The organism is Actinacidiphila acidipaludis, from assembly GCF_019890725.1.
GTDB lineage: Bacteria > Actinomycetota > Actinomycetes > Streptomycetales > Streptomycetaceae > Actinacidiphila > Actinacidiphila acidipaludis.
Genome location: NZ_JAINZZ010000054.1, coordinates 1 through 53,707 on the forward strand (window position 1 = coordinate 1; position 53,707 = coordinate 53,707).

General features: G+C 72.1%; 51 protein-coding genes. 24 read left to right on the top strand and 27 right to left on the bottom strand.

What is annotated here, in order from left to right; translation table 11 throughout:
- The coding region (locus K7862_RS29300; protein WP_222967733.1) for a CBS domain-containing protein at positions 1-389 on the bottom strand (389 nt) is incomplete at its 3' end.
- A 184-nt stretch (positions 390-573) separates the two neighbouring features.
- Positions 574-1,371 (bottom strand): histidinol-phosphatase, encoded by a 798-nt coding sequence (hisN, locus tag K7862_RS29305; protein WP_222967735.1) that lies wholly within the window; start codon positions 1,369-1,371, stop codon positions 574-576.
- A 202-nt stretch (positions 1,372-1,573) separates the two neighbouring features.
- Between hisN and K7862_RS29310 the strand changes: the two genes are divergently transcribed.
- On the top strand, positions 1,574-2,191 hold the full coding sequence (locus K7862_RS29310; RefSeq protein ID WP_222967737.1) for a TetR/AcrR family transcriptional regulator: 618 nt from the start codon (positions 1,574-1,576) through the stop codon (positions 2,189-2,191).
- 72 nt (positions 2,192-2,263) lie between these two features.
- Here the strand turns inward: K7862_RS29310 and K7862_RS29315 are convergent, their stop codons facing one another.
- The 4 genes from K7862_RS29315 to K7862_RS29330 all read right to left on the bottom strand — a co-directional run bounded on the left by K7862_RS29315 (position 2,264) and on the right by K7862_RS29330 (position 5,949).
- Positions 2,264-2,587, bottom strand: coding sequence for a DMT family transporter (locus K7862_RS29315; RefSeq protein ID WP_222967739.1), 324 nt, complete (start codon positions 2,585-2,587; stop codon positions 2,264-2,266).
- 153 nt (positions 2,588-2,740) lie between these two features.
- Complete coding sequence (gene rsgA / locus K7862_RS29320; protein WP_222967741.1) at positions 2,741-3,742, bottom strand: ribosome small subunit-dependent GTPase A; 1,002 nt, start codon at positions 3,740-3,742, stop codon at positions 2,741-2,743.
- 3 nt (positions 3,743-3,745) lie between these two features.
- Positions 3,746-5,104, bottom strand: a complete 1,359-nt coding sequence (gene aroA, locus K7862_RS29325) for a 3-phosphoshikimate 1-carboxyvinyltransferase (protein WP_222967743.1) — start codon at positions 5,102-5,104, stop codon at positions 3,746-3,748.
- Between the two features lie 131 nt (positions 5,105-5,235).
- Positions 5,236-5,949, bottom strand: a complete 714-nt coding sequence (locus K7862_RS29330) for a M50 family metallopeptidase (protein ID WP_222967745.1) — start codon at positions 5,947-5,949, stop codon at positions 5,236-5,238.
- 63 nt (positions 5,950-6,012) lie between these two features.
- Here K7862_RS29330 and K7862_RS29335 point away from each other — a divergent pair, with 63 nt between their 5' ends.
- From K7862_RS29335 to def, 8 genes are all read left to right on the top strand, one after another.
- The gene (locus K7862_RS29335; RefSeq protein ID WP_222967747.1) at positions 6,013-6,828 is read left to right on the top strand and encodes an SOS response-associated peptidase; all 816 of its coding nucleotides are present in this window, start codon (positions 6,013-6,015) and stop codon (positions 6,826-6,828) included.
- Positions 6,828-7,487: an alpha/beta hydrolase family protein gene (locus tag K7862_RS29340; RefSeq protein WP_222967749.1), complete on the top strand. Its 660-nt coding sequence runs from the start codon at positions 6,828-6,830 to the stop codon at positions 7,485-7,487. The genes K7862_RS29335 and K7862_RS29340 overlap by 1 nt, the downstream gene beginning before the upstream one ends.
- Before the next feature lie 357 nt (positions 7,488-7,844).
- Positions 7,845-8,513, top strand: coding sequence for a sigma-70 family RNA polymerase sigma factor (locus K7862_RS29345; RefSeq protein ID WP_222967798.1), 669 nt, complete (start codon positions 7,845-7,847; stop codon positions 8,511-8,513).
- Positions 8,510-8,818 (top strand): mycothiol system anti-sigma-R factor, encoded by a 309-nt coding sequence (gene rsrA, locus K7862_RS29350; protein WP_222967750.1) that lies wholly within the window; start codon positions 8,510-8,512, stop codon positions 8,816-8,818. The genes K7862_RS29345 and rsrA overlap by 4 nt, the downstream gene beginning before the upstream one ends.
- Before the next feature lie 172 nt (positions 8,819-8,990).
- The gene (locus K7862_RS29355; protein ID WP_372461697.1) at positions 8,991-10,463 is read left to right on the top strand and encodes an HD-GYP domain-containing protein; all 1,473 of its coding nucleotides are present in this window, start codon (positions 8,991-8,993) and stop codon (positions 10,461-10,463) included.
- Complete coding sequence (locus tag K7862_RS29360; protein ID WP_372461698.1) at positions 10,460-11,773, top strand: HD domain-containing protein; 1,314 nt, start codon at positions 10,460-10,462, stop codon at positions 11,771-11,773. Before K7862_RS29355 ends, K7862_RS29360 begins: the two co-directional genes overlap by 4 nt.
- 102 nt (positions 11,774-11,875) lie before the next feature.
- Positions 11,876-12,880 (top strand): tetratricopeptide repeat protein, encoded by a 1,005-nt coding sequence (locus K7862_RS29365; protein WP_222967751.1) that lies wholly within the window; start codon positions 11,876-11,878, stop codon positions 12,878-12,880.
- A gap of 160 nt (positions 12,881-13,040) precedes the next feature.
- Entirely contained in the window at positions 13,041-13,664 is a 624-nt protein-coding gene (def, locus tag K7862_RS29370; protein ID WP_222967752.1) for a peptide deformylase, read from the top strand.
- Between the two features lie 48 nt (positions 13,665-13,712).
- Here def and K7862_RS29375 read toward each other — a convergent pair whose 3' ends face one another.
- The 3 genes from K7862_RS29375 to K7862_RS29385 form a co-directional block, all read right to left on the bottom strand.
- On the bottom strand, positions 13,713-14,747 hold the full coding sequence (locus K7862_RS29375) for a ribonucleotide-diphosphate reductase subunit beta (RefSeq protein WP_222967753.1): 1,035 nt from the start codon (positions 14,745-14,747) through the stop codon (positions 13,713-13,715).
- Positions 14,738-17,155, bottom strand: coding sequence for a ribonucleoside-diphosphate reductase subunit alpha (locus K7862_RS29380; RefSeq protein ID WP_222967754.1), 2,418 nt, complete (start codon positions 17,153-17,155; stop codon positions 14,738-14,740). Before K7862_RS29380 ends, K7862_RS29375 begins: the two co-directional genes overlap by 10 nt.
- 335 nt (positions 17,156-17,490) lie before the next feature.
- On the bottom strand, positions 17,491-17,628 hold the full coding sequence (locus K7862_RS29385) for a hypothetical protein (protein ID WP_222967755.1): 138 nt from the start codon (positions 17,626-17,628) through the stop codon (positions 17,491-17,493).
- An 89-nt stretch (positions 17,629-17,717) separates the two neighbouring features.
- Between K7862_RS29385 and K7862_RS29390 the strand changes: the two genes are divergently transcribed.
- Positions 17,718-18,677 (top strand): helix-turn-helix domain-containing protein, encoded by a 960-nt coding sequence (locus tag K7862_RS29390; RefSeq protein ID WP_222967801.1) that lies wholly within the window; start codon positions 17,718-17,720, stop codon positions 18,675-18,677.
- A 334-nt stretch (positions 18,678-19,011) separates the two neighbouring features.
- On the opposite strand, the gene mctP is transcribed toward K7862_RS29390, so the two are convergent.
- The 3 genes from mctP to K7862_RS29405 all read right to left on the bottom strand — a co-directional run bounded on the left by mctP (position 19,012) and on the right by K7862_RS29405 (position 21,831).
- Positions 19,012-20,673 carry a monocarboxylate uptake permease MctP gene (gene mctP / locus K7862_RS29395; RefSeq protein ID WP_222967757.1) on the bottom strand — a complete coding sequence of 554 codons (1,662 nt, stop codon included), beginning with the start codon at positions 20,671-20,673 and terminating at the stop codon, positions 19,012-19,014.
- Entirely contained in the window at positions 20,670-20,927 is a 258-nt protein-coding gene (locus K7862_RS29400) for a DUF3311 domain-containing protein (RefSeq protein ID WP_222967759.1), read from the bottom strand. The genes mctP and K7862_RS29400 overlap by 4 nt, the downstream gene beginning before the upstream one ends.
- Positions 20,928-21,063: 136 nt before the next feature.
- Positions 21,064-21,831, bottom strand: coding sequence for a GntR family transcriptional regulator (locus K7862_RS29405; RefSeq protein ID WP_222967802.1), 768 nt, complete (start codon positions 21,829-21,831; stop codon positions 21,064-21,066).
- A 403-nt stretch (positions 21,832-22,234) separates the two neighbouring features.
- On the opposite strand from K7862_RS29405, the gene K7862_RS29410 reads away from it, so the two are divergent.
- The 4 genes from K7862_RS29410 to K7862_RS29425 are packed head-to-tail and all read left to right on the top strand — an operon-like array spanning position 22,235 to position 26,981.
- Positions 22,235-23,533 carry an extracellular solute-binding protein gene (locus K7862_RS29410; RefSeq protein ID WP_222967761.1) on the top strand — a complete coding sequence of 433 codons (1,299 nt, stop codon included), beginning with the start codon at positions 22,235-22,237 and terminating at the stop codon, positions 23,531-23,533.
- A gap of 57 nt (positions 23,534-23,590) precedes the next feature.
- On the top strand, positions 23,591-24,586 hold the full coding sequence (locus K7862_RS29415; protein ID WP_222967763.1) for a carbohydrate ABC transporter permease: 996 nt from the start codon (positions 23,591-23,593) through the stop codon (positions 24,584-24,586).
- 5 nt (positions 24,587-24,591) lie between these two features.
- Positions 24,592-25,476 (top strand): carbohydrate ABC transporter permease, encoded by an 885-nt coding sequence (locus K7862_RS29420; protein ID WP_222967765.1) that lies wholly within the window; start codon positions 24,592-24,594, stop codon positions 25,474-25,476.
- On the top strand, positions 25,473-26,981 hold the full coding sequence (locus K7862_RS29425) for a glycoside hydrolase family 3 protein (RefSeq protein WP_222967766.1): 1,509 nt from the start codon (positions 25,473-25,475) through the stop codon (positions 26,979-26,981). Before K7862_RS29420 ends, K7862_RS29425 begins: the two co-directional genes overlap by 4 nt.
- A gap of 124 nt (positions 26,982-27,105) precedes the next feature.
- Here K7862_RS29425 and nagB read toward each other — a convergent pair whose 3' ends face one another.
- On the bottom strand, positions 27,106-27,891 hold the full coding sequence (gene nagB / locus K7862_RS29430) for a glucosamine-6-phosphate deaminase (protein ID WP_222967767.1): 786 nt from the start codon (positions 27,889-27,891) through the stop codon (positions 27,106-27,108).
- Positions 27,892-28,048: 157 nt separating this feature from the next.
- Between nagB and K7862_RS29435 the strand changes: the two genes are divergently transcribed.
- Both K7862_RS29435 and K7862_RS29440 read left to right on the top strand, forming a co-directional pair.
- Entirely contained in the window at positions 28,049-29,125 is a 1,077-nt protein-coding gene (locus tag K7862_RS29435) for an SIS domain-containing protein (protein WP_222967768.1), read from the top strand.
- Positions 29,126-29,546: 421 nt separating this feature from the next.
- Complete coding sequence (locus K7862_RS29440; RefSeq protein ID WP_222967769.1) at positions 29,547-30,989, top strand: sensor histidine kinase; 1,443 nt, start codon at positions 29,547-29,549, stop codon at positions 30,987-30,989.
- Positions 30,990-31,131: 142 nt separating this feature from the next.
- Here K7862_RS29440 and K7862_RS29445 read toward each other — a convergent pair whose 3' ends face one another.
- Together K7862_RS29445 and K7862_RS29450 are read right to left on the bottom strand one after the other, a co-directional pair.
- Positions 31,132-31,389, bottom strand: a complete 258-nt coding sequence (locus K7862_RS29445; protein WP_037913060.1) for a WhiB family transcriptional regulator — start codon at positions 31,387-31,389, stop codon at positions 31,132-31,134.
- Positions 31,390-31,709: 320 nt separating this feature from the next.
- Positions 31,710-32,678, bottom strand: coding sequence for a diacylglycerol/lipid kinase family protein (locus K7862_RS29450; protein WP_222967770.1), 969 nt, complete (start codon positions 32,676-32,678; stop codon positions 31,710-31,712).
- Between the two features lie 48 nt (positions 32,679-32,726).
- On the opposite strand from K7862_RS29450, the gene K7862_RS29455 reads away from it, so the two are divergent.
- Positions 32,727-33,155 carry a hypothetical protein gene (locus K7862_RS29455; protein WP_222967771.1) on the top strand — a complete coding sequence of 143 codons (429 nt, stop codon included), beginning with the start codon at positions 32,727-32,729 and terminating at the stop codon, positions 33,153-33,155.
- A gap of 68 nt (positions 33,156-33,223) precedes the next feature.
- On the opposite strand, the gene K7862_RS29460 is transcribed toward K7862_RS29455, so the two are convergent.
- The 4 genes from K7862_RS29460 to K7862_RS29475 form a co-directional block, all read right to left on the bottom strand.
- Positions 33,224-34,270 carry an RNA polymerase sigma factor SigF gene (locus tag K7862_RS29460; protein ID WP_222967772.1) on the bottom strand — a complete coding sequence of 349 codons (1,047 nt, stop codon included), beginning with the start codon at positions 34,268-34,270 and terminating at the stop codon, positions 33,224-33,226.
- A 7-nt stretch (positions 34,271-34,277) separates the two neighbouring features.
- Positions 34,278-34,691, bottom strand: coding sequence for an ATP-binding protein (locus tag K7862_RS29465; protein ID WP_222967773.1), 414 nt, complete (start codon positions 34,689-34,691; stop codon positions 34,278-34,280).
- 156 nt (positions 34,692-34,847) lie between these two features.
- Positions 34,848-35,387 carry a GNAT family N-acetyltransferase gene (locus K7862_RS29470; protein ID WP_222967774.1) on the bottom strand — a complete coding sequence of 180 codons (540 nt, stop codon included), beginning with the start codon at positions 35,385-35,387 and terminating at the stop codon, positions 34,848-34,850.
- A 53-nt stretch (positions 35,388-35,440) separates the two neighbouring features.
- A complete protein-coding gene (locus tag K7862_RS29475) occupies positions 35,441-36,409 on the bottom strand; it encodes a 1-aminocyclopropane-1-carboxylate deaminase/D-cysteine desulfhydrase (RefSeq protein WP_308012250.1) in 969 nt (322 codons plus the stop codon).
- A 182-nt stretch (positions 36,410-36,591) separates the two neighbouring features.
- Here K7862_RS29475 and K7862_RS29480 point away from each other — a divergent pair, with 182 nt between their 5' ends.
- Complete coding sequence (locus K7862_RS29480; RefSeq protein WP_308012251.1) at positions 36,592-37,458, top strand: MurR/RpiR family transcriptional regulator; 867 nt, start codon at positions 36,592-36,594, stop codon at positions 37,456-37,458.
- A gap of 27 nt (positions 37,459-37,485) precedes the next feature.
- Here K7862_RS29480 and K7862_RS29485 read toward each other — a convergent pair whose 3' ends face one another.
- Positions 37,486-39,492, bottom strand: a complete 2,007-nt coding sequence (locus tag K7862_RS29485; protein ID WP_222967776.1) for an N-acetylmuramoyl-L-alanine amidase — start codon at positions 39,490-39,492, stop codon at positions 37,486-37,488.
- A 339-nt stretch (positions 39,493-39,831) separates the two neighbouring features.
- Complete coding sequence (locus K7862_RS29490; RefSeq protein ID WP_222967777.1) at positions 39,832-41,043, bottom strand: NAD(P)-dependent malic enzyme; 1,212 nt, start codon at positions 41,041-41,043, stop codon at positions 39,832-39,834.
- A gap of 431 nt (positions 41,044-41,474) precedes the next feature.
- On the opposite strand from K7862_RS29490, the gene K7862_RS29495 reads away from it, so the two are divergent.
- From K7862_RS29495 to K7862_RS29505, 3 genes are read left to right on the top strand one after another with little or no spacing between them, the layout of a single operon-like run.
- Positions 41,475-42,452: an ABC transporter substrate-binding protein gene (locus tag K7862_RS29495; protein WP_222967778.1), complete on the top strand. Its 978-nt coding sequence runs from the start codon at positions 41,475-41,477 to the stop codon at positions 42,450-42,452.
- Positions 42,453-42,491: 39 nt separating this feature from the next.
- Entirely contained in the window at positions 42,492-43,424 is a 933-nt protein-coding gene (locus K7862_RS29500; RefSeq protein ID WP_308012255.1) for an amino acid ABC transporter permease, read from the top strand.
- A gap of 4 nt (positions 43,425-43,428) precedes the next feature.
- Complete coding sequence (locus tag K7862_RS29505) at positions 43,429-44,196, top strand: amino acid ABC transporter ATP-binding protein (RefSeq protein WP_272493243.1); 768 nt, start codon at positions 43,429-43,431, stop codon at positions 44,194-44,196.
- Between the two features lie 89 nt (positions 44,197-44,285).
- On the opposite strand, the gene K7862_RS29510 is transcribed toward K7862_RS29505, so the two are convergent.
- Positions 44,286-45,047, bottom strand: coding sequence for a class I SAM-dependent methyltransferase (locus tag K7862_RS29510; RefSeq protein ID WP_222967782.1), 762 nt, complete (start codon positions 45,045-45,047; stop codon positions 44,286-44,288).
- A 78-nt stretch (positions 45,048-45,125) separates the two neighbouring features.
- Between K7862_RS29510 and K7862_RS29515 the strand changes: the two genes are divergently transcribed.
- Complete coding sequence (locus tag K7862_RS29515) at positions 45,126-45,767, top strand: CGNR zinc finger domain-containing protein (protein ID WP_222967784.1); 642 nt, start codon at positions 45,126-45,128, stop codon at positions 45,765-45,767.
- On the opposite strand, the gene sodX is transcribed toward K7862_RS29515, so the two are convergent.
- Positions 45,662-46,099: a nickel-type superoxide dismutase maturation protease gene (gene sodX, locus K7862_RS29520; protein WP_222967786.1), complete on the bottom strand. Its 438-nt coding sequence runs from the start codon at positions 46,097-46,099 to the stop codon at positions 45,662-45,664. The genes K7862_RS29515 and sodX overlap by 106 nt on opposite strands.
- Positions 46,100-46,238: 139 nt before the next feature.
- Between sodX and sodN the strand changes: the two genes are divergently transcribed.
- Positions 46,239-46,634 carry a superoxide dismutase, Ni gene (gene sodN / locus K7862_RS29525; protein ID WP_069465350.1) on the top strand — a complete coding sequence of 132 codons (396 nt, stop codon included), beginning with the start codon at positions 46,239-46,241 and terminating at the stop codon, positions 46,632-46,634.
- 169 nt (positions 46,635-46,803) lie between these two features.
- Positions 46,804-47,766, top strand: a complete 963-nt coding sequence (locus tag K7862_RS29530; RefSeq protein WP_222967788.1) for a zinc-binding dehydrogenase — start codon at positions 46,804-46,806, stop codon at positions 47,764-47,766.
- Between the two features lie 79 nt (positions 47,767-47,845).
- Here the strand turns inward: K7862_RS29530 and K7862_RS29535 are convergent, their stop codons facing one another.
- The 4 genes from K7862_RS29535 to K7862_RS29550 form a co-directional block, all read right to left on the bottom strand.
- Positions 47,846-48,910 (bottom strand): PadR family transcriptional regulator, encoded by a 1,065-nt coding sequence (locus K7862_RS29535; protein WP_222967790.1) that lies wholly within the window; start codon positions 48,908-48,910, stop codon positions 47,846-47,848.
- Between the two features lies 1 nt (position 48,911).
- Positions 48,912-49,766: a DUF4097 family beta strand repeat-containing protein gene (locus K7862_RS29540; protein ID WP_222967792.1), complete on the bottom strand. Its 855-nt coding sequence runs from the start codon at positions 49,764-49,766 to the stop codon at positions 48,912-48,914.
- A gap of 87 nt (positions 49,767-49,853) precedes the next feature.
- Positions 49,854-50,048: a DUF6104 family protein gene (locus K7862_RS29545; protein ID WP_222967794.1), complete on the bottom strand. Its 195-nt coding sequence runs from the start codon at positions 50,046-50,048 to the stop codon at positions 49,854-49,856.
- A gap of 140 nt (positions 50,049-50,188) precedes the next feature.
- Positions 50,189-53,707: multifunctional oxoglutarate decarboxylase/oxoglutarate dehydrogenase thiamine pyrophosphate-binding subunit/dihydrolipoyllysine-residue succinyltransferase subunit (locus K7862_RS29550; protein WP_222967796.1), on the bottom strand; the 3,519-nt coding region annotated here is incomplete at its 5' end.

Below are 53,707 nucleotides of genomic sequence, written 5' to 3' on the forward strand. Positions count from 1 at the left end.
GCGGGCACGGGTGCGTGGACCGCGGCCCAGCACCGCACGATGTCGCGGACGGACACCACGCCCACCGCGTCCTGGCCGTCGAGGACGATCAGATGGCGGAAACCGCCGTGCAGCATGGCCGCGGCGGCCCGGTCCAGCGTCCACTGCGGTGTGGCGAAGACGACATCGGTCGTGGTGTGGGCGTGACTGGGCTCCTGGTCGGGGTCGAGTCCCGCGCCGATCGCGTTGAGCACGTCGCGCTCGGTCAGGATGCCGAGGCCGCAGGTGTCGGGGTCGAGGACGATGGCCGCGCCGACGCGACGGGCGGACATCAGCTGGGCGGCCTGGCGGAGGGTGTGGGCGGGGCCGATGGTCAGTACCACCGTGCTCATCGCGTCGCGGACCAGCATGAAGGGCACCTCCTTGGGGGTGAAGCCTTCCGTGGGGGCGTGGCGGTTCCCGAACCTGTGAAGCGTTTCACAAGTTCACAAGCTCTGGTACCCTCATGGTCACACGCCTGCCGGTGGCGGGCAAGGGGGCGCGCGGGGCCCAACTACCGCGCGCGCCAAGGGAGCACGCGACGCGTGCGCCGCGTCAGGCTCGCTTGAGATACCCCAACAGGTCGTCGTGCAGAAGGCCGTTGGAGGCCGCGGCGTTGCCGCCGTGGGGACCGGGCTCACCGTCCAGCGAGGTGAAACGGCCGCCCGCCTCACGCACGATCACGTCGTTGGCCGCCATGTCCCACAGGCTCAGTTCGGGCTCCGCGCAGATGTCCACCGAGCCCTCGGCGACCATCATGTAGGGCCAGAAGTCGCCGTAGCCGCGGGTCCGCCAGCAGTTGCGGGTCAGGTCCAGGAAGCCGTCGAGACGGCCCTGCTCCTCCCAGCCGCTCAGCGAGGAGTACGCGAACGACGCGTCACCCAGCTTGGACACCCGCGACACGTGCAGCCGGGTCGCCTGGGACAGACTGCGGCCGGTGTACGCGCCGCCGCCCTTGGACGCCCACCAGCGCCGGCCGAGCGCGGGCGCCGACACCACGCCGACGACCACCTCGTCCCCCTGCTCGCCGCGCACCGCCAGCGCGATCAGCGTCGCCCACACGGGCACGCCCCGCACGTAGTTCTTGGTGCCGTCGATGGGGTCGACGATCCAGCGGCGGGCGCCGCCGCCGTCGCCGCCGAACTCCTCGCCCAGCACGGCGTCCCGCGGCCGCGCCCGGCCGAGCTGGCCGCGGATGAGCTCCTCGGCCGCCTTGTCCGCCTCGGTGACCGGCGTCAGGTCCGGCTTCGTCTCGACCTTCAGGTCGAGCGCCTTGAAGCGGGCCATGGTCGCGGCGTCGGCGGCGTCGGCCAGGATCTGGGCCAGTCGGAGGTCGTCGTTGTAGTCCGGCATGCCCCGAACAGTAGCGATCCCGTCAGGCCGCGGCCATCAACGGCCCCGGCAGGGCGCGCAGAAACCTTTCGGCCCCTCCCGCGGCGGCTGCGCGCGTCAGGCGACGTCGACCGGCGCGCGGAACCTTGACAGACCCTGCCGCCGCGTCGATTCTCTTCGCACGCCCGCGCCCTCGGCCCGGACGCGGGGTGGGGAGGCGACGATGCCCACAGCCAGGGACGCGCTCCTGGACGCCGCCTTCGCCGCGCTCGGCGACCGGCCGTGGACGGCGATCCGGATGGTCGAGATCGCGGCGGCTGCCGGAGTGTCCCGGCAGACCCTCTACAACGAGTTCCACAGCAAGGACGGCCTGGTCCGGGCGCTGGCGGCGCGGGAGACCGAGGCCTATCTGGGCGGCGTGGAGCGGGCGTTGGACCTCGCCGGGCGGGACGGCGGCGACCCGGGGGAGTGTTTCGCGGCGGCCGCGGGCTGGACCCTGCGCAGCGCGCGGCGCAGCCCCCTGGTCCGGGCCGGGCTCACCGGTCCGCTCGCCCACCGGCCGCCGCTGCCCGACCTGGTGACCGCACTGCGGCTGCGGGCGGTCGACACGCTCGAGGCCGCGTTCCCCGGGCTGCGGCGCGAGGGCATCGCATGGGCGTGCGAAGCGGCCATTCGGCTGACGCTCTCGTATGTCGTCGCGCCCGCGCCGAGCGACGAGGACGCCTGCCTGCGCGTGGCCCGGCTCGTGCGCAGCCTGCTCGTGGAGTCGCCCAGGGGCGGTGGCACGGGGCCTTCCGGGAGCGCTGAGGGGCCGAAGTGGGCCGGTCCACCGGCCGGTTGACCCCTTACCGCCGAGCGGTCGGCGCATCCGGCCGGTCGGCTCGGGCGCAACGAGCCGGCGTCGGCGGGGTGGTCAGTGCGAGGAGCCGGAGATCTGCAGGCCGATGACGCCGAGGATGACCAGGGAGATGGACACCAGCTTCAGGGCCGAGACCAGGTCGCCGAGGAAGGCCATGCCGTAGATCGCGGTGCCCGCGGCGCCGATGCCGGTCCACACCGCGTACGCCGGGCCGACGTCGAGCTTCTTCAGCGACAGCGTCAGCAAGCCGAACGAGCCGAGCGCGAACAGGCAGAAGGCGATGGTCGGCCACAGCCGGGTGAAGCCGTGCGAGAGCTTCAGGCAGACCGCGAACCCGGTTTCGAAGAGCCCCGCGACCACCACGAGGAGCCAGGCCATCGCGTGCCTCCGTTCTCCGCGGGCGCCGGACCGCCGCCCGCTCGCTGCGCCGTACGCACGGCGTCCGGCGGCCGTGCGCTGTCGATCATCACACAGCGGGAGCGGTGCGCGTGACCGCCTTGGCCCACTCGCCGCTCGCGGGGGCCCGCCTGCTCAGTCCCCCTCGCGGCGCTCACGGGTCGCCAGCAGCCGCCGCAGCGAGTCGAGACGGGCCGGCTCCGCGTGCCCGGCCGCCACCCAGGCGTCCAGTGCGCAGTCCGGTTCGTCGTGCGAACAGGCCCGCGGGCACTCCTCGGTGCCCGGCTCCAGATCGGGGAACGCGTGGATGACCCGCGACGGGTCGATGTGCGCGAGACCGAAGGAGCGCACCCCCGGGGTGTCGATGACCCAGCCCGAGTCGTCGCGCAGCGGCAGCGCGAGCGCGGAGGTGGTGGTGTGGCGGCCGCGACCGGTCACCGCGTTGACGTGCCCGGTGGTGCGCTGCCGCTCCACCAGGGCGTTGACGAGCGTGGTCTTGCCGACGCCGCTGTGCCCGACGAACGCCGTCGCCCGGCCTTCCAGCCGCTGCCGGATCTGCTCGACGCCGCCGGTGAGGAAGTCCTCCTTGCTGGTCACCACGTAGTCCAGGTCCAGCGCGCCGTACGTCTCCAGCAGCGGCTCGGCGGGCGCCAGGTCGGACTTGGTGAGTACCAGCAGCGGGTCGAGCCCGGCGTCGTAGGCGGCGACCAGGCAGCGGTCGATCATCCGGGGCCGCGGCTCCGGGTCGGCCAGCGCGGTGACGATGGCGAGCTGGTCGGCGTTGGCCACGACCACCCGCTCGTAGGGGTCGGTGTCGTCGGCGGTGCGGCGCAGCACCGACGAGCGCTCCTCGACCCGCACGATGCGGGCCAGGGTGTCCTTGGCGCCGGACAGGTCGCCGACGACGGCCACCCGGTCACCGACCACGGCGGACTTGCGGCCGAGCTCGCGCGCCTTCATCGCGACGACCTCGCGGTCGTCGACCAGGACGGTCAGCCGGCCGCGGTCGACGGTGAGGACCATGCCCTCCGCGGCGTCCTCGTGCTTGGGCCTGATACTGGTCCGCGGCCGGTTGCCCTTGCGGTTGGGGCGGACACGGACGTCGTCCTCGTCGGGGTTCTTGCCGTAGCGGCGCACTGCTCAGCCTCGTCCCTGCCCGGGGTCCTGCGTCCGTCCCGGCTCGGCCGGACCGGCGAGCATCGCCGTCCACAGCTCGGGGAAGTCCGGCAGGGTCTTGGCGGTCGTCGCCACGTTCTCCACCAGCACGCCGTCGACGAGCAGGCCGAGGACGGCCGCGGCGGTCGCCAGCCGGTGGTCCTCGTAGGTGTGGAAGACCCCGCCGCGCAGCGGCCGGGGCGAGATGCGCAGGCCGTCCCCGGTCTCGGTGACGTCGCCGCCGAGGCCGTTGATCTCGGCGGCGAGCGCCGCCAGCCGGTCGGTCTCGTGCATCCGCAGGTGGGCGATCCCGCTGAGTTCCGACGGGCCGTCGGCCAGCGCGGCCACGGCCGCGATCACCGGGGCCAGCTCGCCGACGTCGTGCAGGTCGGCGGTCAGGCCCTGGACGCGTCCGGTGCCGCGCAACGTCAGGCCGCTCTCGGTGAGGTCGCAGGCGCCGCCCATCCGGGTGAAGAGCTCCCGCAGGCTGTCGCCCGCCTGGGTGGTCCGGCGCGGCCAGCCGGGGATCGTCACCCGGCCGCCGGTCACCAGCGCGGCGGCCAGGAAGGGGGCCGCGTTCGACAGGTCGGGCTCCACGGTGAGGTCACGGCCGAGCAGCGCGCTCGGCGCCACCCGCCACACGTCGCGGGCGCCGCCGTCCTGCGGGGTGTCCACCTTCGCGCCGGCCTTCCGCAGCATGTCCACGGTCATCCGGATGTGCGGCAGCGACGGCAGCGAGCCGCCGGTGTGGCGCAGCTCCAGGCCCTTGTTGAAGCGCGGGCCCGACAGCAGCAGGGCGCTGACGAACTGGGAGGACGCCGAGGCGTCGACGTCGACCGCGCCGCCGGTCAGCGACCCGGCGCCGTGCACCGTCATCGGCAGCGCGCCGCGGCCCTCGTCGTCGATCCGGGCGCCCAGGACCCGCAGTGCGTCGATCACGCCGTGCAGCGGGCGCTCGTACGCGCGGGCGTCGCCGTCGAACCGGACCGGGCCGTCGGCCAGCGCGGCGACGGGCGGCAGGAAGCGCATCACCGTGCCCGCGTTGCCGACGTCCACCCGTGCGGGGCCGTACAGGCCGGCGGGGATGATCCGCCAGGCCTCTCCGCCGCCCGGGTTGACGGTCTCGTCGATCTGCACGCCCATGGCGCGCAGGGCGTCGGCCATGAGCACGGTGTCACGGCTGCGCAGCGGGCGGCGCACCCAGCCGGGTTCGGTGGAGTGCGCGGCCAGCACCAGGGCGCGGTTGGTCACCGACTTGGAGCCGGGTACCGGGACGGTGGCGTCCACGGCGCCGGCCGCTGCCGGGGCCGGCCACAAATCCGTCTGCGCGGTGCTGTCGGTCATGGTCAGCAAGCGTAGTGGCTCGGGTACGGGGAGATAAGTCGGCGAATCCGGCGAAACCCGCTGGAAACCGGAAGCCGCCCGGTCCCGGCCACGGCGCGGCGCGCACCCACGGTCACCGTGACCGCCGGCGGTCAGCGGCCCAGCAGCCAGCGGCCCCCGCCGATCAGGGAGCACAGCGCGACCGCGTAGAAGAACAGCATCCACAGGGCCGCCGGAGTGTGGGTGAGCCGGGCCAGCTGGTCGGCGTCGGAGGAGTTCGTGCGGTCCCGGCGCCGGGAGTTCTGCAGCTCGGCGACCGGCCGGGCGCCGCCGACGAGCAGGAACCACACCACCAGGTAGGCGAACGCCGCCTGCACCTGGGCCTTGGTCAGCCACGACACCAGCAGGAAGAGCGCGCAGGCGGTCACCACGGTGAGTGCGCCGTAGGCGTTGCGGATCATCACCAGCATGACCAGAAGCAGTGCGGTGGCCCCCCACAGCAGGGCGGTGATGTGCCCGGCCGCCAGCAGTCCCGCGCCGGCCAGGCCCAGCAGCGGTGGCGCGGTGTACCCGGCGGCGGCGGTCAGCACCATGCCCAGGCCGTGCGGCTTGCCGCGCGAGACGGTCAGTCCCGAGGTGTCGGAGTGCAGGCGTATGCCGTCCAGCCGGCGGCCCGACAGCAGGGCGAGCAGGCCGTGCCCGCCCTCGTGGGCGATGGTCACCGCGTTCCGCGTGACATGCCACACACCCCGCATCAGCACGGCGGTCAGCGCCAGCAGGCCGGTCGCCAGCACCAGCCAGCGCGACGGGTCGGGCTGCGTGCCGGTCAGCCGGTGCCACATCTCGGTGATGCTCGCGACGTTCATCGGGGCGTCGTTCCTCCTCGCGTTCGTGCCTTCTGGGGTCGTGGTCGTGGCAGTGTTGCAGCTATGTGTGGCAGGTATGCGGCGAGCCGGAAACCCGAGGACCTCGCCGGGCTGTTCGAGGTCGACAGGTGGGAGCCCACCGAGACGCTCGCGCCGGACTACAACGTGGCCCCGACGAAAGACGTCCACGTCGTACTTGACCGTCCGGTGCGGGACTCCGGTTCCCCGGAGCCGGTCCGGCAGCTGCGCGTGCTGCGCTGGGGGCTCGTCCCGTCGTGGGCCAGAACGCCCGAGGGCGCCGCGCGGCTGATCAACGCGCGGGCCGAGACGGCGGCCGAGAAGCCGTCCTTCCGCCGCGCGCTGTCCGCGCGGCGCTGCCTGATACCCGCCGACGGCTACTTCGAGTGGGTCACCGGCGCGCAGGAGCGGCAGCTCGAGGAGGAGGGGCGACGCAAGCGTCCCCGCAAGCAGCCGTACTTCGTGACCCCCGCGGACGGCTCGGTCTTCGCCATGGCGGGGCTCTACGAGTTCTGGCGCGACCGCACCCTGCCCGACGACCACCCCCGCGCGTGGTGGACGACCTGCACGATCCTGACCACCGCCGCGGAGACCGGTGACCTGGCCGGGTACCAGGGGCGGGGGCCGCGCTCGCTGTCCGGGATCCACCCGCGGATGCCGCTGATGATGACCCCCGACCGCTGGGACGCCTGGCTCGACCCGGCCACCACCGACCCGGACGCGTTGCACGGCCTGCTCGCGCCGCCGCGGCCGGGACTGCTGCGCGCGTACCCCGTCGGGACCGCGGTCAGCAGCGTGCGGAACAACGGCCCCGAGCTGCTGGACGAGCTGCCGGCGCCCGAGGAGGAGACGCTTTTCTGATGCCCGTGACGCGACAGCCGGTCGACACTCCGGCAGGCGAGGCCAGGATCACCTGGCACCGGCCCCCGAAGGGGGTGGCCGCGCGGGGAGTGCTGGCCCTCGGGCACGGCGCGGGCGGCGGGATCGAGGCCCGCGACCTGGCGGCGCTGGCCGCCGCGCTGCCGCCCCGGGCGGTCAGCGTGGCCCTCGTCGAGCAGCCGTGGCGCGTGGCGGGCCGCAGGCTCGCGCCCGCACCGAAGACCCTCGACGCCGGCTGGGCCGGGCTGTGGCCGGCCCTCGCGCGGCCCGGGCTGCCGGTGGTGGCCGGCGGCCGCAGCGCCGGCGCGCGCGTGGCCTGCCGCACCGCGAAGGAGCTCGGGGCCGCGGCGGTGCTCACGCTGGCGTTCCCCCTGCATCCGCCCGGCAAGCCGGAGAAGTCCCGGGCCGGGGAGCTGACCGCCGCTGCCGGGGTGCTGCCCCTGCTGGGCGTCCAGGGCGGCAACGACCCGTTCGGGCACCCCGAGGAGTTCCCCGCCGGGCACGTCCCGGTGGAGGTGCCGCACGGCGACCACGGCTTCGCCGTCCCCAAGCGCGCCGCGATCGGCCAGGACGAGGCCCTGCGGATCGTCACTGACGCGGTGGGCGCCTGGCTGGCCGGTCTCGGCCTCGCCACGCCCTGATCTCACCCCGTCCTGAAGGCCGCCAACCGGCCCGGACCTGGGGCGCTCGAACGGTGCGCACTGCTTTCTCGTCCTCGGGAATGACGACATCACAGCGCGCGTTGTGCTCAGCGACAGTCGGAAACAGCTTCCACGAGCTGGGTGAAGAAAGGCAGCCGCATGGTTTCAGCCGCATGCCCGCCACGCGCAGAGGGCAGTGTCGCCGGTGCGCAGGCGGCCGCTGCCGCGCCGTATCTGGACTGGACCGAGTGGTCCACCACCAAGGACGGCAAGGGCGGAACCGGCACGTCGATCCCCGGTGCAATATCCTCCCAGACGAGCGTGTCCGCGCGTGGGCACGTACGCGTCACTGAGGAGGTGGGTCCGGTCACCGGCACCGACGACAGCACGGCGGATACCGCGGGTGCGTCCGGCACGGGAGAAGCGCACGAGAGCGACGCGGAGCGCGCTGCGCGCTTCGAGCGCGACGCTCTGGGCTTCCTCGACCAGATGTACTCGGCCGCGCTGCGGATGACCCGCAATCCGGCCGACGCCGAGGACCTGGTGCAGGAGACGTACGCGAAGGCGTACGCGTCCTTCCACCAGTTCCGTGAGGGCACCAACCTGAAGGCCTGGCTGTACCGCATTCTCACCAACAGCTTCATCAACTCGTACCGCAAGAAGCAGCGCGAGCCGCTGCGCAGCGGGTCCGAGGAGATCGAGGACTGGCAGCTGGCCCGCGCCGAGTCGCACATGTCGACCGGTCTGCGGTCGGCGGAGTCGCAGGCGCTCGACCACCTGCCCGACTCCGACGTCAAGGCGGCTCTGCAGTCCATTCCGGAGGAGTTCCGCATCGCGGTCTACCTCGCGGACGTCGAGGGCTTTGCCTACAAGGAGATCGCCGACATCATGGCCACACCCATCGGGACCGTGATGTCGCGACTGCACCGCGGACGGCGGCAGTTGCGCGAACTCCTCGAGGACTACGCGCGGGAGCGCGGGCTCGTCCCCGCGGGCGCGGCAGATGAGAAGGGCGCGGATTCATGAGCTGCGGCAACGCACATGAGACGGACTGCTCGGAGGTGCTCGGCCACCTCTACGAGTACCTCGACAACGAGATGTCCGAGGACGCCTGCGCCAAGTTCAGGCAGCACTTCGACGAGTGCCACCCGTGCCTGGAGAAGTACGGACTCGAACAGGCCGTGAAGAAACTCGTCAAGCGCTGCTGCGGCTCCGACGACGTCCCCACCGACCTGCGGTCCAAGGTGATGATGCGGATCGAGCTGATCCGCTCCGGCGAGTCGGTCCCCGAACCGGAGACCGTCACGCCGACCGAGGCGCCCTCGGCCTGACACCCCGGTTCCGGGGACGTCCGAACACCGCACGTCACCCGTGCGGGTGAGCGGCGGCCACCAGCGCTCTGCGACGGCGGGCGCGGCCCTATCCTCCTGAGTCTCCGACGGGCTCGGCAGGGGATGGGGCCGCGCCCGCCGCGCACTTTCGAGGAGCTGGAGGGGAGCCGCCGTGCCGGGCACGTCCCGTCGCCCGCTGCCGCGCGAGGCCCGCGTGACCGTCGTCGCGGTCTGTGCGGCCGGGGCGCTGTGCGCGGCGCCCGCCGCGGCGTCCGCGACCGCCTGGGGCACGGTGGCGGTGCTGGCCGTGCTGTACGCGCTGTGCGAGCCCGGAGTGGTCCCCGTGGGCCGGCACCCGCCGTCCGCCGTCGGCCCCTTCGTGCCCGTGCTGCTGGCCGGCGCCCTGATCCTGCCGCCGTCCGCCGCCGCGCTGGTCGCCGTGCCGGGATCGCTCGCCGGGCGCCCGCTGCCGTGGGTGCGGCGCTGCTGGCGGGCCGGGCACCTGGCGGTCGCGGTGTGGACCGCGGCGCTGGCCGCCCGGCTGCTCGGCGGGCCCGCCGCGCTGCGCGCCGCCGACCTGCCGTACGCGCTGCTGCCCGCCGCCGTCGCAGCGCTCGTCTTCAGCCTCGTCAGCACCGCGCTGACCGGCGCCGTACTGGTCACCGCCGAGCGCTGTCCGCCCGCCACGGCCTGGGGCGACCCGCTGCCGGCCGCGCTGGGCCCGCACCTGACGTACGGGCTGGTCGGCCTGACCACCGGGCTGCTGTGGCTGCGCGGGTACGGCGCCTTCGCCGCCGTCCTGGTACCGCTGCCGATGTACGTCGCCTGCTGGGTGTTCGCCCGGGCCCGCCGGGTGCGCGCCGCCCACGACGCCACCGTGCGGGCGCTGGTGCAGGCCGTCGACCTCAAGGACCCGTACACCCGCGGCCACAGCGAACGCGTGGGCCGCGCCTCGGCGCTGATCGCCGCGGAGCTGGGCATGGACGACGACCGGGTGGACACCCTGCGGCTGGCGGGCATCCTGCACGACATCGGCAAGCTCGGCGTGCCCACCCGGGTGCTGCGCAAGTCCGGCCCGCTGGACCCCGAGGAGCGGCGGCTGATCCAGCTGCACCCCGAGTACGGGCACGAGATGACCCGCGGGGTGGCCTTCCTGGAGGAGGCCAGGGCGGCGATCCTGCACCACCACGAACGCCTCGACGGCTCCGGCTACCCGCACGGCCTGGCGGGCGCGGAGATCCCCGAGCCGGCCCGCGTGGTGGCCGTCGCCGACGCCTTCGACGCCATGACGTCCACCCGCTCGTACCGGCCGGCGCGGCCGGTCGCCTCGGCCCTCGCCGAACTCCAGCGGTGCTCCGGGACGCACTTCGACCCCCCGATGGTCGCCGCCCTGACCCGCGCCCTCACCCGGCAACCGGACGTCACGGCGCCCCCGGACGCCCCCGCGGCGCCGGGTGGCCCGTGGCCCGCCACCGCACCGACCCCGTCGGCACTTCCGTCCGCGCCCGGCCCCGCGCCCGAGCCCGCCGCCGGGCGGCCGGCCCCGACGGCGGCGCCCGCGTCGCACCGCGTGCCGCGCCAGGCCGCCGCCCCCACCTCCGTGGGGGAAGGGGTGCTGCTGGCGGTGTGGGCGGTGGGCGCGTGAGGAAGGCGGGCACGGCGGCGGGCTGGGCCCTGGCCGTCGGCGTCGGCGGTTTCGTGGTGTGGGGCGTCGGGTGGGCGGCGTACGCCGGGGTGCGCGAGCCGGGGGCGGCCTGCGCGTTCGGGGGCGTCGTGCTGCTGGGGGAGCTGCTGCGGGTGCCGCCGGGCACCGACCGGGAGGGCGCGCCGCTGGCCACGGCCGGCGGGCTGGGCTATGCGCTGCTGGGCCCCACCGCGGCGGGTGTGGCCCAGGCGGTGGCCGTCGTCGCCGTGGCCACCGGGGCGGCCGGGCTCATGGCCCGGGCGGCCGGGCCGCGGGCCGGGCACGGCCGCCACGGACGGCACGCGCGGAAGGCCGGGCCACCGCGCGTCGAGGCCGCCGCCCGTCGGGTGCTGCTCGTCGCGTTCGCCGCGGTGTGCTGCCAACCGCTCGGCGGCGGGGACGTGTTGACCGGTACGGCCGGCGCTCCCCGGGCCGCATTCCTGGTGGCCGTCCTCGGGGCGACCGCGCTGTGGGACGCGGTGCTGGCCGCCGCGGTCGGGGCGGCGGTCGGGGCAGCCGGGGGCGGCCGCCCTTTCGCGCCGGGACTGCGGGACGGGGTCAGGGGCCTGGCCGGGATCGGCTCGGCGGTGTGCGCGGGCGGCGTGGTGATGGCGCTGGCCGTGCGCAGCGCGGGCCTGTGGGCGGTCCCCCTGGTCGCCCTTCCGCTGCTGCTGACGCAAGCGTCGCTGCGCGGGCACGCGGCCGTGCGGGCGACCTACCGGCAGACGGTCGGCGCCCTGGCGCGGGCCACCGAGGTGGCCGGCTACACGCCGCCGGGGCACGCCCGCCGGGTGAGCGAACTGGCCGTCGCGGTGGGCCGGGAGCTGGGCCTGCCGGCCAGGCAGCTGACGCTGCTGGAATATGCCGCCCTGATGCACGACATCGGCCAGTTGTCGCTCGTCGACCCGGTGCCGGGCGGGGCGACCGAACCGCTGGACGGTGAGCGCCGCCAGACCATCGCCGCGCTCGGCGGCGAGGTGGTACGCCGAACGGGTGCCCCCTCCGAAGTCGCCCTGATCGTCGAGCGCCAGGCGCACCCGTTCCGGGAGCAGCCGCTCGCCGGCCGCATCGTGCGGGCCGTCAACGCCTACGAGGACCTCACGGCCGAGGCGGCGGCGCCCGCCGGACGGCTGGCGGCGGTGGAACGCCTGCGGCTGGCCACCGGCTACGAGTACGACCCACGGGTCGTCGAAGCTCTCACCAGGGTCCTCGCACGGCAGTCCACCCGGACATGGTTGGATGCGGGTGGGGAGGGCAAGGAGGTCGGGTGAAGCCCCGCTCTCACCTGCCTGGACGGTCGGGCTGAGACAACGCCCGAAGTGTGCAAGGTTGGTGTCGTACGGGGAAGGCACGGGGGGAGGCGGGAAACAACGTTGAAGATCTTCGGAAGAGTGCGGCACCGGCCGTCGCCCACGTGGCGCCAGGCCACCGACCGGGCGTTCTCGCTGATCGACGACGGCCGCTACGAGGATGCGGGCGCGCTGCTGACCCGTGCCGCCGATCTGGAGCCGTGGCTCTCGGAGTCCTGGTACAACCTCGCGCTGCTGCACAAGTTCCGGCACGACTGGGCCCAGGCGCGGATCGCCGGGCTGCGGGCCGTCGCCCTGCTGGACCGGCCGGTCGGCGCCCCCGACTGGTGGAACCTGGGCATCGCCGCGACCGCCCTGCAGGACTGGCCGCTGGCCCGCCGCGCCTGGCAGGCGTACGGGCTGCGGGTGCCCGCCGGAACCGCCGAGCGCAGCGGCGAGGAGTCGGTGCGGCTGCCGCTGGGCAGCGCCGCCGTGCGGCTGTCGCCCGAGGGCGAGGCCGAGGTCGTGTGGGGCCGCCGGCTGGACCCGGCGCGCATCGAGGTGCTCTCCATCCCGCTGCCGTCCTCCGGGCGCCGCTGGGGCGAGGTCGTGCTGCACGACGGCGTCCCGCACGGCGAGCGGGCGACCGCCGACTCCCCGGGCAGCGCGGTCTACCCGGTGTTCGACGAGATCGAACTGTGGGCGCCGTCACCGGTCCCGACCTGGCTCGTGCTGCTGGAGGCCGCCACGGAGGCGGACCGGGACGCGCTGGAACGGCTGGCCGCGGACGCCGGATACGCCGCCGAGGACTGGTCGTCCTCGGTACGGCTGCTGTGCCGGACCTGCTCGGAGAGCCGGATGCCCACCGACGACGGGTCCGGGGCCACCCGCGACCCGCACGACCACGGCGAACCCGGCCACCCCGGTCACCTCAGCCACACCAACCGCGGCAGCGAGGGCGTGCGCTGGACCCCCGAGCGGGAGTGCGGCATCGCCGCGCCCGCCGGCCTGGTCCGCGGCCTGCTGGACAGCTGGGTCGCCGACAGCCCCGGCACCCGCGACTGGCGCGACCTCGAAGAGGTCTGCTGAGAAGAGGTCCGCTCCGTGAGGTTCGGTCCGTGAGGTTCGGTTCGGAGCTTCGGTTCGCGGACGCCCCGGGCCCGCTCACGCGGGGAGGGCATCGCCCCCTTGCCGGGCCACGTAGGCTGGGCAGGATCACTTTCAGGATCCGGGAAGGCTAACGGCGGAGATGTCCCAGCAGCAGACTGAGCACGACCACGAGTTCCTCGACGACGTGACGGACGCCGAGGCGCGCGAGCAGGCCCACCGCGAGCGCGGCACGGCCCGCCCGATCACCGTGGTCGGCAACCCGGTCCTGCACCGGGAGTGCAAGGACGTAACGGCGTTCGGCGACGAGCTCGCCGCCCTGGTGGACGACATGTTCGCCTCGCAGCGCGCGGCCGAGGGCGTGGGCCTGGCCGCCAACCAGATCGGCGTCGACCTGAAGGTCTTCGTCTACGACTGCCCGGACGACGAGAACACCCGGCACGTCGGCGTCGTGTGCAACCCGGTGCTGGAGGAAGTGCCCGCGGACAAGCGGCGGTTGGACGACTCCAACGAGGGCTGCCTGTCGGTGCCCGGCGCCTACATGGAACTGGCCCGCCCCGACTACGCGGTGGTCAGCGGCCAGGATCTGAAGGGCAACCCGATCCGGGTGCGCGGCACCGGCTACTTCGCCCGCTGCCTGCAGCACGAGACCGACCACCTCTACGGCCGCCTCTACATCGACCGCCTGTCCAAGCGGGACCGCAAGGACGTGCTGCGGCAGATGGCCGAGGCGACCCCGAAGTTCGAGACGGTCCCCAACGACTGATCCGCGCACGGCCCCCGCGGAAAGCCGCGGGGGCCGGAGGGGTCCGGCTCAGAAGTCCTCGTCCAGGGCCACCGTGCCCTCGACGGCGACCTGGTACGCGGAGGGGCGGCGCTCGAAGAAGTTGGTGAGCTCCTGCACGCCCTGCAGCTCCATGAACGCGAACGGGTTCTCCGAGCCGTAGACCGGCGGGAAGCCCAGCCGGACCAGCCGCTGGTCGGCCACGCACTCCAGATAGGCGCGCATCGACTCGGTGTTCATGCCGGGCAGGCCGTCTCCGCACAGGTCGCGGCCGAACTGCAGCTCGGCCTCGACCGCCTCGCGGAGCATGTCGGTGACCTGCTCGCGGAGGTCCTCGTCGAAGAGCTCCGGCTCCTCCTTGCGTACGGTGTCGACCACGTCGAAGGCGAAGCTCATGTGCATCGTCTCGTCCCGGAACACCCAGTTGGTGCCGGTCGCCAGGCCGTGCAGCAGGCCGCGCGACCGGAACCAGTACACGTAGGCGAAGGCCCCGTAGAAGAACAGGCCCTCGATGCAGGCCGCGAAGCAGATCAGGTTGAGCAGGAACCGCCGGCGGTCGGCGCGCGACTCCAGCCGGCCGACCGACTCCACCGAGTCCATCCAGCGGAAGCAGAACTGCGCCTTCTCGCGGATCGAGGGGATGTTCTCCACCGCCGCGAACGCCGCCGCCCGGTCGTCCGGATCGGGCAGGTAGGTGTCGAGCAGGGTCAGGTAGAACTGGACGTGCACGGCCTCCTCGAAGAGCTGGCGGCTCAGGTACAGCCGCGCCTCGGGGGAGTTGATGTGCTTGTACAGCGTCAGCACCAGGTTGTTGGCGACGATCGAGTCACCGGTCGCGAAGAACGCCACCAGCCGCCCGATCAGGTGCTGTTCGGCGGGCGTGAGCTTGGCGAGGTCGGACACGTCGGAGTGGAGGTCGACCTCCTCCACGGTCCAGGTGTTCCTGATGGCGTCCCGGTACCGCTCGTAGAAGTCCGGGTAGCGCATCGGGCGCAGGGTGAGCTCGAACCCGGGGTCGAGCAGGTTCCGGCCGCGGGCGGGGATGGTGCTGGTCATCACTGGCATGCCTCGCAGGACTCGGGGTTCTCAAGGGAGCAGGCGATCGCGTCGGCGTCGGCGGCCTGCTGGGCGGGGAGGGGGAGCGGAGCCGGGGCGGGGGCCGCCGCCTGGGCCTTGCTGCCCTGCGCGGCCCGGGCGATCCGGGTGGCCGGGCGGGACCGCAGGTAGTACGTGGTCTTCAGCCCCTGCTTCCATGCGTACGCGTACATCGAGCTGAGCTTGCCGATGGTGGGCGTCTCCATGAACAGGTTCAGCGACTGGCTCTGGTCCAGGTAGGGCGTGCGGGCGGCGGCCAGGTCGATCAGCGCGCGCTGCGGGATCTCCCAGGCGGTGCGGTACAGCTCCCGCACCTCCGCGGGGATCCAGCCGAGGCCCTGCACACTGCCGTTGGCCTCCCGGAGGGCCTCGCGGGTCCGGGCGTCCCACACCCCCAGCCGCTTCAGGTCCGCCACCAGGTAGGAGTTGACCTGGAGGAACTCACCGGAGAGCGTCTCGCGCTTGAACAGGTTGGAGACCTGCGGCTCGATGCACTCGTAGGCGCCGACGATCGAGGCGTTCGTCGCGGTCGGGGCGATGGCCAGCAGCAGGGCGTTGCGCAGGCCGGTGGACGCCATCCGGGTGCGCAGCGCGGCCCAGCGCGCGGGCCAGTGCGGCGCGACGCCGAAGTGGTCGGGGTGCAGGACGCCCACGGCCGTCCGGGTCTTCTCCCAGTTCGGCAGGGGACCGTTGCGCTCGGCGAGGTCGCTGGACGTCTCGTAGGCGGCGAGCATGATCCGCTCGGCGATCCTGGTGGACAGCTCCTGTGCCTCGGCGGAGTCGAAGGGCAGCCGGAGCTTGAAGAAGACGTCCTGCAGGCCCGTCACGCCCAGACCCACCGGCCGCCACTTCGCGTTGGAGCGGGCGGACTGCCCGGTCGGGTAGAAGTTGAGGTCCACCACGCGGTCCAGGAAGGTCACCGCGGTGCGGACGGTCTCGTCCAGGCGCGCCCAGTCCATGTCCCCGTCCGGTGCGACGAACGCGCCGAGGTTGACGGACCCGAGGTTGCACACCGCGGTCTCCGACTCCTCGGTGACCTCCAGGATCTCGGTGCACAGGTTGGAGGAGTGCACGGTCTGGCCGCGCTCGGCGGTCTGGTTGGCGGTGCGGTTCGCGGCGTCCTTGAAGTTCATCCAGCCCTGGCCGGTCTGCGCCAGGGTGCGCATCATCCGGCCGTACAGCTCCCGGGCGGGCAGGGTCCGCCGGGCCAGACCGGCGGCCTCCGCCGCCCGGTACGCGGCGTCGAACTCGGCGCCCCACAGGTCGACCAGTTCGGGCACGTCGGAGGGCGAGAACAGCGACCACGGCTCGTCGGCCTCGACCCGGCGCATGAACTCGTCCGGAACCCAGTGGGCCAGGTTGAGGTTGTGGGTGCGGCGGGCGTCCTCGCCGGTGTTGTCCCGCAGCTCCAGGAACTCCTCGACGTCGGCGTGCCAGGTCTCCAGGTACACCGCGGCCGCCCCCTTGCGGCGCCCGCCCTGGTTGACCGCGGCCACCGAGGCGTCGAGCGTCTTCAGGAACGGCACGATGCCGTTGGAGTGCCCGTTGGTGCCGCGGATCAGCGCGCCGCGGGCGCGGATCCGGGAGTAGGACAGACCGATGCCGCCGGCGTGCTTGGAGAGCCGGGCGATCTGCGCGTACCCGTCGTAGATCGAGCCGAGTTCGTCCTGCGGGGAGTCCAGCAGGTAGCAGGCGGACATCTGCGGGTGGCGGGTGCCGGAGTTGAACAGGGTGGGCGAACTGGGCAGGTACTCCAGCCGGTTCATCAGCCGGTAGAGCGCGGTGACGTCCTCCAGCGCCCGGACGGAGTCGTCCTCGGCCAGCCCGGCCGCGACCCGCAGCAGGAAGTGCTGCGCGGTCTCGATGACCTGACGGGTGATCGGGTGCCGCTGCAGGTAGCGGCTGTAGAGGGTGCGCAGCCCGAAGTAGCCGAAGCGGTCGTCCGCGCCGTCGGCCAGCGCCTGCTCCACCAGCGCGTCCAGCCGGGCGGCGTGCAGGGACACGAACTCCGCGGTGCGGTCGGCGATCAGGCCCTCGCGGTGCCCGACGGCGATCGAGGCGGAGAAGGACACCGCGCCCTGCCCCGCGGCCTCCTCGGCGACGGCCGCCGTCAGCAGCCGGGCCGCCAGCCTGGAGTACCCCGGGTCCTCGGCGATCAGCCCGGCCGCGGCCTCGGTGGCCAGCCCGCGCAGTTCGGCGGCGTCCGCGGTGCTGCTGCGTCCGCGCAGGGCGGCCGCGGCGACGCGTCCGGGGTCGGTGTCGGGCAGGTCGGCGGTGAGCGTCACGAGGTGCCGCAGAAGGCCGGCGCCGGCGTCGTCGGCCGTCTCCGTGGGTGGTGCGGCGGCTGCGGCTGCTGGTGCGTCAGGCGCGATGGTCACGTTCGGTGCTCTCCCTCGTTACGCGGCGGCGGCCGGGCGGAGAGGGACGGAGGGCGGCACCGGGCCCGCGCGAGGGCAGGGCGGACCGCGTCCGCGAGCCCAATCCGCGAGGCCCGGACACAGCGCGCCCGATCACCCGGGCGCGGCGCCGGCAGGCGATCGGGCTGTGCGGGGGCGCGCGTCGGCGCCGCCGCTCACCGTTGCGGGGCAGCGCCGGATTCGCACCGGCTTCCCCTGCGGGCAGCGGAGTTGAGCATACATCTTGTGGCCGGTGTTGGTGACGACCCCACATGTAGTGGTGGTGTCGAGAGGAGGTGGCGGGGCGTCACGGACCCTCAATCCCGGGAGTGACGGCGTTGTGCGGCCCGGATCTGACGGTCGATACGGGCGTCGTGCACGGCGCCGTGCAGCGGCGCGGCGGTGAGGGCGGTGGCCAGGGCGAGCAGGGCGGCGAGATCCAGGAGGAATGTCATGCGTCAATCGTGCCGACACTGCTTACCGCCGAACAGTGGCAGGACTGCCGTACTACCGCGACATCCTGCCACGTGGCATCCTCGACGGCATGTTGCGGAACGTGGCGGCGCTCGTGCTGGACGGCGTGCACCCCTTCGAACTCGGCGTCCTCTGCGAGATCTTCGGGCTGGACCGGAGCGACGACGGCCTGCCCGTCTACGAGTTCGGCGTGGTCTCGGCGGAGGGGCCGCGGCTGTCCACCCACGCCGGGTTCGGCCTCACCGTGCCGCACGACATGGACCGGCTGGAGGAGGCGGACCTGATCGCCGTCCCGGCCGGAGAGAGCTTCAACGAACGGGAGTTCCCGCCGGAGGTGCTGCGGGCGCTGACCCGCGCCGTGGAGCGCGGCACGACCGTGCTCAGCGTCTGCTCGGGCGTGTTCGTGCTCGGCGCGGCCGGGCTGCTCGACGGACGGCGCTGCACCGCGCACTGGCGCCACACCGAACGGCTCTCCGCCCGGTATCCGGCGGCGCGGATCGAGCCGGACGTGCTCTACGTGGACGACACGGGGGTGGTCACCTCGGCCGGTACCGCCGCCGGCATCGACGCGTGCCTCCATCTGGTCCGCAAGGAGCAGGGGTCCGCGGTGGCCAACGGGATAGCCCGCCGGATGGTGGTGCCGCCGCACCGTGAGGGCGGCCAGGCGCAGTACGTGGACCGGCCGCTGCCGCGGGCCACGAGCGACCCGGTGGCGGGTGTGCTGGCCTGGATGGAACGGCACCTCGACCGTGAGGTGACGGTCGAGGAGCTGGCCGCGCGGGCGCACATGTCGCCGCGGACGTTCGCGCGGCGCTTCCAGCAGGAGACCGGGACGACGCCGTACCGCTGGCTGCTGGGGCAGCGGGTGCTGCTGGCACGGGAGTTGCTGGAGGGGACGGACGAGACGGTGGATTCGATCGCGGTGCGGGCGGGGTTCGGCAACGCGGCGACGTTGCGGCACCATTTCGGGCGGTGGACCGGGACGACGCCGCACATGTACCGCCGTACCTTTGGTCTTCGCCGCGCCTGAACCCTCGGAGTCGGCCCTCTCCGGCTCGCTTTCGTACGCACATTCCTGCGAGGATCGCGTCCTTCCCCGCCCCCTGGCAGCAACGAGTGCCCCAGGGGCAGCGCAGGCGTACCCCTGTTCATCTCGTCCCCGGGCAAGCCCCGATAGGGGCGCGAGGAACTGCGCGACGAGCCACGACGGCGGCGCGCATCGGAACGGCGGGCCGGGGGCAGCCCGGATGCCGAAGGGGCGCGGGGAAGTGTCCCCGCGCCCCGATGGCGGCGCCTCACCGTGAGGTGGAGGTGCCGAGGGCGAGCCCTGGGAAATGGCGGCCGTTCAGGGCCTGCCCTGGCGGCTACGCTCCGGCGGGTTCGGGGAGGCCGGGGACGCCGGGCTCACCGGGCTGCGGGGAGCCGGAGGGGCCCGACTCCTCGGGCTCGGCCACGTAGTCGGCGGTGACGGTCTCGTCCACGCCGCTCGGCGCCTTCACCACGTTGAGCACCAGCGTCAGCACCACCGCGATGCCGACGTTGAGCACGAAGGCCGTCAGCCCGATGTACCCCTTCTCGCCGATCCACGGGATCATGTCGGAGCTGCCGCCGAAGTGCGCCTGCGTCGGGCTGGCCTGCTCGTACGCCTTCCACGTGCCGTACGCCATGCCCGCGGCCCAGCCGGCCAGCAGCGCCCAGCGGTGGAACCAGCGGGTGAAGAGGCCGCCGACGATCGCCGGCATGGTCTGCAGGATCCAGATGCCGCCCAGGAGCTGGAAGTTGATGGCGACCGTCTTGTCCATGGTGAGGACGAAGACCAGCGCGCCCACCTTCACCACCAGGGACGCGATCTTGGAGACCCGGGTCTCCTGCGCGGGCGTGGCGTCCGGCTTGATCAGGTCCTTGTAGATGTTGCGGGTGAACAGGTTGGCCGCGGCGATGGACATGATGGCCGCCGGAACCAGCGCGCCGATGCCGACCGCGGCGAAGGCCACGCCGGCGAACCACGACGGGAACATGTTCTCGAAGAGCTGCGGGATGGCGAGCTGGGCGTTGTAGCCCTTGATGCCCTTGCCCACGCCGTCGGCGATGGCCATGAAGCCGAGCATGGCCAGCAGGCCGAGCATCAGGGAGTACAGCGGCAGGATGGTGGTGTTGCGGCGGATGGTGTTGCGGCTCTTGCCGGACAGCACCGCCGTCACCGAGTGCGGGTAGAGGAAGAGCGCCATCGCCGAGCCCATGGCCAGCGTGGCGTACGCCCACTGCGCCTTCGGCCCGGTCACGACCGCGCCGCGCGGCAGCCCGGTCTTCGGGTTCTTCACCGCGTACGCGGCGGACGCCTTGTTGAAGATGGAGTCGAAGCCGCCCAGCTTGTACGGGATGTAGATGATCGCCACGGCGATGACGATGTAGATCAGCGCGTCCTTGACGAAGGCGATCAGCGCCGGCGCCCGCAGGCCCGAGGAGTACGTGTACGCCGCCAGCACGCCGAAGGCGATCAGCAGCGGCAGGTCCTTGACGAACCAGTTGGTGGAGTCGCTGCCGCCGACGCCCATCACGTCCAGCACCGCCTGGATGCCGACGAGCTGCAGGGCGATGTACGGCATGGTCGCCAGGATGCCGGTGAGCGCCATGGCCACCGACAGCGATTTGGAGCCGAACCGGCCGCGGACGAAGTCCGAGGAGGTGACGTAGCCGTGCCGGTGCGAGACCGACCACAGCCGCGGCAGGAAGAGGAACACCAGCGGGTACGTGATGATCGTGTACGGCACCGCGAAGAAGCCCGCCGCGCCCGCGCCGTAGATCGCGGCCGGGACCGCGACGAAGGTGTACGCGGTGTACAGGTCGCCGCCGAGCAGGAACCAGGTGATCCAGGTGCCGAAGCTCCGGCCGCCCAGACCCCACTCGTCCAGGTGCAGGGCGTTCTCGGCGCGGCGCCAGCGGGCCGCCATGAAGCCGACGACCGTGACGGCCAGGAAGAAGAAGATGAAGACGCCGAGTGCGACGCCGTTGACGTCGTTCTTCACTTGCCCGCACCCCCCTTGCGCACGCGCTCCTCACGGCGGACCAGGAGGTAGGCGGCGTACGTCAGCGCGGCCGCCACCGGCACCCAGGCCATCTGGTACCAGTAGAAGAACGGGATGCCGATGAACCTCGGCGTCAGCCGTGAGTAGGAGTTCACCCACAGCAGGGCGACGAACGGCGCGAGCAGGCAGAGGCCGGCGATCACCCGGGAGGGGGTGATCACCGGTGGTTTGGTGTCCGGTGGTGTGGCGGTCATGCGTGTGGCTCCCGTCCCCTAGAGCGACCTGTGCAGTGCGCACGCAATCTAGGCGAGGGGACCGACCACAGTCACTACCTGTGCGTATATCGGTGTGGCCACGGCTTGGCCGCGGCACCGCCGGACGCGGAACCCGTCAGTCCACCGGGCGGCTGAGACGGGCCACGAACTTGTACCGGTCGCCGCGGTAGACCGACCGCACCCACTCGACCGGCTCGCCCGTGGTGTCGATGGAGTGCCGGGAGAGCATCAGCATCGGCAGGCCGACGTCGGTGCCCAGCAGCCCGGCCTCACGCGGGGTGGCCAGCGAGGTCTCGATGGTCTCCTCGGCCTCGGCCAGCCGGACGTCGTAGACCTCGGCCAGCGCGGTGTAGAGCGAGACGTACTTGGCCAGGCTGCGGCGCAGGGCGGGGAAGCGCTTGGCGGACAGGTGGGTGGTCTCGATGGCCATCGGCTCGCTGTTGGCCAGCCGGAGGCGCTCGATGCGCAGCACCCGGCCGCCGGCCTTCATGTCCAGCAGCCCGGCGAGCCGGTCGTCGGCGGTGATGTAGCCGATGTCCAGCAGCTGGGACGCCGGCTCCAGGCCCTGGGCCCGCATGTCCTCGGTGTAGGAGGTCAGTTGCAGGGCCTGGGAGACCTTGGGCTTGGCGACGAAGGTGCCCTTGCCCTGGATGCGTTCCAGCCGTCCCTCGACGACGAGCTCCTGGAGCGCCTGCCGGACCGTGGTGCGGGAGGTGTCGAACTCCGTGGCCAGGGTGCGCTCGGGCGGGACCGGGGTGCCGGGCGGCATGGTCTGGGTGATGTCCAGCAGATGGCGCTTGAGCCGGTAGTACTTGGGCACGCGGGCGGTGCGGCCCGCGGTGCCGTTCCCCGTGGTCTCCGCCGTGCCCGCGTCGCTCTGCATGACGTCTACTCCCGACTGCTGACGTGCTGCCGTCACCGGCTCCTCCGTTGATTGCGGCTCACATGGTGGCACGGGCTGACCTGGTGCAGGGAGACCGTCCCCTCTGTCGGACCTCCCGCTCACTCCCTCCGCGCACCGCGTCGTGTCCCGGAAGGCCGCTGGGGAGTGCGTGCGCCGGCCTTCCGGCGGGCGTCCGCACCCTCAGGTGTCGGTCCGATAACAGAGCCGACGGGTGTTCTTATACACCCTTGACACCCCCAAAGGTCTAGGCCAAGCTCCCGGTACTGGTCTAAACCATTAAGGCCACATCCCAGACCCACGAGCAGGACTGGCCGCAGTGTGCCGTTTTGCGGCCGGCATTTCGGGCGGTGGGGGGAGTTTCGGGCATCCTGAGGAGGGTGGCGTGAAGCGCAAGCTCATCGCGGCGATCGGCGTCGCGACCATGATCGTCGGTGTCGCGGCCTGTGGGTCGAGCAAGAAGGACGACAAGGCCGGCGGGGACTCCGGCAAGTCGACCGCGTCGTCGATCACCGTCTGGCTGACCGTCGACGCGCAGCACAACTGGCCGGAACTGGTGAAGGCCGCGGACGACGCGATCATCGCCAAGCACCCGGGTCTGAAGGTCAAGCACGAGTACTACGCCTGGCCGGACAAGAACGCCAAGCTGGACGCGGTGCTCGCCACCGACAGCACGCCGGACGTCGTCGAGATGGGCAACACCGAGATGGTGCCCTACATGGCCGAGGGCGCGTTCGCCGAGCTCGACCCGTCGAAGTTCGACAACTCCGGCGCCTGGCTGGACGGCCTGAAGCAGTCCGTCAGCTACGACGGCAAGACCTACGGCGTCCCGTACTACGCGGCCGCGCGCATCGCCACCTGGCGCAAGGACGTCGCCGCCGCGGCCGGCGTCACCGCCACGCCGAAGACCTGGGCCGACCTGACCGGCGCCCTGGACAAGATCCAGTCCAAGAACGGCTCGAAGTTCAGCGCCTGGTACCAGCCCAGCCGTGACTGGTACGCCGCGATGTCCTTCGTCTACGACGCCGGCGGCGCCATCGCCACGCAGGCGGGCGGCCAGTGGAAGGCGGCGCTGGAGAGCCCGCAGGCGATCCAGGGCCTCAACGCCTGGAAGGACGTCGAGAGCAAGTACATGCACGGCGACCTGACCAAGGACGAGTCCGACCGCTACATCGTCTACGGCCAGGGCAAGTCGGCCATGATCTACGCCCCGGGCTGGGAGGCGCCGTCCGCGGCCGACCCCAAGTTCGACAAGACCGGCGGCAAGCTGAAGGACAACCTGGTCAACTTCGTGCTGCCCGGCCCGTCCGGCAAGAACATGCCGGTCTTCCTCGGCGGTTCCGACCTGGCCGTCCCGAGCAAGTCCAAGGCGCAGGACCTCGCCGCCGAGTGGATCAACGACTTCACCAACACCAAGGCGCAGCAGGGCCTGATGGGCAAGGGCAACCTGCCCAACAACAACACCCAGCTGGCGACCCTGGAGTCCGACCCGGCCTCCGCGGTCACCGCCGAGGCGGCCAAGCTGAGCTGGTTCGTCCCCACCGCGCCCGGCTGGGGCACGGTCGAGAAGGCGAAGACCCTGCAGGACATGCTGCAGGCCATCGCCACCGGCAAGAAGTCCGTCGAGCAGGCGGCGAAGGACGCGGACAGCGCCATCGACAAGGTCATCAACGTCAAGAACTGACGTCGGTCCGACCTGATCAGCCCCGCCTCGTAGACAGGGACGCCTGAGGAGCACGTGATGAGTGCCGCCGAGACAACCACCGCCAAAGTGCCGCCGCGGCGGCACTCATCACCTCCCGCCGGCGGCGGGAGACCTCCCGCCCCCGGACGGCGAAGGTCCCGGCTCGGGCAGGCGGCCACTCCGTGGCTGCTGCTCGCGCCGTGCATCCTCGTCCTCGTCCTGGTGCTGGGCTACCCGCTGATCCGGCTGGGCACCCTGTCCTTCCAGGACTACAAGAAGCCGCAGCTGTGGGGCTTCAAGCCGGCCACCTGGGTCGGGTTCGACAACTACCAGGCGATCCTCAGCGACAGCGAGTTCTGGTCCGTCGTCGTCCGCACGATCGTCTTCGCCGGCTGCTGCGTGCTGCTCACCATGGTGGTCGGCATGCTGGTCGCCCTGCTGCTGCAGCGGGTCTCGCCGTGGGTGCGGACCCTGGTCAACATCGCCCTCGTGGCGAGCTGGGCGATGCCGGTCGTCGTCGCCGTGACCGTCTTCAAGTGGATGTTCGACAGCGACTACGGCGTCGTCAACTGGGTGCTCAGCAAGATCCCGGGCGTCGACTACAGCGGCCACAACTGGTTCGCCTCCGGCCCCGAGGGGCTGAGCGTGATCATGATGCAGGTCGTCTGGGGCGCCATCCCGTTCGTCGTCATCACCCTCAGCGCCGGTCTCACCCAGGTCCCCAAGGAACTGGAGGAGGCGGCCCGGCTGGACGGCGCCGGCGCCCTCGGTGTCTTCCGCTACGTGACCTTCCCGATCATCAAGCCGCTGGTCGTCATGATGACCACCCTGTCGGTGATCTGGGACATGGGCGTCTTCGCCCAGGTCTGGCTGATGCGCGGCGGGCACCCCGAGCCGGAGTTCCAGCTGCTCACCACGTACTCGTACGACAGGGCGTTCGGCGTCAACGACTACGCCACCGGCTCGGCCATCGCCCTGCTCACCGTGCTGCTGCTGCTCGGGGTGGTCGCGGTGTACATGCGACAGATGCTCAAGATCGGAGAAGTCGAGTGAGCAGCATGACCGGCACGAGGGGCACGGGCACCCCGCCGCTGTCCACCGCCGCCGTCGCCGCGGCCCGCCGCCGGCGCAACGGCAAGCTGGGCTGGAACCTGCTGGGCCTGCTGGTGTTCGCCCTGGCGGCCTTCCCGGTCTACTGGATGCTCAACACGGCGTTCAAGCCCGCCAAGGACGCCATCGACCCGACACCGCACTTCTTCCCGTACCCGGTCTCCCTGGAGAACTTCCGCCGGGCGCTGAACATCAGCGACTTCTGGGGACCGGTCGAGCGCTCGCTGATCGTCAGCGCGGGCACCGTGGTGATCGGTGCCGTCATCGGGCTGCTCGCCGCGCTGGCCATCTCCCGGTTCGCCTTCCGCGGCCGCAAGGTGGTGATCGTCGGCATCCTCACGGTGCAGATGGTCCCGCTGGTCGCGATGATCATCCCGGTCTTCCTGCTGCTCAACCAGATCCACCAGATCGACAAGCTGTCCGGCCTGATCCTCACCTACCTGACCTTCATCCTGCCCTTCACGGTGTGGACGCTGCGCGGCTTCCTGGTCAACATCCCCAAGGAGCTGGAGGAGGCGGCCATGGTCGACGGCTGCAGCCGCACCGGCGCCTTCCTGCGGGTGGTCTTCCCGCTGCTGGCCCCGGGCCTGGTGGCCACCTCCATCTACGGCTTCATCCAGGCGTGGAACGAGTTCCTGTACGCGCTGCTGGTGATGAGCCAGGAACACGAGACGGCCACCGTCTGGCTCGGCACCTTCACCACCCAGCACGGCACCGAGTACGCCCCGATGATGGCCGGTTCGACCATGATGGGCATCCCGGTCGTCATCCTGTTCCTCCTTGTCCAGCGGAAGATGGCCGCCGGTCTGACGGCCGGCGCGGTGAAGGGATGACCGCCATTTCCACCGACACGCCTGTGGGCACCGTCACCCGGGACGCGCTCGCCGTCCTGCAGCCCGGCTTCGCCGGGACCACGGCGCCCGACTGGGTGCTGCGCCAGCTCGCCGAAGGGCTGGGCGCGGTCGCGCTGTTCTCCCGCAACATCGAGTCGCCCGAGCAGGTCGCCCGGCTCACCGCGCAACTGCGCGCGGTACGTCCCGACCTGCTGATCGCCGCCGACGAGGAGGGCGGCGACGTGACGCGCATGGAGGCCAGGGGCGGCTCGTCCTTCCCCGGCAACCTGGCGCTCGGCGCGGTCGACGACCTGAAACTGACCCGCGCGGTCGCCGCCGAACTCGGCCGCCGGCTCGCCGAGTGCGGGGTCAACCTCGACTGGGCGCCCTCCGCCGACGTCAACTCCGACCCCGGCAACCCGGTCATCGGCGTGCGCTCCTTCGGAGCCGACCCGGAGCTGGTGGCCCGCAACACCGCCGCCTACGTCGAGGGTCTGCAGTCGGCGGGCGTCGCCGCGTGCGTCAAGCACTTCCCGGGGCACGGCGACACCGCGATCGACTCGCACCACGCGATGCCGCACATCGACGTCGACCTGGCGACGCTGCACGCCCGCGAGCTGGTCCCGTTCCGGGCCGCGCTCGCGGCCGGCACCAAGGCCGTGATGAGCGCGCACATCCTGGTGCCCGCGCTCGACCCGGACCTGCCCGGCACGCTCAGCCCCGCCGTCCTGAACGGCCTGCTGCGCGCGCCCGTGGAGCAGGGCGGCCTCGGCTACGACGGGCTGATCGTCACCGACGGCATCGAGATGCAGGCGGTCGCCGCCGCCTACGGCATCGAGCGCGGCACCGTGATGGCGCTCGCGGCCGGTGCGGACGCCATCTGCGTCGGCGGCGGGCTCTGCGACGAGGAGACGGTCGTCGCGCTGCGCGACGCCATCGTGGACGCCGTGCGGGACGGTTCGCTGCCGGCCGAGCGGCTGGCGGACGCTGCGGCCCGGGTGCGCCGGCTCGCGGCCTGGGCGCAGGAGCACAAGGGCGCGGCGGAGGGGATCGCGCCCGGCTCCGACGTCGGGCTGGAGGCCGCCCGCCGGGCCCTGCGGGTGACCCGCACGGACGCCTTCACGCCGCTGGAGGGCGCGCCGTACGTCGCGGCGTTCACCCCGGAGGCGAACATCGCGGTCGGCGACGTGACGCCCTGGGGCGTGGCCGCCGAGCTGTCGCGGCTGTTCCCCGGCACGCTGACCGGCACCTACCGCGCCGCCGACGTGGACGGCCTGCTGGCGGCCGCCGGTGACCGCCGCGTCGTCGCGGTCGTCCGGGACGTCCACCGGCACGTGTGGATGGCACGGGCGCTGTCGGCGGTGCTGGCCGCGCGGCCGGACACCGTCGTGGTCGAGATGGGCGTGCCGCAGGCGGCGCCGACCGGCGCGCTGCACATCGCCACCCACGGCGCGGCGCGCGTCTGCGGGGAGGCCGCGGCCGAGGCCATCGCGGCGGCCCGCTGACCGACGGCGAAGGGGCGCGGGACGTCGCGTACGGCGATGTCCCGCGCCCCTTTTCCGTGGGTGCGGACGCGGTGCGCGGGACGGCCGCGGGGAGTCCCCGCCACCGGCCCGCGCCGCGGACGTCCTACAGGCCCTGCCAGGACGGCTTGGCGGCGTAGGTGGCCCGGAAGTACGGAGCCAGCTTCAGTTTGGACGCGGCCGCCTCGTCGACGACCACGGTGGCGTGCGGGTGGAGCTGCAGCGCGGAGGCGGGGACCACCGCGGCCACAGGCCCCTCGACGGTCTGCGCGACGGCCTCGGCCTTGCCCTCGCCGGTGGCCAGCAGCACCAGGTGCCGGGCCTCCAGGATGGTGCCGATGCCCTGGGTGATGACGTGGTGCGGGACCTGGTCGATGTCGCCGTCGAAGAAGCGGGCGTTGTCCACCCGGGTCTGCTCGGTCAGCGTCTTGATCCGGGTCCGGGACGCCAGGGACGAGCAGGGCTCGTTGAACCCGATGTGCCCGTCGGTGCCGATGCCGAGGAGCTGGATGTCCACACCGCCGGCCGCGGCCAGCGCCCGGTCGTAGGCGGCGCAGGCGCCCAGCAGGTCCTCCGCGGTGCCGTCCGGGCCCATGAAGGACTCGGTGGACAGCCCGAGCGGCTCCACGACCTGGCGCAGCACCACCGAGCGGTACGACTCCGGGTGCCCGCCGGGCAGGCCCACGTACTCGTCGAGCTGGCACACCCGGGCGCGGGAGGCGTCCACCGCACCGGACCGGACCTTGGCGGCGAGGGCGTCGTAGATGGGCACCGGGGTGGATCCGGTCGCCACACCCAGCAGGGCGTCGGGCTTGCGGCGCAGCAGCGCGGCCATGGCCTCCGCGATGAGTTCGCCGCCTGCCGCGGCGTCCGGGACGATGACAACTTCCACTCTGGGCCTGCCGTTCTGGAGAGGTGAGGGTGGCGTCGGATACCTGATACATGTGGTATAGACCAATCTAGCAGAAGCGCCCCGGGCGCCTGTGGTGCGGAGGGCCCTGTCCTGTGGTCGACTTGGGAGGGTCGGCGGCCTGAGGGAGGCGGTGGACATGGCGGGCACCGTGACGTCTCCCGCCCCGCGCAGGGGCGAACCGGGCTGGATCATGTCCGGCGAGATGGCCGAGCAGCCCGAGGTCCTGCGCCGGCTGCTGACCGAGGGGGCGCCGCAGATCCGTGAGACGGCCCGGCTGATCGCCGCCAGGAAGCCGCGGTTCGTGCTGCTCAGCGCCCGCGGCACCTCCGACCACGCCGCGCTCTACGCCAAGTACCTGATCGAGGTCGAGCTCGGGCTGCCGTGCGGGCTGACGTCGATGTCCACCACCACCGCGTACGGCGCCACGCCGCACCTGGAGGACGTCCTGCTCATCACGGTGAGCCAGTCCGGCGGGTCGCCGGACCTGGGGGCCTCCGCCGCCGCGGCCGCCGAGGCGGGCGCGATCACCCTGGCGGTGACCAACAACCCGGACTCGCCGCTCGCCGAGATCGCGCAGTTCCACATCGACCTGCTGGCGGGCCCGGAGAAGGCGCTGCCGGCCACCAAGACGTACACGGCGGAGCTGATGGCGCTCTACCTGTTCGTGATGGGCCTGCGCGACGACGACGGGTCCGCGGCGGCGGTGGTGCCGGACCTGGCGGCGCGGGTGCTGGAACGCGGCGAGGAGGTGCGGCACCTGGCCGGGCGCTACCGCTTCGCCGAGCGGATGGTCATCACCTCGCGCGGGTACGGCTATCCGACCGCCAAGGAGGCCGCCCTCAAGCTCATGGAGACCAGCTACATCCCGGCGCTGGCGTACTCCGGGGCCGATCTGCTGCACGGCCCGCTGGCGATGGTCGACAACATCTCCCCGGTGATCGCGATCGTCACCCAGGGCCGTGGCGGGCGGGCCCTGCAGCCCGTGCTGGACCGTCTGCGCGGGCGCGGCGCGGATCTCGTCGTGGTCGGTCCCGCGGCCCAGGTCGAGGCCGCCTCCGGGGGCTTCGCCCTGCCCACCGACCGCGTGCCCGAGGCCCTGCAGCCCCTGCTGGAGATCCTTCCCCTCCAGAAGCTGGCCTACGAGGTCGCCATCGCCCGCGGCCAGGACCCCGACGCCCCGCGCGCCCTCTCCAAGGTGACCGAGACCCGCTAGGTCTCTCCGCGGCACGCGAGGCCGCGGCAAAAAGGGGTGAAAAAACTACGGGCCGCGGTGCCGGGAGAGGACCCTCAACCTCTCCAGCACCGCAGCCCGGAGCTGCCGTCGGCGCCGTGGCCGGTGGGGTGTGCGGTTCCCCACGGGCCCGATAGGGCCGACCAGGAGGCTGCGGCGTAGTCAGGGCAGAGAACGCCTTCGCCTCGATCCGCGCTCCTGTGCGGGGAGCCCGGAGGTCTCACAGTGCATTGTGGACTAGACCATTCGCGTTGTCCATGGGTTCGCCACGGATTTCCGCCGGGGAATTCCCCGCGTCGGCCCCGCACCCGTCCAGCCCGGGCCCGCGGCCCTGCCCGCGGTTCCGCCGAACGCCCGGCCGCGGGCCGCCCGGGCCGCCGGGTACGCTCGCAGCGTGCCCTCCATGAACGACCTCGTACGCGAGCACACGGCCCTCGACCACTCCGACCTCGAATGGCTGCACCTGCTCGTCTCGGAGTGGCAGCTGCTCTCCGACCTCTCCTTCGCCGACCTGGTGCTCTGGGTGCCGACCCGTGACGGCACGCGCTACGTCTCGGTCGCCCAGATGCGGCCGAACACCGGCCCGACCTCCTACCAGGACGACATGGTCGGCCACCTCGTGCCGCGCGGCCGCCGCCCCCTGCTGGACGCCGCGCTGGACGAGGGGCGGATCGTGCGCGAGGGCGACCCGGAGTGGCGCGAGGAGGTGCCGGTGCGGGTCGAGTCGATCCCGGTGCGGCGCGAGGGGCGGGTGCTGGGCGTGATCGCCCGCAACACCAACCTGCTGACCGTGCGGACCCCCAGCCGGCTGGAGCTCACCTACCTGCAGAGCGCCTCCGACCTCGCGCAGATGATCGCCGCCGGTTCGTTCCCGTTCCCCGCGGAGCAGATCGACATGGACGCCTCGCCGCGGGCCGGCGACGGGCTGATCCGGCTCGACGCGGACGGCATCGTGCAGTACGCCAGCCCCAACGCGCTCTCCGCGTACCACCGGCTGGGCCTGGCCGCCGACCTGGTCGGCCACCACCTGGGCAAGACCACCGCGGAACTCGCCCCGGAGCGCGGCCCGGTGGACGAGGCGCTGGTGAAGCTCGCGAGCGGCTGGGCGCCCCGGGAGTTCGAGGTCGAGGGCGGCGACGGCGTCATTCAGCTCCGGGCCATCCCGCTCAAGCCCAAGGGCGAGCGCACCGGTTCCCTCGTCCTGCTCCGGGACGTCACCGAACTGCGCCGCCGCGAGCGGGAGTTGATCACCAAGGACGCCACCATCCGGGAGATCCACCACCGGGTGAAGAACAACCTGCAGACGGTCGCGGCGCTGCTGCGGCTGCAGGCGCGGCGGATGGACTCCACCTCGGCCCGGGAGGCGCTGGAGGAGGCGGTCCGCCGGGTCGGCTCGATCGCGATCGTGCACGAGACGCTGTCCCAAACCCTGGACGAAAGCGTGGAGTTCGACGAGATCGCCGACCGGGTGCTGGCGATGGTGGCCGAGATCTCACCCGGCCGGGTCACCGCCCGCCGCTCCGGGCGGTTCGGCGTCCTGACCGCGGAGGTCGCCACCCCGCTGTCGATGGTCCTCACCGAACTGCTGCAGAACGCCCTCGAACACGGCTTCGGACAGGACGAGTCGGGCTCGGTCGAGGTCGGGGTGGTGCGCGGCCGGCAGCAGATCACCGTCACCGTGCAGGACGACGGCCGGGGGCTGCCCGAGGGCTTCGACGCCCAGCAGGCCGGCAACCTCGGCCTGCAGATCGTCCGCACCCTGGTGGTGGGGGAGTTGGGCGGCACGTTCGACATGCTGCCGGCGCCCGGCCGGGGCACCAGCGTCGTCCTCGAACTGCCGGTCTGACCCGGGGCCTCGTCACAACACCTTCACAGACCCGGCACAAGCAAGAGCCCCCGCACCGTTCGGTGCGGGGGCTTCTCGCGATGCTGCGTGCTGCGCGTGTGGCAGGTGCTGCGCGCTGCGGCTCGGGGGGAAGACGTATGCGTCAGGCGCTCGCGTTGCGGGCCCGGTTGCGGGCGGCGCGGCGCTTCATTGCGCGGCGCTCGTCCTCGCTGAGGCCACCCCAGACGCCGGCGTCCTGGCCGCTTTCCAGAGCCCACTGGAGGCACTGGTCCATGACAGGGCAACGGCGGCAGACGGCCTTGGCTTCCTCGATCTGCAGCAGCGCAGGACCGGTGTTGCCGATGGGGAAGAAGAGCTCGGGGTCTTCCTCGCGGCAAACGGCGCGGTGACGCCAGTCCATGGCTGCTCCAACTCCTTGTGTGACAAGCACGTTGCTTGTGAATGTGAACGCTTTCACGAATCCCTTCACAGGGAACGGGACGCCCTCCGGCCTTCGCCGGTGCGGTCCCGCGGTGTGAGTGGAGGATTCGGGCTCTCATGGGGGGCCGTCTACCCGGCCCGTCCCGATCGCCACCTAGAGGTTCGCAAACCTCGGCTGGAGATACAACCCCTTCTGGAAACTTTTTTTGGAATCCGAGGTGTCGCCTCGGTCACAGCCCTACTTCCAAGGGGTGCAGGCCAGCCTAAACGTTCGAGTAAAAGGACTTTAGGCTCTTCGACTTACACAATCACACGCAGTGCACGGCGTACGCCTGTGAAGGTCGCACTGGTACGCAGTCCCAGGTGGTCACCGTCGACCTGGAAGGGCAGCGGCGCCTGCGATTGCAAGGTGAAGTCCGTGAGATCGTGCAGGGTCACCGTGTGCTTGCCGTGCGGTCCCCGCTCCGGGGTGGAGCGGAGCAGTTGCGCGGCGTAACGCGTTCCGGAGAGCGTCGACATCCGGGTGATGCCCAGAACGTCGAGCGCGGTTTCGAAGGACGCCTCGGGGGAGGCGTAGACCGGACGATTGCCGAGATACGTCCAGGGCGAGGTGTTGCAGATTATCGCCGTCACCAGACCGGTCAGCGGATCGTCGTCCGGCCGTTCCAGTGTGATGGCGCCGTGCCGGCGGTGCGGGTCGGCGACGAATTGCCGGGCAACCTGCCGCAGGTACAGCGCATGGGTCGAACGCTTGCCCAACTCCCTTTGCTGTTCGACCCGTCCGACCACCCCCGCGTCGAAGCCCAGGCCCGCGCAGAAGGTGAACCAGCGGGCCGGCACGCCCTCGTCCTCGGTGCCGGGTGTGCCGCTCACCAGTCCGAGGCCCACGGTCCGCGAGGAGCCCTCGCGGAGCGCGTCGAGCAGCGCGCCGGTCGCCTCGACCGCGTCGTTCGGCAGGCCCAGCGCGCGGGCGAACACGTTCGTGGAGCCTCCGGGGACCACCGCCAGGCGCGGCAGGGCGTCCGGATCGGGTCCGTGGTGCAGCAGCCCGTTGACGATCTCGTTGACGGTGCCGTCGCCGCCGAGCGAGACCACCAGCTCCGTCTCGCCGCCCTCGGCGGCCCGGCGCGCCAGGTCCCGGGCGTGCCCGCGGTACTGGGTGGTGGCCACTTCCAGCTTCAGATCACTGGACAGTGCGGTGCTGATCACATCGCGGACCCGGGCGCTGGTGGTGGTCGCGGCGGGGTTGACGACGAGAAGAGCACGCATGGCCGACAGCGTACCTACGGTTTTTCCGACCGGGCTACGCTGAACGGTGTGAGCCAGACCCCGAAGAGCCCGTCCACCGGGACCACCCAGCCGGCCGAACCCGCCGGACCGCCGCCGCTGCGGCTGAGCCTCGCCGCCGCCGTCGCGGGCCTGGAAGGGCTCGCGGTGGCCGCCTGGGGGATCCTCATGTGCTTCACCGGCGGCCACAACGCCGTGCTGGCCGGACTGCTGGTGCTGGTGCTGGCCGCGCTGCCGCTGGGGGCCGCCTACGGCCTGCGCAAGGCCCGCCGCTGGAGCCGCGGCCCCGCGCTCATCATGCAGCTCCTGTCGCTGCCCATCGCCTGGACCATGATCAAGAGCGACGGCGCGGTGGTGGCCGGCGGCGTGGTGCTGGGCGTGCTGGCGATCGCCGGACTGGTCCTCCTCGTCCACCCGGCGACCACCGACGCCCTCGGCATCCGCCGCACCGCCGCCTGAACCCGCGGGCGGCCGCCGCGCGGCGCCGGACGCCCCGCGGCTGCTCCCGCCGCGCTCCTACGCCTCGGTCACTCCTCGATCAGCAGCTTGTCGCGGAGCTGGGCCAGGGTGCGGGCCAGCAGCCGGGAGACGTGCATCTGTGAGATGCCCACCTCCTGCGCGATCTGCGACTGGGTCATGTTGCCGAAGAAGCGCAGCAGCAGGATCGTCTTCTCCCGCGGCGGGAGCTGCTCCAGCAGCGGCTTGAGCGACTCGCGGTACTCCACGCCCTCCAGCGCCTCGTCCTCGGAGCCGAGGGTGTCGGCGACGGCCGGCGACTCGTCGTCGGTGTCGGGCACGTCGAGGGAGAGCGTGCTGTAGGCGTTGGCGGACTCCAGCCCCTCCAGCACCTCCTCCTCGGAGATCTTCAGGTGCTCGGCCAGCTCGTGGACGGTCGGCGCCCGGCCGTGCCGCTGGGAGAGCTCGCCGGTGGCCGTGGTCAGCGCCAGCCGCAGCTCCTGCAGCCGGCGCGGGACCCGCACCGCCCAGCCCTTGTCCCTGAAGTGACGTTTGATCTCACCGACCACGGTCGGCGTCGCGTAGGTGGAGAACTCCACCCCGCGCTCGACGTCGAACCGATCGACCGACTTGATCAGGCCGATGGTGGCGACCTGCGTCAGGTCGTCCAGCGGCTCCCCGCGGTTGCGGAACCGCCGGGCCAGGTGCTCGACCAGCGGCAGGTGCATGCGCACGAGCTGGTTGCGCAGCTCGGCGCGCTCCGGGGAGCCCTCCGGCAGCTTGCTCAGCTCGATGAACAACGCGCGGGCACCGGACCGGTCGTGCGGGTCGTGCGGGTCCGCGGGCCCGGGCCGGCCGGTGCTCTTCACGTGCTCGTGCTGATCCATCGGGCCTGCCTGCTCCGCCGTGTCCGTCACGTCCATCCGGTCCTTACGGGCCTGCTCGTGCGTACGTTCACGGGCGCGCCCGCCCGGGTCGGGGTGCGGCAGCGCCGTGTGCCGCGCCCCGGCGGGCCCGGTCCCCACGGGATCCGGGTGCTGGGCGGGTACGGAGGCGCGTCCGCGAGCCGCGGGAGCCTCGTGCTCCGCGGGCGTACCGGGGTCTCCTGGCCTCGTCACGACGGCCTCACGACAGTCCAGGGACGGCGCCGCGCTTCTTGTGCAGGGCGATGCTGACGGTCTTGTCCTCGGCCACCGTGGAGTCCACCTCGCCGGCCAGTGCGGACAGCACCGTCCAGGCGAAGGTGTCCCGCTCGGGGGCCCGCCCGTCGGTCGTCGGGGCCGATACGGTGACCCACAGGGAGTCGCCGACCAGCCGGAACACACAGCTCAGCACGGACCCGGGGACGGCCTGCTGCAGCAGGATCGCGCACGCCTCGTCGACGGCGATCCGCAGGTCCTCGATCTCGTCGAGGGTGAAGTCCAGCCGTGCCGCGAGTCCGGCCGTGGCCGTACGCAGCACCGACAGATACGCCCCTGCCGCGGGCAGCCGGACCTCGACGAAGTCCTTCGACCCGGGCTCGCCTGCGATCTGGGACACCCACACCTCCAAGGTGGCACACGGTGATTGCTCTGGTTCGCAGTGACGCTATCGTGCTCGGTCCTCCGGTGTCGCCCGGACGGAGCACGGGCGGCAACCGTTTCTGTCACCCATGGTAAGCGCATGGGTACGGACGGTGGGTAGTGGTCCCAGGTCTCAATTCGCATGCGAATTCGCCCGGTTGTGCGGACCGGCCCCCGCAAGGGGGGCCGCCTGGCCGGCGAGGGCGTGCAGCGCGGGTCCGGTGAGCCGCTGCACGGTCCATTCGTCCTGCGGCTTCGCGCCGATCGCCCGGTACACGGCCAGCGCCTTCTCGTTCCAGTCCAGCACCGACCACTCGAAGCGGGACCAGCCGCGCTCGACGCAGATGGCCGCGAGGGCGGCCAGCAGCGCCTTGCCGTGGCCGGCGCCGCGGGCCTCGGGCACCACGAACAGGTCCTCAAGGTACAGCCCCGGCGTGCCGGTCCAGGTGGAGAAGTTCCGGAACCACAGGGCGAAGCCCACCGCTTCGGCGCCCGCGGCGCCCCGGTCCTCCTCCGCGATCAGCGCGTACGCGGCCGGGTCCGGGCCGAAGAGCGCCTCGGCGAGTTGCTCCTCGGTGGCCCTGGCCTCCTCCAACGCCTTCTCGTACTCGGCGAGTCGGCGGATCAGGGCGTGGATGACCGGGATGTCGGCGGCGGTCGCGGCGCGGATCATGTACCCCAGGTTACGGGTGCCGGCTATGACCTGCGTAAGAGCTGCCGGCCGGATCAGCCGGTGATCACCGCGGCGACCCGGGTCCCGGGCGTGAACGCGCCCTCGCGGGCCAGCGCGGTCACGCCGTGGAGCATCTTCGCCACGTACACCCGGTCGAGCGCCAGCCCGTGGCGGGCGGCGAAGGCGTCGGCGAACGCGTCCAGCTCGGGGGTGGTGCGGGCGTAGCCGCCGTGGTGGAAGCGGTCCTCGATCCGCCACCGGCCGCGCGGTCCGCCGAACGCCTCCCGCTGCAGCCGCGCCACGTCGTCGGTCAGGAAGGCGCCGCCGCGCAGCACCGCGAAGCCGATGGCGCCGGTGTCCGGGGGCAGCCCGGCGGCCAGCCCGGCGAGCGTGCCGCCCGTGCCGCAGGCGACGGCCACCACGTCGGCCGCGCCGCCGATCTCCCGGCCGAGGCCGGCGCAGCCGAGCACGGCGAGCGCGTTGGAGCCGCCCTCGGGCAGCACACAGGCCGGGCCGTGGCGTTCCAGCAGCGTCGTCAGCACCTCGGGCTCGGTCTTGCGGCGGTAGGTGGCGCGGTCCACGAAGTCCAGCCGCATGCCGTCGGCCCGCGCCTGGGCCAGCGAGTCGTTCAGCGGGCGCCCGGCGAGTTCGTCGCCGCGCACGACGCCGACGGTGCGGAAGCCGCACAGCCGCCCGGCCGCGGCGACGGCCCGCAGGTGGTTCGAGTACGCGCCGCCGAAGGTGAGGAGGGTGTCGTGGCCGGCCGCCGCGGCGGCCTCCAGGTTCAGCCGCAGCTTGCGGTACTTGTTGCCGACGAGCCGCGGATGCGCCAGGTCGTCCCGCTTGAGCAGCAGCCGCACGCCGTACCGGGCCAGCTCGGGCTCCTCCACCGCCACCAGCGGGGAGGGCAGCCGGGCGTCCTCCGGCGGCAGCGGGCGGGGCGGCCGGCCGGCGGGCGGTCCGGCCGGCTCACGGGGCGGCAGGTCCGCCGGCGAGCCGGGGGAGGGGTCGGTGGGCGGCACGGCCTCATTCTCGCCCGGGGCGCTGTCACCCGGCGCCGTGACAGTGCCGCGGGGCGACGGCTCCCGGGCCGGGGCACCGGATTTCGCCGCACCCGCTCCCATGAGGCCGCTTCCCGGTGCATTCTTCTCCCGTGCAGGAAAACGACGCGGGACCCGCGGGGCCCATCACTCGGAACGCCACTGTGGCCAGTGACGCGGGCGACGCGCTGACCGCGACCGTGCGCGGGCTGCTGCCCTCGCTCACCCCCGCCGCGGCCCGGATCGCCCAACTGATCGTCGAGGACCCGGCGCAGGTCGCGCGCAGCACCATCTCCGAGCTCAGCGCGCTGGCCGGGACGAGCGAGTCGTCCATCGTGCGGACCGCGCGGGCGCTGGGCTTCGCCGGCTATCCGGAGCTGCGGCTCGCGCTGGCCGCGTCCGCCGCCCGGCAGGCCCCGCGGTCCACCCTCAGCTCGGGCATCACACCGGAGGACTCGCCCGGCGAGGTGATCGCCAAGCTGGTGAACACCGAGTCGCAGGCGGTGCTGGAGACCGCGACGCAGCTCGATCCCGAGCAGCTGCTGGGCGCGGTCACCGCGGTGTGCGGGGGAGGGCAGCTGCACATAGCCGGGGTCGGCGCCTCCGGCCTGGTCGCCCAGGACCTGCAGCAGAAGCTCGCCCGGATCGGCCGGCCCTGCCACGCCCACGGCGACTCGCAGTCGGCGCTGACCAGCGCCGTGCTGCTGGGCGAGGGCGACGTGTTCCTCGCGGTGTCGCACTCCGGCGAGAGCCGCGACGTGCTCGAACCGCTGCGCCGCGCGTCCGCGGAGGGCGCGACGACCGTGGTGATCACCAACCACCCGCTGTCGACGGCCGCGAAGCTCGCCGACTTCGTGCTGGTCTCGGCCGGCCGCGAGACCACCTTCCGGCCCGGCGCGATGGCCAGCCGGATCAGCCAACTGGTCGTGGTGGACTGCCTGTTCGTGTGCGTGGCGCAGCGCACGCTCGACACGTCGAGCCGTGCGCTGCGGATCACGCACCAGGCGCTGGAGAGCGACCGGGCCCACTGAGACCCGCGGCGGGCCCGGCCGCCCCGGTCACTGCTGGACCAGGTCCACGTCGGCGGCGTTCACGAACGCCATCCGGTGGTTGTAGACGATCTCGTAGACCTTGGTCTGGCCGACGAAGTCGTGCTGGTCGTACGGCGCGGAGCCGTCGTAGTAGATCGCGAAGTACGAGTCGGTGTTCACCGCGGGACCCGCGGCCACGTACGACTGTCCGGCCGGGATCGTGTAGTGGGTGCGGGCCACCTGCGCACGCGGCGCGCCGCCCTCGAAGGCCACGAAGTCCGGCGGGTAGACGGACGCCTCGGGGTAGGCCGTGGTGTACACCGGGACGGAGGCGCGGCCGGCCTTGGGCACGATCCGCATGGCCTTGACCGGGACGGTCGTCGGGTGCGCGGCCGGGTCCTGCAGCCACACCTCCTGGCCGGCCCACCAGATCGCCGTCCAGCCGGGCTTGCGGTCGGCCACCACGTACTGCTCGCCGGCCGACGCCTTGTCACCCCAGTCGTTCATGGCGTCGGTGCCGGGCGAGCCGTCCTTGTGCAGGTACGGGTCGGAGACCAGCGGCGCGCCGGTGCTCGGCGCGGTGTACAGCGGAACGAAGCTGGACGGCGCCGAGGGAGAGGTCACCGGGCAGTCGAAGCTGCGGTAGGGGTTCGGGAACTGCTTGTAGCCCTGCACGTCGTCGCAGTACGTCGTGGTCTGCAGGTTGGTCCGGAAGCCCGGCTTGATGGCCACGACGTCGCTGCCCTGCGGCGCGGTCGCGCGGATCGGGGCGCCGAGCAGGTCGAAGAAGTGCTCCCAGTCCCAGCCGGGTCCCGGGTCCCAGTGCTGGGTGGCCACGCCGCTCTCGGTGGTGCCGGGCACGTTGTCGTGACCCAGGATGTGGGCGCGGTCCAGCGGGATGTCGTACTTGGCCGCCAGGTACTTCACCAGCGAGGCCGTCGAGCGGTACAGGTTCTCGCTGAACCAGGTGGCGCCGTGGGTGGACCACGACTCCTGCTCGATGCCGATGGAGTGCTGGTAGAACGAGCGGTTGCCGCTGTCCCAGGCGATGTCCTTGGTCGGGATCATCTGGGTGACGTGGCCGTCCTGCGAACGCACCACGTAGTGCGCCCCGGCGGCGTACGTCGGGTCGCGGAACAGGTCCAGCGTGCCGTCGTAGGTCTCGTCGGTGGTGTGCAGCGTGATGTAACGGATCTGCAGGTCGTGCGGGCGGTCGGCCAGGTCGTGGCTGCCGTAGTCCGCCAGGTCGGACGGGTCGAGCAGGGTGTAGGCGCCCGGAACGAAGTCGCAGTCCAGGGACTTGGGGCACTCGGGCTTGGTACTGCTGCTGGGCGGTGTGACGTCCTTCAGCCCCAGCTTCTTGACGTCGTTGCGGTTGGGGTGCAGACCGGCCGTCGCGGGCAGGGTGATCTGCTGGCCGTCCTGGGTGGTGCGGGTGGCGCCGGTGCGCAGGGTGTCCCACACGACGTCGGCGAAGGTCTGCGCGACCTTGTTCTCGGTGGGCTGGCCGTAGCGGGCGACGGCGGCGTACCAGCCGTCGACGCGGGACGGCAGCTTCCCGTGGCCGTAACCGCGCGCGTAGGAGGCCAGGAGGGCGGCGCCGGCCCGGATGTTCTGCGCCTCGTCGGTGGTCACCGCGCTCACGTCGGCGCCGGTGAGGGCGGCGGCGGCCGCCGCGGTGTGCTCGGCCGGGGCCTTGAGCAGGTCGGCGTAGCGCGGCGACTGGGTGGACAGCCCGTCGGTGTCGAGGTTCGCGGCCGTCAGGTCGGTGAGGTTCATCGGGCCGTAGCCCGCCTCGGAGTTCTCCTGCCCGGCGTGGGCCTCCCAGCGGGTCTCGTCGTACGACACCGCTTCGAGCACGGACTGCGGCACGCCGAACTCCGCGGCGGCGGCGGCGAACTCCGCCTGCCGGGTGCCCTGCGGGTTGTCGGCGTGGGCGGTGACCGTGCCGGCGGCCGTGACGGACAGTCCGGCCAGCAGGGACAGGGCCGCGGCCATGGTCAGGGTTCTGCGATGTCTGAGCGGGCGGTGCATCCAGGCTCCTCGCGTTGCAGGTGCGGCCTTCGTGGCAGGCGCGCACAAGTGCTGGGCGCAGCCTGGCCATTGGTCATGGCACTAAGCAACCTGTCCGGCGTAATTCGTGAAACTTTTTGCCAACCGGAATCGGGGCGCCGCGCGGGAGGAGGGGGCGCGGAATCGCCCGGGAGGGCGGGAACGAACACGTCCCCGCCCCCCGGCACGGGGGACCGGGCGGACGGGGACTTCTGCGTTGCCGGACGGGGGACCGGCACCTACTGAGAGGGGTGCGGAGGGCCCAGGTGTGACGTGGTCCGGGATGTGACGTGCGTCACGGCCCGTCGGGTTGAGGGGCGGTCAGATCCGTGCGACGCCCTCGGCGCGGGCCGCGGCGGCCACCGCCGCCGTGACGGCGGGTGCCACCCGCGCGTCGAACGGGGACGGGATCACGCAGTCCGCCGACAGTTCACCGGCGACGACCGCGGCCAGCGCCTCGGCGGCGGCCAGCTTCATCCCCTCGGTGATGGCCGAGGCCCGCACCTGCAGCGCGCCGGCGAAGATGCCCGGGAAGGCCAGCACGTTGTTGATCTGGTTGGGGAAGTCGCTGCGGCCGGTGGCGACCACCGCCGCGTACTTGTGGGCCACGTCCGGGTGGATCTCCGGAGTCGGGTTGGCCATCGCGAAGATGAAGGCGCCCTGGGCCATCGAGGCCACCGCCTCCTCGGCCACCGTTCCGCCCGAGACGCCGATGAAGACGTCCGCGCCGGCCAGCGCATCCTCCAGCGAGCCGGTGAGACCGGTGGAGTTGGTGAACGACGCCAGGTCGCGCTTGACCGGGTTGAGGTCGTCACGGCCGCTGTGCACCACGCCCTTGCGGTCGGTGACCGCGACATCGCCGATCCCGGCCTCGACGAGGATCCGGGCGATCGCCACGCCCGCCGCGCCCGCACCGGAGATGACGGCCCGCAGCCCGCCGAGCGGCCGGCCGGTCAGCGTGCAGGCGTTGCGCAGCGCGGCGAGCGTCACGACGGCCGTGCCGTGCTGGTCGTCGTGGAAGACCGGGATGTCCAGGCGCTCCTTGAGGCGCTCCTCGATCTCGAAGCAGCGCGGCGCGGAGATGTCCTCCAGGTTCACCCCACCGAAGGACGGCGCGAGGCGGACCACGGTCTCCACGATCTCGTCCACCTCGGTGCAGGCCAGCGCGATGGGCACCGCGTCGACACCGCCGAACTGCTTGAACAGGATCGCCTTGCCCTCCATGACCGGCAGCGACGCCTCCGGCCCGATGTCGCCGAGACCCAGCACCGCGGTGCCGTCGGTGACGACCGCCACCACCTTCGACTTCCAGGTGTAGTCGTGGACGAGTTCGGGCTTGTTGGCGATGGCCGTGCAGACCTCGGCCACTCCGGGCGTGTACGCCAGTGACAGGTCGTCGGCGTCACGCACCGGCACCGTGGAGGCGACCTCCATCTTCCCGCCGCGGTGCAGCGCGAAGACCGGATCGATGGGGAACGTCTCCTGGGCTGCCTGGTCCGTGTCGGTCCGGGGATTAACGATCTCCGCTGCCACTTTTTTGACCCCTTTGTCGGAATTGTTGAGGGAGAATACTCCTCGCGATGAGCGGAGGAGGTGGGCTCGGCGTCCGTGCCGCCAGGAACGATCGACCGTGGCGGGAGCCGGAAGCCAGGCGCGCCGCACGCACGCCGTGGGCCCCGGATGAGGGGTGAAGGACCCGTTCTACCGGAAAGAGGTTTCCGGCGACGAGTGAAAGGTGATCGGAGGAAGACCGATCCGAAGCGGCGGCCCCATCGCGGTCCGGCCTTGGTGTACCGGCCCGATGGGAGCCCGGGGATCGCCCGTTATCCGATTTTGACACAACCGGGACCCTGACTGCGGCTGTCCGGATGGCAAGATGCACAGATCACACAGGGTGGCGGTGCTCGAGGAAGCGCGCCGTGGCCCCTGCACGAACCACCCTCATTCCGCAGGAGGACACCGCGATGAGCGCACGTACCACCCGGCGACCCGCCGCCTTCTCCCGTCTCGGCGCGGTCGCCGCCCTCGCGGTCGCCGGCACTCTGGTGATCACCGGGTGCGGTGACCAGACGAAGAAGGACAACGGCTCCGGCGCGGGCAGCAGCGCGGCGCCCAGCGGTTCCGCGAGCACCTCCTCGGGCAAGGCGCCGCTCTTCGACAAGCTGCCGAAGAAGTACCAGGACGCCGGGGTCATCAAGGTCGGCACCGACGCGTCGTACGCGCCCATGGAGCAGACCCAGAACGGCCAGATCGTCGGCATCGACCCGGACATCGCGCAGGCGCTGTCCAAGCAGCTCGGTGTGAAGTTCGAGTTCACCAACGGTCAGTTCGACGGTCTGATCACCTCGCTGTACACCGGCCGCGAGGACATCGTGATGTCGGCCATGAGCGACACCAAGGCGCGCCAGCAGGGCCTGGACGACAAGGGCAAGCAGGTCGGCAAGGGCGTCGACTTCGTCGACTACTACATGTCCGGTTCGTCCCTTCTGGTGAAGAAGGGCAACCCCAAGGGCATCAAGGCGCTCGCCGACGTCTGCGGCCAGACCGTCGCGGTCCAGCGCGGCACGATCTACGAGGACGCCTTCAAGAAGCAGAAGACGGCCTGCGGGTCCAAGGGCCTGACCATCCAGGCGTTCGACACCGACTCCGAGGCGCAGACCCGTGTCAAGGCCGGCGGCGCGGTCGCCGACCTCAACGACACGCCGGTCGCCGCGTACATCGCCCAGAAGTCCGGCAACGGCAACGACTTCGAGGTGGCCGGCGACCCGGCCGACGCCGGACCGTTCGGCATCGCCACCGACAAGGGCAACGCGCAGCTCCGGGACGCCCTGAAGGCGGCCATGGACGCGATCCTGGCGGACGGCTCGTACACCCAGGTGCTGCAGAAGTGGAACGCCTCCAGCGGTGCGATCAAGACCGTCACCGTCAACGGCGGATCCTGACCGGACGGGCAGTGGTGAAGGGCAGTCGCCGTGACTGAAGTGACCGACACGTACGACAAGGGGAAGGGACCCGTCGCCACCGGGTCCCCCTACGAGGCGATCCGGGCCGTCCCGGTGCGCCACTACGGCCGCTGGGTCAGCGCCGTCGTGGTGGTGGCGCTGCTGGTCTGGCTGGGCTACGCGTTCTCGCAGGGCAACATCCTGTGGGGCACGGTCGGGGACAAGCTCTTCGACCACACCGTGATCCAGGGCGTCTGGCACACCATCCTCATCTCGGTGTGCGCGATGGCCATGGGCCTGGTGCTGGGTGTGCTCTTCGCGGTCATGCGGCTGTCGAAGAACCCGGTGACCAGCGCGGTGTCGTGGCTGTACATCTGGTTCTTCCGCGGCACCCCGGTGTACGTGCAGCTGCTGATGTGGTTCAACCTCTCGTTGATCTTCCCGGTGATCAACCTGATGCCGCTGTACAAGAACGACACCGTCGCAGTGATGACGCCCTTCGTCGCGGCCCTGCTGGGCCTCGGGCTCAACGAGGGCGCGTACATGGCCGAGATCGTCCGGGCCGGCGTGCAGTCGGTGGACTACGGCCAGACCGAGGCGGCGCACGCGCTCGGCATGACCGGTCCGCGGACGATGCGGCGGATCGTGCTGCCGCAGGCGATGCGGGTGATCATCCCGCCGACCGGCAACGAGTTCATCAACATGCTCAAGACCTCGTCGCTGGTGTCGGTGGTGCAGTACACCGAACTGCTGCGGTCCACGTCGAACATCGGCAGCGACACCACGGCGATCATGGAGATGTACTTCGTGGCGTCGATCTGGTACCTCGTGCTGACCAGCGTCTTCAGCGTCGGCCAGTACTACGTGGAGCGCCGCTTCGCCCGCGGTTCGCTGCGTTCGCTGCCGCTCACCCCGTGGCAGAAGGTCCGGGCGAACCTGACCACCCTGCGCCGACCGAAGGTGGTGGCCTGAAGCGATGAGTGTCCAGCCGATGGTGAAGGCGGAAGCCGTTCACAAGTCCTTCGGGGCCGCGCACATCCTCAAGGGGGTCGACCTGGAGGTCGCACCGCGTGAGGTGTTCTGCCTGATCGGCCCGTCCGGGTCGGGCAAGTCCACGTTCCTGCGCTGCATCAACCACCTGGAGCAGATCAACGCCGGCCGGCTGTGGGTCGACGGCGAGCTGGTCGGCTACCGGCAGCGCGGCGACCGGCTGCACGAGCTGAAGGACCGCGAGGTCGCCGCCAAGCGCCGCGACATCGGGATGGTCTTCCAGCGGTTCAACCTGTTCCCGCACATGACGGCGCTGGAGAACGTCATGGAGGGGCCGGTCCAGGTCAAGCGGGAGAGCAAGGCCGTCGCCCGGGAACGGGCCAGGACCCTGCTCGACCGGGTGGGCCTGGGGGAGAAGGCGGGCAACTACCCCTCGCAGCTCTCCGGCGGTCAGCAGCAGCGGGTGGCCATCGCGCGGGCGCTGGCCATGGAGCCCAAGCTGATGCTCTTCGACGAGCCCACCTCGGCGCTCGACCCGGAGCTGGTCGGCGACGTGCTCGACGTCATGCGCGGGCTCGCCGAGGACGGTATGACGATGATCGTGGTGACGCACGAGATGGGGTTCGCCCGCGAGGTGGGGGACGCGCTGGTCTTCATGGACGACGGTGTCGTCGTGGAGTCCGGCCACCCGCGCGACGTGCTGGGCAATCCGCAGCACGAGCGCACGAAGTCCTTCCTATCAAAGGTACTGTGACACCTCGTCAGCGAACAAGGGGGTGCGGGCCGGCTGCCCGCACCCCCTCGTGCGTCCTTCCCGCGGACGTCTCCCGGGCCGGGTTCCGCTCAGCGCAGGGCCAGGACCAGCGCGTCCGACGGGGAGCTCCAGACCGTGCGGGCCTCGCCGAAGCCGGCGTCCACCAGGGCGGCGGCGTGCCACGCCGCGGACGGGGTGTCGCCGTCGGCGTGCTCGCCGTAGATCCGGAACCGCTCGGCGGTCGGCGCGGCGAGCGCCGGGTCGGCGGCGGCCAGTTGCCACCAGGCCTGCCAGTCGAGCACGCCGGCCGCCTTCTCCCGGTCCATCCGGGCGTGCCGCAGCGCCCGCTCGGCGGCGTTGATCCGGGGGGTCGCGGGGTCCGGCATGTGGTCGGCGTTCAGGAACACCCCGCCGGGCCGCACCAGACCGGCGAGCTGCCCGTAGAGCACCCGCAGGTCGTCGGAGCGCAGCCAGTGCAGGGCGGTGGCGGTGAGCACCGCGTCGTACGCGGTGTGCGGCAGCAGGGCCGGCCAGCCGGGGTCCTTGAGGTCGGCGGTGACCAGGGTCACCCGCGGGTCGTCGCGGAAGTATCCACCGGCGATGGTGAGCAGCGCCGGGTCCAGGTCGACGCCGGTACTGGTGGCGTCGGGGAACCGGGCGAGGAGGCGGTCGGTGATACTTCCGGTACCGCAGGCGAGGTCCAGCACCCTGGGCGCGGGGCCCGCGGTCGCCTCGACCATGTCGAGCATCACCCGGAAGCGCTCCTCCCGGTCGGGCATGTACCACTCCTGCTGGCGGTCCCAGCTCTCCTGCCACGCCCGCCAGTCGGCCGCAGACACCGCGGATTCCATGACACGCTCCGATCTGTAATACCCTGTAAGCACGTTCAGCCATTACCGAGCCTAGACCGCTCAGCGTAAGGACTTCAAGTGGAACTGGCCTATTACTCGGACTACGCGGTGCGTCTCGTCAACAGCGAGGAGCCCGAGCGGGGCACCGACGGCCTCACGTCGCTCGAGGCCGCCCGGGAGCTGTTCGGCGCCAGCACGCATCTGGCCTCCCGCGCGGCGGAGGCCGACGTCGCCCGGCTGCGCGCGGTGCGCGTCCGCCTGCGGGGCGTCTTCGAGGCCGCCGACGAGGGCGACGAGGTCCGCGCGGTGGACCTGCTGAACGCGCTGATGCTCGAGTTCCCGGTGAGCCCGCAGATCTCCGGCCACGACACCCTGGACGACGCCACCGGCCGGCCGGACTGGCACATGCACCTGGCCGACCACTCGGCCACCGCCGGCGCCGCCTACTCCGCCATCGCCTGCATGGGCCTGGCCTTCCAGCTCACCACGCTGGGCGTGGACCGGCTGGGCATCTGTGAAGCGGCGCCGTGCCGCAACGCCTACGTCGACACATCGACAAACCGGTCGCGCAGGTACTGCTCCGACCGCTGTGCGACACGGGCGAACGTCGCGGCCTACCGGGCCCGCAAACGCCTGGAGAACGAGCGGTCCGCCCTCAGCGGCCGCACGCAGGACGCCGCCCAGGAGGCCAGCCCCGCCACCCCGGTGACCGAGCGCTGAACCTTCTGCGGCGGCCGGAAGCGCGCGCGGGCCCGGGCCAGCACCAGCTCGTCCGGCACCGTGCCGAACTCCCGGCTGTCGTTCTCCACGAACGCGTTGTCACCCATCACCCACCAGCCGCCCTCGCGCCGTTCCACGGCACGCTTGACGATCAGCAGGTCCTGCTGCAGCGGGTGCCGCAGCACCACGACGTCACCCTCACGTACCAGCTCGGCACCGCTGCTGACCTTCTGGATCAGCAGCCAGTCCCCGTGCAGCAGCGTGGGCGCCATCGATGGGCCGGTGACCTCGACCAGTTGCCACGACAACCTGCCCCCCGCCTGCTCGCGCATCGTCCGCCTCCCGGTTCGTTCCTCCACCGCCCCCAGGGTGACACCAGACTTTTGGCCTAAGCCACCTGGGGCACCCGAGAAAACGACTCCTCCAGGGAGTAATGTCCCACCTGAAAGACGATCACGAGGAAGGACAGCCATGTTCACTCGCCTGTTCGCGCCCAAGGTGAAGGTAAGCGCCCACTGCGACCTGCCCTGCGGCGTGTACGACCCGGCCCAGGCCCGTATCGAGGCCGAGTCCGTCAAGGCGGTCCAGGAGAAGTACCAGGCCAACGAGGACGCGGACTTCCGCACCCGGGCGGTGCTCATCAAGGAGCAGCGTGCGGAGCTCGCCAAGCACCACGTCTCGGTGCTCTGGAGCGACTACTTCAAGGCCCCGCACTTCGAGAAGTACCCGCAGCTGCACCAGCTGGTCAACGACACCCTCAAGGCGCTCAGCGCCGCCAAGGCGTCGAACGACCCGGCGACCGGCCAGAAGGCGCTGGACCTGATCGCCGAGATCGACAAGATCTTCTGGGAGACCAAGAAGGCCTGACCCGGCCTGTACCGGTCGTGCACGGGTCCTCCACCGGGCCCGCACCGCCCCGAGGCGTGCGCACTGCCACGCAGCGGGGCGGTCATGCGTTCCGGGGGCGGCCGCGGGCGGTGCGCGTCACACCGCGCGGCGGTTCCGCGGTCACCGGCGGCGGTCGTAGGGTCGGGCCATGTTTGCTGCCTACGCCGCGCGCATCGATGCCGAGCAACCGCTGAACGGGCTGGAGTTGGGGGAACGGCCGGCGCCGAGCGCCCGCGACGGCTGGTCCACCGTGACCGTACGGGCGGCCTCGCTCAACCACCACGACCTGTGGTCCCTCAAGGGCGTCGGACTGGGCGAGGAGAGCCTGCCGATGATCCTGGGCTGCGACGCGGCCGGGATCGACCAGGACGGCAACGAGGTCGTCCTGCACTCGGTGATCGGCCAGAGCGGGCACGGCGTCGGGCCGGACGAGAAGCGGTCCATCCTCACCGAGCGGTACCAGGGCACCTTCGCCGAGCAGGTCACCGTGCCGACCTGGAACCTGCTGCCCAAGCCGAAGGAGCTCAGCTTCGAGGAGGCCGCCTGCCTGCCCACCGCCTGGCTGACCGCCTACCGGATGCTGTTCACCAACGCGGGCGTGCGGCCCGGCGACTCCGTCCTGGTCCAGGGCGCCGGCGGCGGCGTCGCCACGGCCGCCATCGTGCTGGCCCGGGCCGGCGGCCTGCGGGTCTACGCCACCAGCCGGGACGCGGCCAAGCGGAAGCGGGCCGAGGAGCTGGGGGCGCACGGCGTCTTCGAGCCGGGCGCGCGACTGCCCGAGCGGGTGGACGCGGTGATCGAGACGGTCGGCGCCGCCACCTGGTCGCACTCGGTGAAGTCGCTGCGGCCGGGCGGCACGCTGGTGATCTCCGGTGCCACCAGCGGCCCGAACCCCCGGTCGGCCGAACTGACCCGGATCTTCTTCCTGGAGCTCAGGGTCGTCGGCTCGACCATGGGCGGCAAGGACGAACTCCAGGATCTGCTGTCGTTCTGCGCGGTCACCGGGGTGCGCCCGGTGATCGACTCCGTGCTGCCGCTGGACCGCGCCCGCGAGGGGTTCGAACGCCTCGCCGCCGGTGAGGTGTTCGGCAAGATCGTGCTGACGCCGTGACGCCGTGACGCCGTGACGCCGTGACGCCGTGACGCCGTGACGCCGTGACGCCCCGCGCGGGCACGGGGGACGGCCGCGGCTACCGCGGTCCGTCGGGCCGCTTGCCGCCGTGCAGGGCCGCCGTGATGTGCGCGGCGGCCGTCGACAGGTGGCGGCGCACCTCGCGCAGCTGGCCGTCGTCGACGCCGCGGTCCCGGGCGGTGTCGCGGACGTCGTCGCGGAAGCGGTCCAGCAGGCGTTCCAGGTCCCGCAGCGGGTTCTCCGAGACGGGGCTGACATCGGCGTCGTCGTCGGCGGCGTCGGCGGTGTCCCGGGCTGCGGTGTCCCCGGCTGCGGTGCCCTCGGCCGCGGTGTGCCCGGCCGGGTCCTCGCCGGCCGCCCCGCCGGAGGCGTCCCGCCCCGGGTGGACGGTGGCCGTGGCCTCGCCCCAGGCCGTGGTCGGCACGTCCGTGCCGTTGGTCCTGCCGGACTCGGGACCCGTGCCGAACCGGCCGAGTTCGCGGGTCAGTTCGGCCAGGCCCTCGCGCAGTCCGGTCTGCCAGTCCCCGGCCCGGGTGTGCGACTGGACCTGCTCCTGCACCTGGCGGGCGATCCGCTGGACCTCGTCGCGGGCGCTGTCCATCGCGTCCCGGGCGGCCTTCGCCTGACGGCGGGCGTCGCGGGCCTCCTCCTTGGCGCGGCGGCTCTCCTCCTTCGCCCTGTGGGCCTGCTCCTTCCACGCCTGCCGTGCGGTGCGCTCGGCGTCGGGGTGCGGGCTGCGGGCCTGCTGGGCGGCCGCGCGGACCTCGCGGCGCAGGTCGCCCGCGGCGCCCCGGACGTCCTCGCGGATCTCGGCGGCCAGCGCGGAGACCGACTCGCGGATCTCCGCCTCCAGCCCGGCGATGTCGTCGGCCCGCTCGGCGAGTTCGGCGCGTCCGGCCTCGGTGAGGGAGTAGACCTTGCGGCCGCCCTCGGTGGAGTGGGTGACCAGGCCCTCCTTCTCCAGCTTGGCCAGCCGCGGGTACACGGTGCCGGCCGAGGGCGCGTACAGGCCCTGGAAGCGCTCTTCCAGCAGCCGGATCACCTCGTAGCCGTGGCGGGGCGACTCGTCCAGCAGCTTCAGCAGGTACAGGCGCAGGCGGCCGTGGGCGAAGACGGGGGCCATGTCAGGCGTCCTTCCGCAGCGAGGGGCCGTCGGCGGCCGCATCCTCCAGGGGCGGCCGGCGCAACAGGGCCAGGGCGCCGGAGACCGTGGTGGCCCGCAGCCGGGCGCTGCCCCGGCCGAGCCGCCCGCTGATCTTCTTGGGACCCCAGCCGGAGACCTGCAGCTCGTCGAAGGCGCAGGAGACGTGGCCGCTGGTGGTGCCCGCCTCGACGTCCGCGTCACCCGGCTCGGGGATGCGGATGGCGAGGTCGCCGGAGACCGTGCTCAGCCGGACGTCCGCGCCGGCCGACGGGTCCAGGTCGAGGACCATGTTGCCGTTGACCGAGTCCGCGGTGACCGTGGAGCCGCTGCCCTCGACCACGGTGAGGTCGCCGGAGACGGTGCCGAAGGCCAGCTCACCGGAGAGGGACTGGGCCTCGACGCTGCCGGAGACCGTGGTGGCGCGCACCGGGCCGGTCAGCCCGACCAGCGTGCAGTCGCCGTTGACGCTCTGCACGGTGGTGGACCCGGACACCCCGGAGACCACCGCGCCGGCGCCGACCACGCCGACCTGCACCCGCGTGCGCTCGGGGACGGCCAGCGAGATCACCGCGTGCCGCTTCCAGCCCTTGCGGTCGAGCCACTTGAGCAGCCCCTTCCAGGGCAGGTCCTCATAGGCGACGGTGAGTTCCGAGCCCGAGAGCCGGATCGTCAGGGGCGGGCCGTCGATCTCGGTGACCTCCACCCGGGCCGGGCCGACGTCGGTTCCGACCACGTTGACGGTGCCGTTGACGATCCTCACGCTGAGGGCGTCCACGGTCTCGTCGAACACGAAGGTCTCGGGACCGGTGACGGTGCGCTCCGCCGTGCCGCTCATACTGCCCCTCCCGGGTGCTCGCGAACGCAACATATCGCGTCCTCCGGGAGACACGATATATCGCGTGACGCGTAAGTCAAGCGGTGCTCACTCGTCGTCCCCGTCACCGTCCTCGTCGTCGTCCAGCCGGGCCAGCCAGGTGGCCAGCCGCTCCACCGGGATCTCGAACTCGGGGTTGAGGTCGACGAACTCACGCAGCCGGTCGGCGAGCCAGTCGAAACTGACCTCCTCCTCGCCGCGCCGGTCGGCCAGCTCCTCGATGCCGCGGTCGGTGAAGTACACGGTGTGCTCCGGTAAGTAGTCGCATCGGATGGTCGGGACGGATGGCCGGGACAGCCGGCCCGGGACGGGCCGGGGCCCCGTACCGCGACGGTACGGGGCCCCGGACGGTGGTGCTGAGCGGGTGGTGCCGGAGAGACCGGTCAGATCTCGAAGACTTCCCTGACCAGCTCCTCCTGCTGCGCCTGGTGCCGCTTCGCGGAACCCACGGCGGGGGAGGACGACGCCGGACGCGACACCCGGCGCAGCCGGTCCGCGTTGTCCGGAGCCGCGCCCAGCAGCAGGTCCAGGTGGTCGATCAGGTTGAGCGCGATGAACGGCCAGGCACCCTGGTTCGCCGGCTCCTCCTGGGCCCACACGAACTTCTGCGCCTTGACGTACGGCGCCACCGCGGCCTGGATCTCCAGCGCCGGCAGCGGGTACAGCCGCTCGATGCGGATGAACGCCACGTCGTTCGCGCCGCGGCGCTCCCGCTCGGCGATCAGGTCGTAGTAGACCTTGCCGGTGCAGAAGACGACCTTGCGCACCGCGTCCGGGTCCACCGTGGTGTCGTTGATCACCGGCTGGAACTGCCCGGTCGTGAAGTCCTCGGCCTTCGACGCCGCGGCCTTGAGCCGGAGCATCGACTTCGGGGTGAAGACGATCAGCGGCTTGTGGTGCGGGTTGTGCACCTGCCAGCGCAGCAGGTGGAAGTAGTTCGCCGGGGTGGTCGGGAAGGCCACCGTCATGTTGTTCTGCGCGCACAGCTGCAGGAACCGCTCGATGCGGGCCGAGGAGTGGTCCGGGCCCTGGCCCTCGTAGCCGTGCGGCAGCAGCAGCGTGACGCCGGAGGTCTGGCCCCACTTCTGCTCGGCCGCCGAGATGTACTCGTCGACGATGGTCGAGGCGCCGTTGACGAAGTCGCCGAACTGGGCCTCCCACATCACCAGCGCGTCCGGGCGGGCCAGCGAGTAGCCGTACTCGAAGCCCATGGCCGCGTACTCGCTGAGCAGCGAGTCGTACACGTTGTAGCGCGCCTGGCCCTCGGACAGGTACAGCAGCGGGGTGTACTCCTCGCCGGTGTTCTGGTCCACCAGCACCGCGTGCCGCTGGCCGAAGGTGCCGCGGCGGGAGTCCTGGCCGGCCAGCCGGACGGTGGTGCCCTCCATCAGCAGCGAGCCGATGGCGAGCGTCTCGCCCATGCCCCAGTCGATCGTGCCGTCGCTCACCGACGCCGCGCGGCGCTGCAGCTGCGGGAGCAGCCGCGGGTGGACGGTGATGTTGTCCGGGATGTTCACCTGCGACTCGGCGATCCGCTTGACCACCTCGGCGCTCACCGCGGTCGGCACCGCCACCGGGAACTGCGACTGGTCCAGCTCCGGCACCGCCGGCGACGGCGCCGCGGAGGCCTCGCGGACCTCGGCGAACACCTTCTCCAGCTGGCCCTGGAAGTCCTGCAGCGCCTGCTCGGCCTCTTCCAGCGTGATGTCGCCCCGGCCGATCAGCGACTCGGTGTAGAGCTTGCGCACCGAGCGCTTCTTGTCGATCAGGTTGTACATCAGCGGGTTGGTGAACTGCGGGTTGTCGCCCTCGTTGTGGCCGCGGCGGCGGTAGCAGATCACGTCGATGACGACGTCCTTGTTGAACGCCTGGCGGAACTCGAAGGCGAGCCGGCCCACGCGGACCACGGCCTCCGGGTCGTCGCCGTTGACGTGGATGATCGGCGCCTCGATCATGCGGGCCACGTCGGTGGCGTACATCGAGGAGCGGGACGCCTCCGGGGCGGCGGTGTAGCCGACCTGGTTGTTGATCACCACGTGCACGGTGCCGCCGGTGCGGTAGCCGCGCAGCTGGGACATGTTGAGCGTCTCGGCCACCACGCCCTGGCCGGCGAAGGCCGCGTCGCCGTGCAGCGCCACCGGCAGCACCGTGAAGTCGGTGCCGGCCTTGTTGATGACGTCCTGCCGGGCGCGGGCGATGCCCTCGATGACCGGGTCGACGGTCTCCAGGTGCGAGGGGTTGGCGGCCAGCGAGACCTTGACCTGCTCGCCGTCGAGCCCGGTGAAGGTGCCCTCGGCGCCCAGGTGGTACTTCACGTCGCCGGAGCCGTGCATCGACTTCGGGTCGAGGTTGCCCTCGAACTCACGGAAGATCTGCGCGTACGACTTGCCGACGATGTTGGCCAGCACGTTCAGCCGGCCGCGGTGCGCCATGCCGATGACGACCTCGTCCAGGCGGGACTCGGCGGCCGCGTCCAGGACCGCGTCCAGCAGCGGGATGACGGACTCGCCGCCCTCCAGCGAGAAGCGCTTCTGGCCGACGTACTTGGTCTGCAGGAACGTCTCGAACGCCTCGGCCGCGTTCAGCCGGCGCAGGATGCGCAGCTGCTCCTCGCGCTCGGGCTTGGCGTGCGGGCGCTCGATGCGGTCCTGGATCCACTTGCGCTGCTTGGGGTCCTGGATGTGCATGTACTCGACGCCGACGGTCCGGCAGTACGAGTCGCGCAGCACGCCGAGGATGTCGCGCAGCTTCATCAGGGTCTTGCCCGCGAAACCGCCGACCGCGAACTCGCGCTCCAGGTCCCACAGGGTCAGGCCGTGCTCCAGCACGTCCAGGTCCGGGTGCTTGCGCTGGCGGTACTCCAGCGGGTCGGTGTCGGCCATCAGGTGGCCGCGGACCCGGTAGGAGTGGATCAGCTCGAAGACCCGCGCGGCCTTGGTGACGTCGTCCTCGTGCGCGGTGTCGATGTCGGTGCGCCAGCGGACCGGCTCGTACGGGATGCGCAGCGCGGCGAAGATGTCGTCGAAGAAGTCGTTCTCGCCGAGCAGCAGCTGGTTCATGATCCGCAGGAACTCGCCGGAGGCGGCGCCCTGGATCACGCGGTGGTCGTAGGTGCTGGTCAGCGTCATGACCTTGGAGATGCCCAGGCGGTTCAGGGTGTCCTGCGAGGTGCCCTGGAACTCGGCCGGGTAGTCCATCGAGCCGACGCCGAGGATCATCGACTGGCCGGGCATCAGCCGCGGCACCGAGTGCACGGTGCCCAGGCCGCCGGGGTTGGTCAGCGACGCGGTGACGCCGGTGAAGTCGTCCATCGTCAGCTTGCCGGTGCGGGCCCGGCGGACGATGTCCTCGTAGGCCTGCCAGAACTCGAAGAAGTTCAGCGTCTCGGCCTGCTTGATCGCCGCGACGACGAGCTGCCGGTCGCCGTTGGGCTTCACCAGGTCGATGGCCAGGCCCAGGTTGACGTGGTCGGGCTTGACCAGGGTCGGCTTGCCGTCCTTCTCCGCGTACGACCAGTTCATCGACGGCATGGCCTTGAGGGCCTGCACCATCGCGTAGCCGATCAGGTGGGTGAAGGAGATCTTCCCGCCGCGGGCCCGCTTGAGGTGGTTGTTGATGACGATGCGGTTGTCGAACAGCAGCTTCACCGGGATGGCGCGCACCGACGTGGCGGTGGGCAGCTCCAGGGAGGCGCTCATGTTCTTGGCGACCGCGGCGGCCGGGCCGCGCAGTGTCACGAACTCGGGCCCGGCGCCGGCGGGCGCCTCGGGGGCCTTGGCCGCCGGCTTCGCGGCGGGCTGGGCGGCCGGCTTGGCGGCGCCGTTCACGGGGGCCGGGGCGGCCGGAGCCGGAGCCGGAGCGGGGGCCGCGGGCGCCGCCGGAGCGGGCGCGGCGGCGGCCGG

Bases quoted from the DNA above. Each gene is read 5' to 3' on its own strand.
- K7862_RS29540 (WP_222967792.1), bottom strand. From the start codon at position 49,766: ATGAGCGGCACGGCGGAGCGCACCGTCACCGGTCCCGAGACCTTCGTG.
- K7862_RS29510 (WP_222967782.1), bottom strand. From the start codon at position 45,047: ATGGAATCCGCGGTGTCTGCGGCCGACTGGCGGGCGTGGCAGGAGAGC.
- K7862_RS29415 (WP_222967763.1), top strand. From the start codon at position 23,591: ATGAGTGCCGCCGAGACAACCACCGCCAAAGTGCCGCCGCGGCGGCAC.
- def (WP_222967752.1), top strand. From the start codon at position 13,041: ATGTCCCAGCAGCAGACTGAGCACGACCACGAGTTCCTCGACGACGTG.
- K7862_RS29310 (WP_222967737.1), top strand. From the start codon at position 1,574: ATGCCCACAGCCAGGGACGCGCTCCTGGACGCCGCCTTCGCCGCGCTC.
- K7862_RS29390 (WP_222967801.1), top strand. From the start codon at position 17,718: ATGTTGCGGAACGTGGCGGCGCTCGTGCTGGACGGCGTGCACCCCTTC.
- K7862_RS29315 (WP_222967739.1), bottom strand. From the start codon at position 2,587: ATGGCCTGGCTCCTCGTGGTGGTCGCGGGGCTCTTCGAAACCGGGTTC.
- K7862_RS29485 (WP_222967776.1), bottom strand. From the start codon at position 39,492: ATGCACCGCCCGCTCAGACATCGCAGAACCCTGACCATGGCCGCGGCC.
- K7862_RS29440 (WP_222967769.1), top strand. From the start codon at position 29,547: ATGAACGACCTCGTACGCGAGCACACGGCCCTCGACCACTCCGACCTC.
- K7862_RS29495 (WP_222967778.1), top strand. From the start codon at position 41,475: ATGAGCGCACGTACCACCCGGCGACCCGCCGCCTTCTCCCGTCTCGGC.
- K7862_RS29450 (WP_222967770.1), bottom strand. From the start codon at position 32,678: ATGCGTGCTCTTCTCGTCGTCAACCCCGCCGCGACCACCACCAGCGCC.
- K7862_RS29335 (WP_222967747.1), top strand. From the start codon at position 6,013: ATGTGTGGCAGGTATGCGGCGAGCCGGAAACCCGAGGACCTCGCCGGG.
- sodN (WP_069465350.1), top strand. From the start codon at position 46,239: ATGTTCACTCGCCTGTTCGCGCCCAAGGTGAAGGTAAGCGCCCACTGC.
- K7862_RS29470 (WP_222967774.1), bottom strand. From the start codon at position 35,387: ATGATCCGCGCCGCGACCGCCGCCGACATCCCGGTCATCCACGCCCTG.
- K7862_RS29405 (WP_222967802.1), bottom strand. From the start codon at position 21,831: ATGCAGAGCGACGCGGGCACGGCGGAGACCACGGGGAACGGCACCGCG.
- K7862_RS29505 (WP_272493243.1), top strand. From the start codon at position 43,429: ATGAGTGTCCAGCCGATGGTGAAGGCGGAAGCCGTTCACAAGTCCTTC.
- K7862_RS29420 (WP_222967765.1), top strand. From the start codon at position 24,592: ATGACCGGCACGAGGGGCACGGGCACCCCGCCGCTGTCCACCGCCGCC.
- hisN (WP_222967735.1), bottom strand. From the start codon at position 1,371: ATGCCGGACTACAACGACGACCTCCGACTGGCCCAGATCCTGGCCGAC.
- K7862_RS29445 (WP_037913060.1), bottom strand. From the start codon at position 31,389: ATGGACTGGCGTCACCGCGCCGTTTGCCGCGAGGAAGACCCCGAGCTC.
- K7862_RS29530 (WP_222967788.1), top strand. From the start codon at position 46,804: ATGTTTGCTGCCTACGCCGCGCGCATCGATGCCGAGCAACCGCTGAAC.
- K7862_RS29375 (WP_222967753.1), bottom strand. From the start codon at position 14,747: ATGCCAGTGATGACCAGCACCATCCCCGCCCGCGGCCGGAACCTGCTC.
- rsrA (WP_222967750.1), top strand. From the start codon at position 8,510: ATGAGCTGCGGCAACGCACATGAGACGGACTGCTCGGAGGTGCTCGGC.
- K7862_RS29340 (WP_222967749.1), top strand. From the start codon at position 6,828: ATGCCCGTGACGCGACAGCCGGTCGACACTCCGGCAGGCGAGGCCAGG.
- K7862_RS29400 (WP_222967759.1), bottom strand. From the start codon at position 20,927: ATGACCGCCACACCACCGGACACCAAACCACCGGTGATCACCCCCTCC.
- K7862_RS29435 (WP_222967768.1), top strand. From the start codon at position 28,049: ATGGCGGGCACCGTGACGTCTCCCGCCCCGCGCAGGGGCGAACCGGGC.
- K7862_RS29330 (WP_222967745.1), bottom strand. From the start codon at position 5,949: ATGAACGTCGCGAGCATCACCGAGATGTGGCACCGGCTGACCGGCACG.
- aroA (WP_222967743.1), bottom strand. From the start codon at position 5,104: ATGACCGACAGCACCGCGCAGACGGATTTGTGGCCGGCCCCGGCAGCG.
- K7862_RS29535 (WP_222967790.1), bottom strand. From the start codon at position 48,910: ATGGCCCCCGTCTTCGCCCACGGCCGCCTGCGCCTGTACCTGCTGAAG.
- K7862_RS29425 (WP_222967766.1), top strand. From the start codon at position 25,473: ATGACCGCCATTTCCACCGACACGCCTGTGGGCACCGTCACCCGGGAC.
- K7862_RS29385 (WP_222967755.1), bottom strand. From the start codon at position 17,628: ATGACATTCCTCCTGGATCTCGCCGCCCTGCTCGCCCTGGCCACCGCC.
- sodX (WP_222967786.1), bottom strand. From the start codon at position 46,099: ATGCGCGAGCAGGCGGGGGGCAGGTTGTCGTGGCAACTGGTCGAGGTC.